Source organism: Acetatifactor aquisgranensis, from assembly GCF_943193215.1.
GTDB classification, from domain to species: domain Bacteria; phylum Bacillota; class Clostridia; order Lachnospirales; family Lachnospiraceae; genus Acetatifactor; species Acetatifactor aquisgranensis.
Map to the genome: position 1 here is coordinate 54,537 of NZ_CALPDH010000020.1, position 57,671 is coordinate 112,207.

Here is a 57,671-nt window from a genome sequence, read left to right on the forward strand (position 1 = left end):
TTGGAGCTGTTGATAGTATGCGCCAAAGCGCGCAAGGGGTATGGAAATGAATTTGTACGAGAAAAAAGAGGCATGCTGCGGCTGTAGCGCCTGCGCGGATATCTGTCCTGCAGGCGCGGTTCGTATGGTTTCGGACGAGGAGGGCTTTCGGTATCCTCGGGTTGACGAGGAAAAATGCGTCGACTGTAAGCAATGCACGCAGGTCTGTCCCATAAAAGGAGCAGAACAGGGGAAACCGGAAAACCTTTATTTCGGAGTGCAGGCAAAGGACGATGCATTGCGGCATGGCAGTTCCTCCGGAGGCATGTTCCCGATTCTGGCAGAGTATGTATTCCGGCGCCGGGGGGTGGTCTGCGGGGCTGCGTTCAATGAGGATATGGAGGCTGTGCACAGGGAGGCCTGGAATGCGGAAGAGCTGGAGGCGCTGAAGAAGACGAAGTATGTGCAGAGCAATCCGGAGGGAATCTACCGAAGCATACGGACACATCTGAAAGAAGACAGATGGGTGCTGTTCTGCGGGACGCCCTGCCAGGCCCATGCCCTGCGGCTTTTCCTGAAAGAGCCTTATCCCAAGCTGATTGTCGCGGCGCTGGTCTGCTATGGAGCGCCTTCCCCGGGAATATGGGCATCCTATGTGAAATATCTGGAGCGAAAATCCGGCGGAAAGATGACGCAATTCTATTTCAGAGATAAACGGAATAAAGACAACGGACATACCTGCTCCTATGTGGCAGGCGGCAGGGAGCAGGCGCACTCCCTGTATGGGGATGTGTATTGCAGAATGTATTTTGCGGACTATATCATACGGCCTTCCTGCCATGCCTGCAGATACTGCACCGTGGACAGGGACAGCGACTTCACCATCGGGGACTTCTGGGGCATCGAGAAAGTCAGGCCGGATCTGGAGGACGGAATGGGAACCTCCGTCGTCATACTGCACACGAAAAAGGCCCGGGAGATTTGGGAGCAGGTGAAGGACGGCCTGTATTGGTTTGCCTGTGAGGAAGAAGCGGCACTGCAGCCCAGGCTGAAAAGCCCAACCAAGCCAGCCAGGGGACGCAGGCGTTTCATGCATTTTTACAGGACACTGCCGTTTTCGGTATTCCGATTTGTTTTTATCGGCATCATGTCTTTCAGGACATTATGGCGAAGTGCATTGAAAAGATGAAAGGGAAAGAGCCATGATTGAAATGTTCAAATATCTGACAGGAACGCTGGAGAAAAAGGAGCAGAGAATCTGGAAGCTGTACGCGTTTTTCGGCCTCATAAGCCCAATCGTGGATATCTTCAGCTTCTCCGTAATCATTTATATCATCAACAAGGTGGTGCAGGAAAATCACGTATCCGATAGACTGATAGCATTTACGCTTTTTATGGTGCTTCTCTCATTGCTGAAATGTCTCTTCGAACTATACAAGAGTAAAATCGCCAACCGCTTCATCTACAATGGCGCCCAGAAGCTGTCCATGAAAATCTATGAAATGCTGATCAAAGAGGAACTGATGGAGCACAACAAAAAGACCGCCATGCAGGCCCTGAACATGGTGCGCAACGACACGACCAGCTGCATCCAGATCATAGTGGACTGCATCGGAATCGTGGTAAATGGCATCACCATGGCGGGATATGCGGTTGTGCTGATCTACGTCTCCAAATGGGCAGGACTGATCAGCAGCGCGGTGCTGCTGCTGCTCATGGCATTTGTGTTTTTCCGCACCCGCGCGCGGATGATTGTATATGGAGAAAAGAGCAGAACCTGTTCCATCAAAGCCAATTCCCAAATCACCATCGCGTATGGTTCTTTCAAGGAGATGAAGATAGACGACCGCTCGGCATTCGTCCTGGGAAAATACAGAGATGCCAGCAACGACTACGCCCAGGTGCAGGGAGAGTACAAGTACAAGGTCAGCAGCATCGGCGTGATCTTGCAGAACTCCATCATGGCGGCCATGTTCGTGGTGCTGGCCGTGATTCTGGTGTTCGGCACGAACCTGGCCGCGATCCTTGCGCCCATGGTGGTGTACATCACGGCGCTGGTGCGGATGCTTCCCATGGCATACGGCGTCCTAAGCGGGATGAACAATGTGGAATTCGCCCGGAAGTCCTATGAGGCGGTGAAAGAGTGCATGGCGGGCTATGGGAAAATGAAGAAAGAGGAAGAGCGCAGCAGCCATATCCGCCGGAAGAAGCTGACCTTCAGGAAAGGGGTTTCCGTCAGGAACCTGACTTTCGGCTACAATGACAGGGCGAAGATATTCGAAGATGCTTCCGTCGATATCCCGGTGGGCTGTTCCATCGCCATCATCGGCGCTTCCGGCGCGGGCAAGACCACTTTCGTAGATCTGCTGCTGGGGCTTTTGAAGCCGCAGAGCGGCCATGTCTTCTTTGATGACTATGACATTGTAGAACACAGGGATTCGGAAGGCCCCTGCAAGGCCAGCATGGGCGAACTGGTGAGCTATATTCCCCAGACTGTGTACCTGAACGGAGAGACGATTCAGAATAATGTGGCTTTTTTTGAGGATGAGGGAGAGATTGATAAGGCAAAGGTGGAGGAATGCCTGAAATGCGCCCAGATTTGGGAGGATGTGATGCGGATGCCGGAGGGCGTACATACTTTGATCGGAGAGAACGGAACCGCCATATCCGGAGGTCAGCGTCAGAGGATCGCGCTGGCCAGGGCCCTGTACAAGGATTTCGAGCTGCTGGTCATGGACGAGGCCACTGCGGCGCTGGATATGGAGACGGAGATGGCAGTCATCGATTCCATACGCCAGATTAAGGAGAACAAGACCCTGATTATGGTGACCCACCACATGAGCCTGGCCAATGAGTGCGATGTGATATACAGGATAGAGAATAAGAAAATCGTTCGGGTGAATAAAAAATGATGAAATTCCGAATAAAACCGCGCGGATGCATGAGTCAGAAGGACGGGCTGCTGTCCGAGTAGAGATGTGCGGAAGACAGACTGTGCGGGAGGGAACAGAGCGCGATGGAAGAAAATAAATTTTGCAAGGGAAAGGTCTCCGTTGTCACGCCGGTCTACAACGGAGAGCAGCATCTGGCGGGAATGCTGGATTCGGTGCTGGCGCAGACCTATCCCGACATAGAGATGATACTGGTGGACGATGGCTCCTCGGACAGAACCCTGGCCGTGGCGGAGGGATACAGGGAGAAGTTCGCCGCCCGGGGCTACGGATACAGGATAGTGGCGGCGGAGCATGGGAATGCTTCCGCCGCGGTCAACAAAGGACTGCCCTATGTGACAGGGGAATATCTGATCTGGCCGGACAGCGACGACGTGTTGGCTCGGGAGTCTGTGGAAAAACGTGTGGAGTTTCTGCAGGACCACCCGGAGTACCAATGTGTCCGTTCCCTGTCCTGGTATTTCAACGCCGGGACAGGGGAGAGGGCGGAGAAAGCTGACGAGCAGCAGGGCGACCTGGACAGGGAAGAGCTGTTCTGGGATATCCTGGAGTCCCGGACTTTTGTGTGCTGCGGCTGTTATATGCTGAAATCGGCCTCCTTTTTCGCCATCTATCCCGAAAGGCGGATACCGGAATACGGCGTGGGCCAGAACTTCCAGATGCTGCTTCCCTTTATGTACCGCCATAAATGTCTTACAATCCGTGAGGAATTATACGGCGTAGCGGTTCGTGAGGGCAGCCATTCCAGGACGGCCCTCACCCGGGAGCAGGAGGAGAAAAAGTACAGCGATTACGAGAGCCTTGTGGACGAGATTGCGGAAATCTGCCGGATAGAGGACAGGGAGTCGAAAGAGCGGATAGCGTGCTGGAAAGCCAGGAGGCGCTACAGAATTTCGCTGAAATACAGACGGAAAAAAGAAGCCCGCACCGCGCTGCGCCTGTTGCGCCGATATGGGGATTTCAGCGCGGGCGAAGCAGTGAAGGAAATCATCTGGGCCTACTGTGTAAACGGCTGGATGAAGGATAAAATATATCCAATCTATCGAAAAATATTTGTCCGCGGAAAGTGAAGCTCCGGGGAGGGATGCCATTTTACCTTTTTTGGAGATAGACATAGCTAATCCTGGAAATGAATTTTACAATCAGACAGCATTTCAGGCGGAAGAAAGACACCAGAATCTTTCTGGGCAGGATGCCGGTTTTCCGATTATATGAAAACGCGTCTGTGTACATCCGGTTCCGCCGCATTTCCTGGCAGAGCTTACGGCTCTCCCGGTACTTCCGCGTGCTGTGGGGGCTGAAAATCTCCCTGATCAGGACATAGGTCAGGTTCTCCAGGGCATAGGAATAATAGTCCTGCTCCAGAGCGGCGAACATGCCGGAATTGTCCAGGACATCCCGGACAGCCTGCAGCAGGCGGGCATGGTTCTCGTGTAGCCATGGGCTGAAATGATGGGAAGAGGAGTCCCCGTGGACATCATAGAAATACACAGTCCTGGGGATGACAGCGCAGGATCCGGCTTTCAGCTGGTATTCCAGATTGAAGAGAAGATCCTCGCCGATTCTGATGTCCGGGGAGAAACGGATGGCGTATTGCTCCAGGATGCTTTTTTTATAAGCCCTCGCACAGGGAGTGCGGAAGTCCGGGGCAAAGCCGTCGTCCAGAGGCAGAGGCGCCAGAATCCGCCGGATGAGCGGGAGCATCCCGTCCCCCTGATAACAGTGCGCTACGGCAGGCGTCCCCTTTGGAGCATCCGTATCGCGGGAAACCGTGGAAACATTGGAGGAGTGAATCGCGAACTGGAACAGGATGAAATCCATGTGCCGGTACTCGGGCCGGGCGACCAAGCTTAAAAAATCACCGGAAATGAAGTCGTCAGCATCCAGGAAAACAATCCATTCTCCCATGGCTTCGCAGATGCCCCGATTCCTGGCCGCGGATACCCCCTGGTTCTTCTGGGTGATAAGGCGGATGCGGCTGTCCCTTTCCGCATACTCAGAGCAGATTTCAGGGCTTCTGTCAGAGGAGCCGTCATTCACCAGAATGACTTCAAAGTCGCCGCAGGCGGAGGCCAGCACAGAATCGATGCAGCGGTTCAGGTAACGCTCCGCATTGTAAACAGGAATGATTACTGATATCAAATATATCTCCTCGTTTCTGTAAGACATTTATAATACATTTAATATAGTATATTTCCGTAAAAAAATCAATTGCCATATGGCAGACCGGAGGCAGGAAATGTTCACATTTGTGGTCACATGCTATAATCAGGCGGATGTCGTTCCGTATATGCTGGAAAGCATCAAATATCAGATTGAGAGATTTGGGCAGGGGCAGGAGTTTCAGCTGATTGTCACGGACGATGGCTCCACAGACGACAGCTGCCGGGTCATCGACCGATGGATTGATGAAAACCAGGGGCTTTTTGTCAAAACAGACAGGCTGTTCAGGGAAGAAAACGCGGGGATCTGCGTCAATTATGTGAATGCGCTGCGGCATGTGGAGGGGGAGCGGTTCGTGGCGGTGAACGGGGATGACCTGATCGCCCCATACAATTTATTCGATATCACGGCAAAGCTGGAAGAATATGACATGATATGCACCGCTTTTCTGAAATTCACAGGAGAAGGCGATATCATCAGATCATACGGCACCTATCTGGAAGTGGCGCTGCAGCGTTTTATTCGGGGAAAGACGTTGTACCGTGCTATAAAACTCGGCTTTCCGATTATGGGCACTGCCGTCTACAGGAAATCTCTATTGTCGGAAAGCGTGCTGGACTTCATCCTGGGTTTCCGGACGGTGAACGACAGGGCCTGTTTCCAGAAGATACTGGATGAGAATAGGGATATTAAAGTGTGTTATGTGAACCGTCCGATTATCCTTTATCGGATTTCCGCCACATCTATATCTAACTTCAACAGCCCTACCAGAACCCTGCACAATCAGGAAGTGGCCAAATTATGCAGGATAGAGCGGGAAACGGAAAAATCGCCGGTATTTTGTCTGCTTCTCTTCCTGCAGGAGAAATCCGCCGCTTTTCGGATCAGTCCCGACTATTTCGTGAGGCTGTTTCGCTTTTTCTCTCCCTATTTTGCGATTATGCTCTGGCTGTACCTGCGGCATTACAGAGACATCCGGAAGATGGAGCGCAGGCTGGTGGATGCGCATTGGGAGGAATGCAGGGAGCATTACGGGAGAATGGGGGAACGGATTGGTTCCTGTCCAGATTCCTGAATTTTGTCTTGTGATATAGACCAAAAAATGATATACTGGAACTATGTTAGGTGAAAGCGAATTTCACCGGATAAAGGAGATGCAGGAATTATGGAACAGGAGAGAAGGAAGACAAAAAGAACAGATTTGGAATCCAGGCTTGTTATCAAGAGGCTGGATGGCAATAGCGGAAATGAAGTGGCTATCCAGATTGCGGACGTATCCAAGAACGGCATCGGCTTTGAATGTGAGGAGCCGCTGCAGATTGGCGAAGTATACGAGGCATATCTGACCATCTGGACAAAGGAAGTGATTCACGCTTTCCTGCAGATTGTAAGGATTGAACTGAAGCCCGGCGGTTACGGCTACGGCGCTATCTTCATCGGTATGCCGGAGATGGATTCCGCGAGAATCGAAGTGTACCAGACATTCAATGGAGAATAAAGAGAGAAAAGGGCAGGGGCGTAAGATTGCGGTGACAGCCGTCGCCGCTGCCCTGCTTTTACTGCTGTATGGCATAATTTTCCGGTTTTCCGCCCAGGATGCCGGGGAGTCCGGCTCTCTGAGCCAGTCTGTTTCGGAAAAATGCGTGAGTATCCTGAATTCCCTGTCCGGCGCCCGGTGGAGCGATATGAGGATGGCGGAGCTTGCGGCATATTTTGAGCATCCAATCAGGAAACTGGCCCATTTTTCCGAGTACGCCTGCATGGGAATCCTGGTATACACCCTGTGGAGCCAGTGGATGAGGCGGGGCAAGGGGCTGTATTTTCTGACGGTTATCTGGGTGTTCCTCTCCGCGGCCTGCGACGAATTCCATCAGTATTTCGTGCCGGGCAGATATGCCAGCGTTGCGGATGTACTGCTGGATACCTGCGGCGGCGCTTTTGGCATGCTGCTCTGTATCTGTATGGCGGAATTGTACCTGAAAATCAGCGGGCGGCACAAGGCAAACGGCAGGAAGAAACGGTCCCGATGATTCCGGACAGGCAAAACCGCAATCGGTCAGATGCGGATATCCGCATGATAGCCCTTTCCTGTCAGGATTTCCCGGGCCCTATTCATGGAAGATTCATCGTAGAATTCCACTTTCAGGACGCCGTCGTCAGATTCCCTGTTATGCGTAATGCCGATATTCTTGATACTCAATCCCTGTTCTGCCAGCAAAGCTGCGATGCGGGCCAGGGCGCCTGATTTGTCGTCGATGTCCACGCTGATATTGTAGGCCCGCTTGATGGGGCCGCTGGAGGCGCTGATAAAAGAGTCCCGGTAAGCCCGGGCATGTTCGAACTGGTCGTAGAGGGCCGGTTCGTTTTTTGCGTCCAGCGTCTTCTGAAAGGCTTTCAGGTCTTCAATATAGTCGGCCAGCAGCGCAGAAATATTCGCTGTATTGGACAGACAGATCTGCTGCCACATGAGTGCGGAGGAGGAGGCGATTCTCGTGATATCCTTGAAGCCTCCGGCCGCCACCATTTTCATGATGCCGTCCTCGGAATCATGCTCCCGCACCAGATTCACCAGAGAGGCCGCGATGACATGGGGCAGATGGCTGATTGCCGCGGTGACATAGTCATGTTTCTGATAGTCCAATATAAGCGGAATCGCGCCCGTCTTCGCCACCAGCTGTCTGTACTTTTCCGTTTTTCCGGCGGGAACAGAGGCGGTGGGGGTCAGGATATAGTAGGCGTTCTCCAGCAGAGAGGCCCTGGAATTGGCGAAGCCCACGCGCTCGCTGCCGGCCATGGGGTGTCCGCCGATGAAGCTTCCCTCCAGCCCGGCTTCCGCTACGGCCTCATGGATGGCAGTCTTTACGCTGCCCACGTCGGTGAGCAGGCATTCCGGCTTCATGACATGTTTTACGGCCGCCAGGTTACTGTCGTTGCGCTGCACGGGAGCGCATAAAAAAATATAATCGCATTCGGAAAAGTGTGAATCGATAGCTTCCGCCGTCACATCCGCAACTGCCGCATCTTTCGCCAGGGAAAGAGTCTCCCGGCTGATATCATAGGCGATGATTTTGATATCCGGGACAGACTTCTTCAGGGCTCTTGCAATGGAACCCCCTATCAGTCCCAGTCCGATAAAGCCGCATGTCAAACAGGACATAATTCTTCCTCATTTCTCTCCAGTGTTGATGTTTTTACTATATAACTTTAAAGCACGAAAGTCAACTGAAATATTTCCATAAATAGTTCTTGTAAAAAACGCTGTTGTCTAGTAAAATAATCTTATGGGAATTGAATTGATTATCAATGTCAGGTCGAAATACCCAAATTACATAAAAATTGGAGGAAAGTCAAATGAAAGTTTACACAACTGACAAGATTCGCAATGTAGTTCTGCTGGGACACGGTGGAAGCGGAAAGACCAGTCTGGCGGAAGCGTTCGCGTATCTGTCCGGCATTACATCCAGAATGGGCAGGGTAGCCGACGGCAATACCCTGAGCGACTACAGCAAGGAAGAACAGAAGCGCAAGTTTTCCATCAATGCCTCCATTATCCCGATTGAGTGGGAAGGGTACAAGATTAACGTGATAGATACTCCGGGTTACTTTGACTTCGTGGGCGAGGCCGAGGAGGCCATCAGCGCCGCGGGAGCCGCGATTATCGTGGTGAACGGAAAGTCCGGCATCGAAGTGGGCGCTCAGAAGGCATGGGACCTGTGTGAAAAATACAAACTTCCCAGATTCGTGTACGTCTCCAACATGGACGTGGACAACGCTTCTTTCCGCCAGGTAGTGGAAGATATGACCAATCTTTACGGCAAGAGAATGGCGCCTTTCAATCTGCCCATCCGTGAGAACGAGAAATTCGTGGGCTATGTGAACGTGGTCTCCGAGACAGGACACCGCTGGCAGGGCAAGGAAGTAGTGGACTGCGAGATTCCCGATTACAATAAGGCGAACCTGGAGCTGTGCCGCGATACGCTGATGGAGGCGGTAGCCGAGACCAGCGAGGAGATGATGGAGCGGTATTTCGGCGGAGAGACTTTCTCCGACGCGGAGATCAGAGCTGCCCTGCGCACCAATGTATGCGACTGCAGCATCGTTCCCATGACCATGGGTTCCAATACGCTGTGCCAGGGCGTGTACACGCTGCTGGACGACATCGTGAAATATATGCCCAGCCCCGAGAACCGCAAGATTGCCGGCATCAACCAGAAGACCAACGAGATCTACAACGCGGACTATGACTTCTCCAAGGCGAAGTCAGCCTATGTGTGGAAGTCCATCGTGGATCCGTTCATCGGCAAGTATTCTCTGATTAAGGTGAACTCCGGCGTTCTGAAGACGGACGATCTGATGTACAATGTAGATACCGAGGTGGAGGAGAAAATCGGCAAGCTGTATGTGATGCAGGGCAACAAGGCCACAGAGGTTCCTGAGCTCCACGCGGGAGACATCGGCGCTCTGGCGAAGCTGAGCGATGCCAAGACCGGCAACAGCCTTTCTACCAAGGCGACACCGATTAAATATGCCAAGGCGGAGGTGTCCACACCTTACACCTACATGCGCTATAAGCCCAAGAACAAGGGCGATGTGGACAAGATTTCCCAGGCTCTGCAGAAGATGACCCAGGAAGACCTGACCCTGAAGGCAGTGAACGATGCGGCGAACAGACAGACGCTTCTCTACGGCATGGGAGACCAGCATCTCGACATCGTTGTCAGCCGTCTGCTGAACGAGTATAAGGTAGAGGTGGAGCTTGACCGCCCGAAGGTAGCCTATAAGGAGACCATCCGGAAGCAGTCGGATGTGGAATATAAATATAAGAAGCAGTCCGGCGGCCATGGTCAGTACGGCCATGTAAAGATGCGCTTTGGCCCCTCCGACAATCTGGAGGAGGCATATGAGTTCACCCAGGAAGTGGTGGGCGGCGCCGTGCCGAAGAACTTTTATCCCGCAGTGGACAAGGGACTGCAGGAATCCGTGATAAAGGGCCCCATGGCCGCATACCCGGTAGTGGGCGTAAAGGCTGTGCTGTACGATGGTTCCTACCATCCGGTAGATTCCTCCGAGCAGGCGTTCAAGATGGCTACCATCCAGGCGTTCAAGAAAGGCTTCATGGAGGCCCATCCCGTGCTGTTAGAGCCCATTGCGTCCCTGAAGGTCACCGTGCCGGATGCCTATACCGGCGACGTCATGGGCGACCTGAACAAGAGGAGAGGCCGTGTGCTTGGCATGAATCCTACCGCAGGCGGAAAGCAGATCATCGAGGCGGAGATTCCCCAGAGCTGCCTGTTCGGCTACTGCACGGATCTGCGTTCCATGACCGGCGGCAGAGGCGAGTATGCCTACGAGTTCGTCCGCTATGAGCAGGCTCCCTCGGATGTACAGGAGAAAGAGATTGCGGCAAGGGCGCAAAGCGTTGCCGAGAATAACGCGGAAGACTAAAACGAACAGTTCGGAATCAGGACTAAATTTAATGTGATTCTTGATGAATTTTAACTTGACAGATGATTGGAAACAGTCTACAATAGCCTTAACTAATAGAAGCGGCATGATGATTCTATTAGAGGACAGTTTCATATATGTCATGGACGGAGAAGAGGAGCATTAAGGATTTCGGACTTTCAGAGAGCCGCCGGGCGGTGGGAGGCGGCAGCGAGATTTCCCCAACTGGCCTTGGAGTCTTGTGCCTGAAGCGTATTGCGTGGGTAGGGTGCGACGGTTTATCCCGTTATCGATAAATAAAGTGCGTGAATCCGGAAGAGCAGCGGTGCCGTTATGATATTGACATAGCGCTCCCGATGCAGGATTTGCGAATTAGAGTGGTACCACGGAAATGAAGCCCTTTCGTCTCTAGCTGACGGAAGGGCTTTTTGACGCAGAGACGGAAATGAAGCGAGGAGGTAAAGAAGAATGGCGATACCTTACAACCACCATGAGGTGGAGCAGAAATGGCAGGCGGTCTGGGACGGGGAAAAAGCTTTCCGGACCTCGGAGGATTACTCGAAACCCAAATACTACGCGCTGGTGGAATTCCCCTACCCGTCGGGACAGGGACTTCACGTGGGCCATCCAAGGCCCTACACCGCTTTGGACATCGTCGCCCGCAAGCGCAGGATGCAGGGCTATAACGTGCTGTATCCCATGGGCTGGGACGCTTTCGGCCTGCCCACGGAAAACTACGCGATCAAGAACCATATCCATCCCAGAATCGTCACGAAGAACAATGTGGAGCGTTTCAAAGGACAGCTCCACGCGCTGGGCTATTCTTTCGACTGGGAGAGGGAGGTGAACACCACCGACCCGAACTATTATAAGTGGACACAGTGGATTTTCCTGAAGCTCTTCAAGGCGGGGCTGGCTTACAAGAGTGAGATGCCCATCAACTGGTGTACCTCCTGTAAAGTAGGCCTGGCCAACGAAGAAGTGGTGAACGGCGTCTGCGAGCGCTGCGGCTCCGAGGTGGTCCGCAAGGTCAAGAGCCAGTGGATGCTGAAGATTACGGAATATGCCGACAAGCTGATAGAGGGACTGGACACGGTCGACTACATCGAACGCGTCAAAGTGTCCCAGAAGAACTGGATCGGCAAGTCCCAGGGCGCGGAGGTGGATTTCTCCCTCACCGGAAAAGAGGAGAAGCTGCGCATCTATACCACCAGGCCGGACACCCTGTTCGGCGCTACCTACATGGTAGTGTCTCCGGAACATCCTCTTATTGAGAAATATAAAGAGGAAATCAAGAATTACGACGCGCTGGTGGCCTACAGGGAGCAGGCCGCGAAGAAGTCCGACTTCGAGCGCACTGAGCTGGCCAAGGACAAGACCGGCGTCCGGATTGACGGCCTGACGGCTACCAATCCTGTGAACGGTAAGGAGATTCCTATCTGGATATCCGATTATGTATTGATGACCTATGGTACAGGAGCCATCATGGCAGTGCCCGCCCATGACGAGAGAGACTGGGATTTCGCCAAGAAATTCGGGCTTCCTATTATAGAAGTAGTGGCGGGCAGCCCTGTCAGCGTGCAGGAGGCGGTCTACACGGACGTGGAGTCCGGGACGCTTGTGAACTCCGAGTTTTTGGATGGTCTGTCCGTGGCGGACGCCAAGAAGAAAATCACCGAATTCCTGGAGGAGAAGGGACTGGGCCACAGCAAGACCAATTTCAAGCTTCGCGACTGGGTGTTCTCCAGACAGCGCTACTGGGGCGAGCCGATTCCTATTGTGAAGTGTGAGAAATGCGGATTCGTTCCTCTGGACGAGAGCGAGCTGCCGCTGATGCTTCCCGAGGTGGAGTCCTACGAGTCTACAGATAACGGCGAGTCTCCGCTGGCGGCCATGGAGGATTGGGTGAATACCGCCTGCCCTTGCTGCGGCGGCCCGGCGAAGCGTGAGACGGATACCATGCCCCAGTGGGCAGGTTCCTCCTGGTACTTCCTGCGCTACACGGATCCCAAGAACGAAAATGCGCTGGCCGGCAAGGAAGCGCTGGATTACTGGATGCCTGTGGACTGGTACAACGGCGGCATGGAGCATACCACGCTGCACCTTCTGTACTCCAGGTTCTGGCACAGGTTCCTCTACGATCAGGGACATGTTCCCTGTCCGGAGCCTTACCAGAAGAGGACCAGCCACGGCATGATCCTGGGCTCCAACGGCGAGAAGATGTCCAAATCCAGAGGAAATGTGGTGAATCCGGACGACATCGTCAGGGACTATGGCGCGGATACCCTGCGCACCTACGAGATGTTCATCGGCGCCTTCGACTTAAGCGCCGCCTGGAGCGAGGACGGGGTCAAGGGCTGCCGGAGATTCCTGGAGAGGGTCTGGAAACTGCAGGATATGCTGACGGAAGAGGACGGGTACAGCGCGGATCTGGAGACCAAGATGCACCAGACCATCAAGAAAGTGTCCGGCGACTTCGAGAGCCTGAAGTACAATACGGCTATCGCGGCCATGATGGCTCTGATCAATGAATTCTATAAGAAGAATGCCGTCACAAAGGGCGAGTACAAGACTCTGCTTACGCTGCTGAACCCTGTGGCGCCTCATATCACGGAGGAACTGTGGCAGATGGCAGGCTATGAAGGCAGAGTATATCAGACCACATGGCCGTCTTACGAGGAGGCCAAGACGAAAGAGAGCACCGTGGAAGTAGGCGTGCAGGTGAACGGCAAGATACGCGCCACCATTTCCGTGTCCAAGGACGAAGCCAGGGAGGCGGTCATCGCGGCGGCCAGGGAGGCGCTGGGAGACAAGCTGACCGGGAATATCGTGAAAGAAATCTATGTGCCGGGCAGGATTGTCAATATCGTTGTGAAACCATAAAAAATGTAACAGCCAAAAAGCAGGGGGCCGCCAGGAATGGCGGCCCCTTTTCCGATGTGTCCGGGAGGTGCATATCTCTATGGTTTCGGCGGTGCATCCTTCCCCCGGCTCTTTTCCAGTATCTTGTCGATCTGCGTCAGCTCCTCCTTAGTGCTGTGCTTGCGTATGGCCGCTATGGCGGCGTTCATCTCCTGGGGGGTGAAGGTCAGGTTCTCCGCCTTGGCCTTTTTCATCATAGGCATCAGATAGGCCATCATTTCCTTCTGGCTCTTCCCATGCCCGGATGAATTTTTCAGGGCATTTCCCTGGTCGAAGAGCTGCTCCAGGAATTTCAATTTCTTCTCCGGGATATCCTTTACGAGAGGGTCTGTCATCCAGACAGGTCTTTCCTGATTTTCCATAAAAGCTCCTTTCAGTCTGTGGTTGTCTATTCGCTACTGTCCCCGCCGAACATCTGGAAGATGGAGGACAGCCCCGAATCGGACATGCCGGAGAACATATCCATGGGATTGTCTCCGCCCATTCCCTCGGGGAAAAGCTCCTGGAGCATCTGTATCATCTCCATCATTTCCTGCATCTTTTTCAGGTTCATTATCATATTTTTGATATTCTCAATCCTGGCGCGCTCCTTGGGGCCGCTGAAAGGCATCATCTCGTCCAACAGCTCGAAGGTGTCGGCATTGTCTCCCTGGAAAAAGTCGGCGGACAGCTGTTTTCCGCTTCCCATCAGCCGCATCCCCGGATGGCGGCGCAGGAAAGAGAGGGTATACTGCAGCTCCAGCAGCTTTATGTAGACCGCAAAGCCGCTCTGCTGTTCCGGGGCGAGACGGGGCAGAAGTATTTTCAGCATCTGGATTCTGTTTGTGGTAAAAAGGGAATCGAATGCGGTGATTGTCTTTGAGTTTTGTTCTTCCATGGCACACTCCTTTCCGGACAAGTACAATACATTTTATGTAAACAGGCCGGAGGTTATGTGTGCAATGGGAAGCGTTCACGGCGGGGATCATCCCGATGGGAATCGCTCTCATTGGGAACAGGCCCCGGCGGAAGTAGCCTCCCACCGGAGCCTGCATGGGGACAGGGATTTTCCGCCAGGCGGAATGCCCATCCAGGTCAGCGCTTAGTTGCAGCCGCAGCCACAGCTATTGCCGCATCCGCATCCGTTGCCGCCAAACATCCCGTTGCCGCTGCCGCACAGGCAGGAGAGCAGAAGAATCCAGATAAGCCACTCGCATCCGTTGCCATTGCCGCCGAACAGGCTGTTGCCGCAGCCGTTGCCGCAGCCGCATCCGTTGTTGCCGCTGCCATTGCAGCAGAACAGAAGCAGGATGATCCAGATCCAGCTGCCGCAGCCACCACCGTTATTCTGGGTGTTCGCACATCCGCAGGAATCATTGCAGCCACAGTTTGTAGCAGTTAAATCGCTCATGTTTTTTACCTCCAAGGTTTATTTATGGTTTATTGTATGCGGGGTGGCATGTCAATGTTTCCTTGATGAAATATGATTTTCGGGAGTACATGGAAAGATTATGAGATTGGGCTAAGGGGCTTGAAATTCTCCCGGGATATAGTAAAATAGTAAGAAATGACTAAGAATATGCTAAGGAAAGACTATGGCACAGAAGATTTTTGTGGTTGAGGACAGGCAATTCCGCACGGAAAGCGATTATGCCTGCGCCAAACGTGATAAACAACTTATCGATAAACTGAGGCAGGAGACCGACTTTGAGGACAAGGAGGCCCTGGAGGCGCTTCTTAAGAATCTGCGGGGCGGCAAATATAAATTCATGACTCTTCTGGGACAGGATTTCCGGGATGAAGTGGAGATGGCATGGAAGAAGAGCATTCCAGGGAAGAAGAGCATTCCAGGGAAGAAGAGCGCTCCAGGGAAGCAAGCGGCGCCGTCCGCTGACAGCCGGAAAACCAGGCGCGGAAAGGCCGGGAGGCAGGCGAAGCCCGGCGGGGAGAAGAGAACGCCTGCGGAGCGGACGCGCCGGAATGAGGAAGCATCTGGCCGGGAAAAGGGTCCCGGGAGTGCATCCGGCAGGAGAAATGACCAGGCGGAGAAAGCTCCGGATGCTTCGGACAGAGACGATGCGGAGCTGGAGGAAATCGTGGAGCAGGAGCTGCGCAAGCGTGAGAAGCGCAGAAAGCTTATCCTGCTGGCATGCAGCGCGGTGGCCATCTGCTGTCTGGGATATTTTGTGGTATATTCCTATTATGATTATCGGACCCAGAGTACGTATGAGGAGCTGAGCGAACTGAAGGAAAAGCCTGTGATCGCTCCGGCAGTCACTCCTGCGCCCGGCCCGCTGTACACGCTGGACGGGGAGCCTGCGGCGAAAGAGGTGCTGGAGGAATACCAGAATCTCCTGCTGAAGAACAGGAAACTGATTGGCTGGGTGAAGATTGACGATACCTATATAGATTATCCTGTGATGCAGACTACGGACAATGAGTACTATCTGGACCATAACATGAATCAGGAATACGACAAGAACGGCACGATTTTCATGGATAAGGACTGCGATGTGCTTAAGCCCAGCACGAATTTCATCCTGTATGGGCACCACATGAAGAACGGCAGGATGTTCGGGCAGCTGGATCAGTACAAGAATGAGTCTTTTTATAAGGAACATCCCCTGATAAGCTTTGACACGATTTATGAGAAAGGGACATATCAGATTATGTACGTGTTCCGCGCGAAAGTATACAAAGAAACGGAAATAGTGTTCAAATATTATCAGTTTATCGAAGCCAACGGAGAGCAGGAGTTCGATTCCGCCATGGAGGAGATGGCGGCGCTGTCCCTCTATGATACGGGCGTGACCGCGCAGTATGGGGATCAGCTCCTGACGCTGTCTACCTGCGATTACCAGGAGACAGACGGGCGCTTCGTGGTGGTGGCGAAGAAAATATCGGATGGGGAGCAGTGACGGATGGCGGCTCCCTTTTTTGCCGATTGCCATATGTGGTTATATTTTTATGTGTTTTTTTCGGAAATCGGTTGAAAAATGGATTTAATTGTAATAGAATAGATTCAAAGCAGATTTTCTTTCCAGATAGATTCTAAATTCAAGCATCATTCTGTTAAAGTCGGGAGATTCTTGCTTTTCATTCAATCATAAAAATGCGGGAGCTTCCGGTAAAGGGCCTCCTGCCGTAAAAACCAAACAGGAGGTGGACAGATGGCAGAGAAGGACATCGCGGAGAAGGTCCTGATGTCGCATGCGGACGTGCTCGCGGACTGCGTGAACGCGCTGATATATGGCGGGGAGCGCAGGCTGAGCGCGGGAGACCTGCGGCTCGCGCCGACGGAAAGCTTTTACCAGGGGAAGGGAAGGACGCGCAACCAGTTCTGCGACAGGAGCTTCTTCCGGACGCAGGAAGGAGTGATAAAGGCGCAGTATATAATGGAGAATGAAACATATCTCAGGAGACGGCTGGCCCTGCGGAAAGCCTCTTACCAAGGAGGGGCCTACCGTGAGCAGCTGGATTCGAAAGAGCCTGTGTATCCTGTGGTTAGTATAGTGCTGGACTGGATGGGGAAGAGAAGCCGGATTCCGTTGAGCCTTCACCAGCTGATTGAAAGGGACGGAGTGTTCCCGGAGGAAGCATCGCTGGTAGATGATGCCAAGCTGACGATATACCACATGCGAAGGCTGTCTAAAAAAGTCAGGGCCGGATTTACCAGCGACATGGGGTTTGTGGTAGACTACCTGAATGAAGGGAGTCTGGAAAGCCGCAGGGAGCAGAGGATTGTCCATATAGAGGAGCTGTGCGAAATGATGAGGGCAGTCACGGGGGATTCCCGGTTCACGGAGCAGGTGGACGAACTGCTGGAAAGAAGAGGGAAAGGGGAGGAATTGCGTATGTGCGAGTATCTGGACATGCTGGAGGCGAGAGGACAGGAACGCGGGGAGAAGATTGGACAGGAACGCGGGGAGAAGATTGGGCAGAAATGTGGAGAGGATCGTCTGGCCAGGCTGATAAGCAACCTGCTGAGGGAAGAGAAGTACCATGAAATAGAAGAGGCATCGAAGAACCGCGGCAGGCGCCAGGAGCTGTACCGATTATATGGAATTTGATAAGCAGTACACGGAAAAGGCGGGTCGTCCCGTCCTTTTTCATCAGAAGACAAGGCCATCTTCTGCGCGATAGGAAATTATATCCTTTTTTCAGGAAAGATTACCATATCTGGCAAAAGGACTTGAAATTATTTCAAGATATAGTAAAATAGAAAATAGCAGAGAAAGCTATCCTGAATAATATAAGATTAGTGAATGCAATTGACGGAAAAAATAAAATTTTGTCAATAAAGGACAGAAAGCTAATCGTATGAGTAAAAAAAGACGATATATACATAGATTACCACTATAATCTGGTAGAGAGTGATATCTTCTATATAAAAAGCGGGATTCGGGAGAAAATCGTATCTTAGTGCAATCGATTGATAGATGCAGACAGTAAGCAGAGGCGGACTGCCTGCAGGAATGGCGTAAAAAATTGCGGAGGAGTAAGGAAGATGAGCAAGGCTGTGAAGAAGAAAAGCAGAAGAATGTGGCGGACAGTACGCAAGACATTGGGGACTTTGTTTCTGGTGTCTGCTCTTGTGATTGCGGCGATTCCGGTGGATGGACTGCAGGCGGCTAACGGAACAAGTTCTGGTAATCCAGTAGATGGGAGAGATGATAAATATTCGTGGCTTCCGGAGTGCAGTGTTCCGAGTATTGGTGTTTTTGCTACGGCTCCTGAAATATATGTTGATGAGAATCGGCGGTTTGAGTTTGTTTATGCCGAGTTTGGAAGCACTTGGAACGCTATCATAACAGAATATAACGGAGGCTATGTGGAAAATGGGGTTCTGACCATTCCGGACACGATATCGGCGTATAAGCGATATAACCCCAATGACGGTAGCGGTGGGGATGTTGCTGTCGGAAGAAACGGAAATTTCCTTTTTTATAGGGATAGCGAGACGCGCACGTACCCAAACGTATTAGCTGCTGCTGCTGCTAATCCGAGCAGTTTGGTGCAAAGCCCCAACAAATTTGTACGAGTGGTAAGCAGCACAGAGAACGGAGCCACGAATCCAGACACTGGAGCATGGGTGCCAAATGGAACTTACACCATTGTATTGGAAGAGGAGACAGGAATTTATCGTCCCTGTGATTCAAGGGAGGCAGACAAGTGGTGGGAGCTTGACAGCACAAGGCTTTATTATGATATAGGTCATGTGACAGGAAATGGTGTCCCGGACAATACTGCCGCGGACAGTAATCTGTTTAGGACAGTACAGGAAGGGGGAGAGCAGTTCGGACATGTCAGAGATGTAACGGTAGATTATATTACAAAGGAGTATCATGACGGTACGAAGTGGACTCTCATAGATGAATCGCATGCAGGGAAAGGGGTTTTCGCGGGGGAAAGAAATTTCTCGAGGGTAGTGTTGGGGAAGAACCTGAGAGGTGTTGGCAATTATGCGTTTTATGGAACCGGTATTGAAGGAATGACATTTACAAATTCCCTGAAAACCATTGGTGAGGGAGCTTTTCAGGGCTGCAGCCGACTGGCAGCTGTAGATTTGGTTACGGAAGGAGATAAGGAAACCAGTCTGACCAATATATGTGCGTACGCTTTTCAGGATTGTACTGCTCTGACAAAGTTTAACGTGCCCTGGTCCGTGGATACCATAGGAGACAGCGCGTTTCAGGGCTGCAATATGCTGGAGACAGTTGAACTGTGTAATACAGGCAGCTTACTGCAGCACGTGGGCTTTGATGTATTTGCCGGCTGTGCCAGATTAAAATCCCTGACTTTTCCAGACACATGCAAGGAGCCTTTGTATTTATCGACATTTAGAGATTGTGCTTCTCTGCAGTATATCTGCGCCAGAAGTCCTGAGATGACATTTATGGATGATGATTTGACCTCTTATAAGCAGTTCAAGGCATCTGTGGGCAGCGAGTTCTATTTTGAAGGCCAGACGGGATCCAAGCTTCAGGAAATGTGCAGGGATTCCAAAACATTATGCCATTCAGGAGGCTGTAAAGATACGTATTTTGCGTTTAGCTATATAGACGGCAGCTACGCAAAACAGGGCCTTTATGAACTTACCATGAAAGATCCGTTGTCTGCGGACGGACGGAACATCTTTGTGGTAACGGAGCAGAACGAATTGAACGAATACATTCCTCTGGGGGATGTGAAAAGCCTTACCATTCCGGCAAAGATAGGCCCTTACAGCATCAGTACGATTAGAGGGCGTGTCGGTGCTGCTGAGGGAGCTTTTGCGAATCTCTGTAATCTGGAAGCAGTCGTGATTCCGAACACGGTGAAAGCAGTGGGGGATTATGCATTTGCGGGCTGTCATAATCTCACCAGCGTCATCTTTGATGGTTTTGATTTGGATGGTTCGGATAATATTACGATTGGGCCGAATGCGTTCCAGACACAGGAGTGGACGAAGTATGGTTCGCATCCTGCTGGATGTGGTGGAGTGGAAGTGGATTCTGATGGTACTCCTCTAAAGAAGTTGGCCTTTATAGGCCCTATATCCGAGGGGTTCGGTCCTTTCAACTATGCTATGAGTCAGGGAGGCGCATATAACAACGGCTCTCAGGCTCCGAGTTACATTACTTATTATACTGGCTGGCCTTACAATCTGAAGGTGGAGTATGATGCAAAAAATGACATAAGCAAGCTGGTTGAGTTTCCGGCGCTGAGTGAGTTGGAAGATTATGTGACAGATTCTACTCATCCGCTAAATTACTACTACACTGTGATGGACGCCAACAAGGCATATGCGGAGGCAATGGAAACAGCAGCCAATAGTTATGCTTCTAGCGGGATAGAGGGTCTGACTCCGAATGAGCGGACAGCGATAGACGCGGCGCTGAATGTTGTAGTGCCTGATGGGATTGATTCTATCAAGGACGGATTGTTTTACGAGAAAGGTAATGATAACAAGAAAGAGATGACGGTCACTGCCTACAGCAGCCTGAAAGAGATTAAAGGCGGAGAGTACAAGGCAGACGGCACGCTGGATCCAGAAACAGCGACTTTCGCGGGTTGCGAGTATCTCACAGGTATCAATTTGTGGCCTGGAAGCGCCAGGACAGGTACTGTCATAGATGATTACGCTTTTCAGGAGTGTACAGGGCTGGAACAGGTTTCCATGGATGACAACAGTGAGTTAGGGGTCTGTCCTTTTTATAAATGTAATAAACTAAAGGATGTGAATTTCGGCAATGAACCTGCCCGCTATATCTGCAAGGACTCCATCATCTATGCTGCTGATAGCAATGGAGAGTTTTCGGTAATCCTGGAGTGCCTGGGAGGGAAAACGGGATATATTGAGCCTGTAGACCTTGCTGGAGTGACTGGTCTGCGGGAAGGTGCATTCAAAGGGAGCAATGTGGAACAGATAGACTTGACCAAGACGAGTTTGACCACAATTCCTCCCGAAGCCTTTGCAGATACATTGAAGCTCAGGAGGCTGCTGTTTCCTTCTACGCTTACGACAATCGGTGCGAATGCGTTCAAGGGCAGTGCGGTCAATTATATTTTTGCATCCAATGCGTCCAACAGTCTGGTACCTACGTTTATTGATATAACGGCATTTGATGGACTTGTGGACTCGGAAGGCAAGGAGAGGACTGATTACAGCGAAGTGACCTGGGTATGCGAGGAGGGCAGCAACGGGGAAACTATAGGAGTCAATAAGAAATTTACCATCAAATATGCCGCAGGAGAAGCCTTGTGGACTGTCATCTTCTGGGATTGGAGCAGTGAATTGGGCGACAATGTGGAAGTGCTCAGCACGAGTGTTGAAACAGGAGACTATGTCCTGGATTTGCCGGAACCTCGCGGGAGAGAGGGTATGGTATTTACCGGCTGGAAGATTCGCGGAACGGGAGAAGAGTTCACTAACAGATATCCGGTGATAGAGGATTTGAATGTCACTGCCACATACGGAGTTGCCCCTCCTGAATATGGAAAGGTGACAGTTACGTTCCTGGATGAGGATGGTACGCTTATAAAGAGTGTACTTGTAGAGCCGGGGACAAATATGGAGGAGAGTGATGAGTATAAATCCTTGATTCCGACTCCGTCCAAAGAGGGATTCGTGTTCACAGGATGGGATCGCCCGCTTACGAATATTACGGCAGATACAACAGTTTATGCGAAATACAGAGCATTGGTAGAGGGTGAATGTAGAGTACGTTATATTGTAGATGGTAGAGTGTATCTTGAACAGGGCGTGTTTGCGGGAAGTCAGGCATATTGTATACCGCCTGAGATTGAAGGCAAGAGGTTCCTCCAGTGGGTGCCTGAACTGGGCATTGTTACGAAAGATACAGATTATACTGCTATATACGTAGATGATGATGGCTCCAATATAGGAAGCGGCAACAACCCGAACGACCCTAACGGAGGAAACAGTGGAAGCGGAAACAACCCGAATAACCCTAACGACCCCAACGGAGGAAACAGCAATAACCCGAACAACCCCAGCGGAGGAAATACGGGAAGCAGCAATGATGTCGCCCGCCACACGCTCCAGGTACGCGGCGGAAGCGGATCGGGACTCTATGCAGCGGGAGAGCAGATTATCATCACCGCTGACGAACCCGCAAGAGGACAGCAGTTCAGTAGCTGGACGGTAAGCCCGGCGAGTACTGTAGTGACAGATAAGACATTGTCTTCGTTCATACTGACCATGCCAGACAACGATGTGGCTGTCATAGCGAACTACAAGGCCAGATCCGGAAGCAGCAGCACCACAGGTTCCGGCAACAGTTCCAACACGAACTCAAACCGTCCTAACGGCAGTACTGGTACAGTAGGCGGCACCTCAGTTGTCATCGACAAGAATGGCCTTTCCAATACAGGAGTGGTCTCTGCTACTGTGAATGGCTCTTCTGATAACTTTACTATTAAGATAACGGATGACACCAGCGCTACAGAGGCAGTTCTGAGAGCTTTACAGGCCGAGTACGGAAGCCTTGACAATATCAAGTATTTCCCCATGGACATCTCTCTGTATGATTCCACAGGGACTACAAAGATTACAGACACCACGGGCCTGTCCGTAGACATTACATTACCGTTGCCGGATTCTCTGATTACTTACGCAGGCAACAACAAGGTGGCCGGTGTGGTGAATGACAGGCTGGATAAGCTGACACCCAGGTTCACTACCATTAACGGTGTGGCATGTATGACCTTTAGGGCAGAGCATTTCTCTCCTTATGTGATTTATGTGGACATTGCGAACCTGTCAGACGGCACGATTTCTGACAATACGCCTACCACAGGCGACGGTATCCATCCGAAATGGTTCCTGTCCATTGGTCTGGCTTGCTTGTCCTTCGTCATGTTCATGATAAAGGATAATAAGTCCGGCGTCAGAAGAAAGCAGAAGGTGGCAGTGAGAGCGAGACATTAGCACCGAAAGGAAATCATATGAAAAGGAAAAAGCGTCTTTTAGGTGTCTTGATGGTAGCAGTGGCACTGATAATCATGCAACTTCCTAAGGCGGAAGCAGATGCGTCGACATCTGCTTCCGGTTTTCAAATGGAGGGAAGCACATTGGTAAGGTACCGTGGAATAGACAAGAATGTGTCTATTCCCGATACGGTGCGCGTCATAGGGCAGGGTGCTTTCGAGAATGATACGAATATTGAACTGGTAGTGGTGCCGAATTCGGTGAAACGGATTGAGGCTTATGCTTTCTGGGGCTGCGACAATCTGGATACCGTGGTTCTGGGAAAAGGTCTGAGCGAGGTAGGCGATTATGCGTTCACAAATTGCACGGGCCTGGAGCAGATATCGATTCCCTCCACAGCGACTTCCATAGGGATGGAAGCCTTTAAGGATTGCGGCAATTTGAAAGATGTCACGATTCCGCCGGAGACGGTGAACATAAATGAGTCGGCTTTTGACGGCTGTTATCAGCTGACGATTCACTACGAAGTAGGGAGCGCGGCAGAGGAGTATGCTAAAGCTTTCTACGAGCGTCAGAAAGAGATGCCGGGATATGAAGAGAAACCCGCCCCCGGCAGTACCTCTGATTGGGTACAGCAGATTATCGCTACGCCGACACCGGAGCCTGTCCCGGAGGAGACGCCTGTTCCGACACCGGCACCTGTGGAAGAGGGGGCTGTTCTGGGCGCTACCCAGATAGTAGGGAACAAGGCAGTGCTTTTCCTGAACAATACAAGATTGCAGGTATTCGGCGGAGAGGGCAGTCAGAGCTCCGGAGGAGCGGAGATAGAGAGCACTCCTGAAGTCGGAGAGGCAGTGCCGCCTGTACAGGACGCCGCCGTAGATGGTGCTATTCCAAAATACAGGATTGTAGACGGGAAGATAGTGGCGGATCAGGCATATTATCGGAACATGGGCCTGGGAGACATGACATTGGCGGATGGAATTTCGGAGATAGGGGAATTCTCCTTTGCCAGAAGTTCTCTGACCTCTGTCACATTGCCGCAGGGTGTGGAGCATATCGGTTATGGAGCTTTTTATCACTGCAGTCAGCTGGCGGAGATGGAATTACCGGACAGCGTCATGTGTGTGGAGCCGAAAGCCTTTGAGCATACTTTGTGGGTAGACAGCTTTTTGGCTGGCGAAAATGCCGGAACTGAAAGCAGCAGCGCTGAAGCGGGAGATTTTCTGGTGACAGGCGGCGTTCTGGTGGCCTACCGGGGTGATTCCGGGGAGGTAGCAGTTCCGGAGGGAGTACGCGTAATTGCCGGAGAGGCATTTGGGAATCATGCTGAAATAGAGCGTGTGGTGCTGCCGGATAGCCTGCGTGTAGTAGGAGAAGGCGCGTTTGAGGGATGTACCGGCTTAGGGGAGATTGTCTTTGGGGGAAATGTAGAGGAAATCAAGGACAGGGCTTTCCTGGGGAATACTATGTCGGAGATTACGCTTCCTGCATCCGTAAAAAAGGTAGGGCTCCAGGCCTTTGGAAATACGGTGGTTGCCTATAAAGGCGGAGAAGCGGAATATACCCATGAGACATCTGCCACAAGGCTTTCAAATGAATCCTATCGTGTCTATGACGGGACAGAAAGCGGGGAACCTGGTGTGACAGTGACTGGGCTGGAGGGAGCATCTGCTTCATTGGATGGCGCTGACAGAAGCTATTTTTTGACCATTGAGGGTCCGGCAGACACAGGCGGGATGGAGAGCGCGTTCATGCGTTCTTATCAAAGCGGGCTTCCGGAGAATATGGTTCTGTATAGTTTGACGCTCACGGATGCAAGCAGGATTCCGTTGACAAAGCTGGGAAGCCAGGCGCTCAGTGTGTCGATTCCGGTGCCGGAGGCATTGCAGGGGCAGGAGCTTCGCGTTGTGACCCTGGACAGGAACGGGCAGCTGGAGCGGCTGGAGGCGGCTATAGCAGATGATACAAAAATAGTACGTTTTTCGATGAACAGCCCATCGATGATTGGCATATATGGTCTTGCAGAGAACGGCGGGATTGATTAATAAAGTATATTTTTGATAAAAGCTGTTGGTTGGGAATTGCTTTTCACCGCAGCTTTTTTCATTTTAAAAACATCCCCCTGCTGTACTCGGCAGGGGGATGTTTTTATCTTTATTCTACAGCTGCCTTCCGGCAGAACGCAGCCTGAACTTATTCACAGAAAGCTTCAGCTCAGCCGCCTGGTTATTCAGTTCCCTTGCGGATGCCGCCGATTTCTCGGCAGTGGAGGCGTTCGTCTGGACCACTTCCGATATCTGCTCCATTCCCTGGGTCAGCTGCTTCAGGGAGAGGGACTGTTCTATAGCGGAATCCGCTATCCGGTCAACCAGTTCAGTGGATTTCCGCGCGCCGATAAAGACGGCAGAGAGGGCCTCCGTGGTGTCGGAGGACAGGCTGGAGCCATATTGGACCAATTGTATGGAGGTTTCGATGAGCTTGGTGATATCCTGCGCAGAGGCAGAGCTTTTGTTGGCCAGGCTCTGAACCTCGTCGGCCACCACGGAAAAGCTTTTTCCGGCTTCTCCGGCCCTGGCGGCTTCCACAGAGGCGTTCAGGGCAAGAATCTTGGTCTGGAAAGCGATGTCCTCAATGGTTTTGATGATGCCGCCTATCTGATTGGACGAATTTGAGATATCTGCTATTGCGGTGGTCAGGTCGGACATCTTCTGGTTGCAGACCTGCAGATGCTGGAACGCTTCCGTCGAAGCGTTTTTGGCGTCGTTGGCATCCGTTGAAGTCTGATCCACCTGTTTCGAGATTTCGTGGATACTGGAGGAGAGCTGCTGGACGGCGGCTGCCTGCTGTACATTGCCATTGGATAAAGTCAGGGAATCCGCTGCCATGCGCTCCGATTCTGCCGAGACTCGTTCCGCTGTCAGATTAATCTGGGCCAGCGCCCTGTTCAGGGAATCCAGAATCTGGCGCATTGCGTTCTGGATTGGCAGGAATTCTCCCCGGTAATCATCGCCCACGGTCAGGTTCATGTTGCCTTGTGCCATCTGGGCCAATATGTAATCAATATCTTTGATATACTTTTTCAGTTCCTGCTTCGTCTCATGGATGGAAGCCACGAGCATTCCGATTTCTGAAGTGTTGGATTCCAGTGAGAACTCCGCGGAGAGATTTCCCAGGGAGATTTCTTTCATCTGGTCCTTGACCTTGAGCACCGGGCGCATGATGGCGATTCGGGAGATTATCATGTTCAGCAGCTGGATGATTCCCACCATGGCCAGCGCCAGGAACATGCTCAGCCGGATGGACTCTGCCTCTTTCTGGAGATTCTGTATCTGCGTCAGGCTGCGCTGGTCCAGGGCGGCCAGGAACTGCTCTTTCAGGCTGTTAATCTGTGCGATGGACTCGCTGTAATCTTTGCCATATACATAGGAGATGGCATCTTCCATGTTTCCGGCCTGGACTTCTTCCATGGCGTTTTCCTCAAGAGGGACCAGCTGGTTAGACAGAGCGAACATGTCGTCAATCATCCCCTGTTCTTCCTCTGTGATGCCGATTTCCTGCAGAGCGGCGACGCCTTTGTCCCGATTCTGCAGTTCATTGATTTCATTCCAGTAATTGTCGTAATGCTGCTGGTCGCCGGTAGCGGAGAAAGCCCGGACCTCGTTGGTGAGATAGGCTGAACCGTTCATAAAGCGGTTCGCGTTGTAGGTAAGGCTGAACCGTTCTTCACTGGCGGCGGTGAGCCGGCTGCTGATTTTACTGTAAGAGACCAGGGAATACACCATGAACAGCAGGGTCAGGATGGATATGCCGTTCAGAATCAGAATCAGTGTAGACTGCTTCATAGCTCGTTTCATATAGGAACCCTCCTTAAATAGGTAATATGTCCAGTCTACCTGATATATCAGAATATTTCAACTTATATTTCAAAAAAACTTCAAATTAGTCAATAAAATTTCCAAAATACCATTTCAGCTCTTCCGGAGTACACTATGACCGGATTTTCTGCCGCGCAAAAAGCCTGCACCAGCAGGGATTCTACTGTGCAGGCTATGGAACCTGTGGGAGTGCCGGAGGACTTTTTATCCTGTTACATCCCGATCATGGAAGTGAAATCAGCCATCATTTCCGATATCCTGATCTGCTGGGGACAGACTTGCTCACAGCTCCTGCAGCCTACGCAGCTTGCGGGCCGTTTTTCCTCAGGCATGCTGCCAACCGCCATGGGAGCGATGAAGCCGCCGCCCGTGGCCTTGTGCTCATTGTACAGGGCTATCAGCTCCGGGATGGGGAGTCCTTTCGGGCAGTGGCTGGTGCAGTAGTGGCAGGCCGTGCAGGGCAGGCCGGCCTTTTTGACTTCCGCGTCTATGCATTTTATCAGTGTGGCGAATTCCTCTTCGCTGAGAGGTTCATTTGTCTCATAGGTAGCGATGTTGGCTTTCAGCTGCTCCATGGTAGACATGCCGGACAGGACCATTGTTACGCCGGGGACGCTCTGCAGGAAGCGGAAAGCCCAGCCGGGAACGGTCTCCTCAGGGCGCATGGAGTGAAGCGTGCCGGCCATCTCATCGGAAGCATTTGCCAGCTTGCCGCCCCGCAGCGGCTCCATGACCCATATGGGGATGCCGGCTTTGGTCAGCAGTTCTGCCTTTTCCTGGGCGTTCTGGAAATGCCAGTCCATGTAGTTGAGCTGGAGCTGGCCGAATTCCATATGCTGTCCGTAAGCGTCCAGGAAACGTTTGATGACCTCCACGCTGCCATGAGCTGAGAAGCCGAGGCGGCGGATGCGGCCGTTCTCTTTCTGCTTCAGCAGGTACTCCAAAATGCCGTACTCCGGGTTGAGATAGGCATCGATATTCCCCTCGTAGACATTGTGGAAGAGATAGAAATCGAAATAGGGCGTCTGGCATTTCTCGAGCTGCCTTTCAAAGATTTCCTCCACCTTGTCCATGTTGGAGAGATCGTATCCCGGGAACTTGCTGGCCAGGCAGTAGCTCTCCCGGGGATACCTGCTTAAGTATTTTCCGGCCACAAGTTCGGAATTCCCGCTGTGATATCCCCATGCCGTATCAAAATAGTTGATGCCGTTCTGATACGCGTAATCAATCATTTCCGCTGCGGCAGCTTCGTCCACTGTGCTGTCATCGCCGTTTTGCACCGGCAGGCGCATCATGCCCAGCCCTAAGCCGGAAAGCTGTACGTCCTGAAATTTTCTGTAAATCATAAAATAAACCCTCCTTATTTATGTATTCAGCATAGGTGCCATACAGACATATGCTGTTTTATGTGGGCTTCTCCCAGACAAGCTTTCCCGTCTCCACGGCGGCTTCATAGCGGGAAATTTTGTACTCCAGGCGTTCCAGTTCCATCTGATATTTTTCAATCTGTCCCAGAATCTGGCTCCGGGCCTCCTTTAGCAGATCCCGTCTGGCAGAAAAAGTCCCGTCCCCCTGTCGGCACAGCTTCACATACTGGACGATCATCTCCACGGGGACGCCGGCATTGCGCATGCAGAGCGCATTCTCCACCCAGCCGATATCCTCTTCGTTATAGTCCCGGATGCCGCTTTTCGTCCGGTTTACCGCAGGTATGGCGCCTATACGCTCGTAGTATCTTAACGTATCCGGGGAAATCTGGTATTTATCGCACACTTCTCTGATTGTCATGTCTGTCACCTCTGAATGAAAACAGTTATACTGCATAACGCTGAATGCTGTCTAATGTAATCATGCGATTGAACCAGTCAGCGTTATGCAGTCTGGTTTCACGGCAAGTGAAATCGTTGAGCAGTATATATTATACATGCTGGAGTGAACTCCATGTCAAGAGGTTTTCCACAGGAAACCGTAAATTATTGTAACAGAATTGCCTGCGGACTGCATGGCGGAGGGAAGGGGCGTGAAAGAGTGACTTACGGGCGGGGGAAAAGGCAGCGCCCATGCGCACAGAGGGCTTGACAATGGGATATTATAACGGTAAAGTAATTAGTGAAATCGATTTTGCGTCTGTTTCAGATAGAGAAAACCGATTGGCATTAGGGCGCCCGAAAGCAAGAAAGGAGAATGAGAAAGCCGTGGAAAAGAATCAGTCAAAGGACAGCAAATGGTGGAAAAGAGCCGTAATCTATCAAATCTATCCCCGCAGCTTCGCGGACAGCAATGGGGACGGCATAGGAGATCTGCAGGGAATCATCTCAAAGCTGGACTATCTGGAAGAGCTGGGGATAGACGCAGTCTGGCTCTCGCCGGTATGCGGATCTCCCCAGGATGATAATGGTTACGATATTTCCGATTATCAGGATATCGACCCCGTGTTCGGCACTCTGGGAGACATGGAGGAATTGATTCGGGAGGCGGGAAAGCGCCGTATCCGCATCATCATGGATCTGGTGCTGAATCATTCCTCCGACGAGCATTTCTGGTTCCTGGAGGCGAAGAAGAGCCGGGAGAATCCCTATCACGACTACTATGTCTGGAGGGACGGCACGGAGGGCACGCCGCCCAACGACATGCGGGCAGGTTTCGGCGGTTCGGCCTGGGAGTGGGTTCCTGAGCTGCAGCAGTACTATTTTCACCAGTTCTCTGTAAAGCAGCCCGATCTGAACTGGGAGAATCCCAAATTACGTCAGGAAATATACGATATGATAAACTGGTGGATTGGGAAAGGCGTTGGCGGTTTCCGGCTGGATGTCATTGACCAGATTGCCAAGGAGCCGGACCGGAAAATCACCAATAACGGCCCCAGGCTCCATGAATTCCTGCGGGAGCTGAGCAGAGAGACTTTCCAGAAAGCCAATCTGGTCACGGTCGGGGAGGCCTGGGGAGCCACCACGGAACTGGCAAAGCTGTACAGCAATCCCGACGGCAGCGAGCTGTCCATGGTATTCCAGTTCGAGCATATCTGCCTGGATCAGATACCGGGGAAAGAGAAATGGGATCTGGCGCCTTTGCCTTTCCTGAAGCTGAAAGAAGTGTTCGGCCGCTGGCAGACACAGCTGCACGGCAAGGGATGGAACAGTCTGTTCTGGAATAACCACGATTTGCCCAGAATCGTCTCCCGCTGGGGGAATGACGGGGAATATCGCGTGGAATCGGCGAAGATGCTGGCTATCCTGCTCCACGGGATGCAGGGGACTCCCTACATCTATCAGGGCGAAGAGCTGGGCATGACCAATGTGCAGTATAGGATAGAGGACTACCGGGACATTGAGAGCCTGAACCTGTATCAGGAGCGTCTGGAAAAAGGGTATGATAAGGAAGAAATCATGCGCTCCATCCACGCGAAGAGCCGGGACAACGCAAGAACCCCTATGCAGTGGAATGACAGGGAAAATGCTGGATTTACGGCCGGAAAGCCTTGGATAAAGATAAATCCCAATTACAGGGAAATCAACGCGGCGAAGCAGACAGAAGACGCGGATTCCGTTTTCGGATGTTATAGGGAGCTGATTCGGCTCCGCAAGGAGTATCCTGTCTTTGTGGATGGGGAGTTTAGGATGCTGCTGGAGACAGATGAAAATATTTTCGCATACACCAGGACAGATGAGGGCTCTCAGTTGCTGGTGGTGTGCAATTTCTATGACAGGACAGTGAGTTGCCCGCTGGAGGCGCCGGGAGCGGATTGGAAAATGTTGATCAGCAATTATAAGAATGCGGATGAGAATACAGATGGGACAATGATTCTGCATCCTTATGAGGCGAGGATGTATCTGAAACCAATGCTAGAATAATCCTGCGAATCGTAGAGCTGCATCGTCTCCGAAGGGCAAAAAGGGCTCTTTATCCTGGCAGGGGGAGAGCGGAAAAGGGAAGACTGTGCTTTTCCGGCTGCTGACAGGCGTGGATGGGGGGACACTGCGGCCTGATTTGGAGGATGGCAGGCAGACGGTACAGCTTTCATTCCGGCCAATCCTGAATTAGACCGGCAATCTCATCAAGGTCAATCCGCAGCTCGCCGTCATAAAGCGCCAGTCCTGCGGTACCTGTCAGGGGGTGGAAGCAGGGCATATTATCGTGCATGAAGTCGTAGGTGAGGAGCATTTTTTTCTGCGGATCGAGAATCCAGTATTCTTTGACGCCAGCATCGCAGTATTTCTGCAGCTTTTTGGTGCAGTCCTTTCTCCGGGAAGTCTGTGACAGGATTTCCAGGATAAAATCGGGCGCGCCCATGATGCCCCAGCGTTTGATTTTATCCTTATTACATAAGATGACTAAATCCGGCTGTACCATGGTCTTGTCATCGCAGTCCAGGCGGACATCTATGGGGGAGAGCAGAGGGATACAGTCGCCGCCTTTTTTACGGAGAATGGATTTTATGGCAAAAAGCATTTCGCTGGCAATCCTCTGGTGTACGAACCCGGGAGCTTCCATAACATAGATTGTGCCATCGATAAGTTCCACCCGCTGTTCTTTCGGCCAGGCGTAGTAATCTTCCAGGGTATATTCTCCCTGCCGTTTTTCCCCTCCTGCATCATATGCTGCCTCCCGGACGCAGTCCGGCAGGTTTTCCAGGGCGTTATGGTCAAATTGATATGCCATGGGGATATGCCCGTCCTTTGCCGGATCATACCTATTTGGTGCCGCCTGTTCTCCGCCCAGCACCCGTTCAATTGCCTGCCGGGTGGCGTAGCGTGGATGGGCAGTCTCTCCGGTAAAGATTTTCTGCAATGTTCCCAGCGGGACCTGGCTGTATTCTGACAGCTGCGACAGGGTATATCCTTTTTCTGCTTTTAACCGTTTCATCTCTTCCAGCGTCATAGAGGCCTCCTTTTGGCATCTGAAATGGATGGTTTACAGCTATGTTAGCATGAAACAACCCGAAAGTCAACCGAATATCAACCGAATCCAAACCATATCAGCCTTTTATGCCTGATTCCCGGCCTCCTGGCATATTCAGGGGAAGCTGTTCCTGACGGCAAAAGAGCTGTTTTTCCATATGGCTTATTTTACCAAATTATGTTATCCTATAACAGATAGGATGTTTCAGAAAAATCCAATTTGGAGGATATCACCATGGCAAAAACATTACCCGCAAGAGACCAGGTGGCCCCGGAGGACACCTGGGATTTAAGCAAGATGTACGCTGACCGGGAAAGCTGGGAAGCGGACTTAGGTCAGGCCCGGGAGATGGGCAAAAAGCTGGCGGAGCAGGAAGGGCATGTATGCGAAAGCGCCCGGAGCCTTCTTGACACCCTGCGCCAGCAGACGGCCCTGTACCGCAAACTGCACCATCTGGGCGTGTACGTATCCTGTCTCAGCGACCAGGATACAGGAAACGACACCCATCAGGAGATGAACCAGCGCTTCGGCAGCATCACAGCCGGCATTGGGAGCGACATCTCCTTCATCACCCCCGAGATTCTGGAGCTGGAGGCCGCCCGGCTGGAGGACTACTACCGGCAATGCCCCGAGCTGGAGGAGTATCGGATCGATTTGGAGGATACCCTGCGCCTGAAGCCCCATATTTTGTCCAAGGAGATGGAAAAACTGCTGGCCGACGCCTCCGAGATCTGCAGCAATCCCGACCAGACCTACGCCATCTTCAACAACGCGGACCTGACGTTTCCCGAAGTGGAGGATGAAAACGGCGAGATGGTACAGATTAGCCAGGGGCGCTTCGTGCCTTTGGAGGAATCGGCAGACCGCCGGGTTCGCAGGGAGACCTTTGAAAAGTTCTACAGCGTCTACAAACAGTATTCCCACACCCTGGCCAGCATCTACAGCGGCCATGTCAAGCAGCTGATTTTCAACGCCAAGGCCCGCCATTATGAAAATACCCTGGAGGCGGCCGTGAACGGAGTGAACGTCTCCTCCCAGGTGTACCGGAACCTGATTGAAACCGTCAATCAGAACCTGGACAAGATGCACCGCTATGTGCGTCTGCGCAAACGTCTGCTGGGTGTGGACGAACTGCATATGTACGACATCTACACCCCCATTATCGCCGGCGTTTCCAAGGAGATTCCTTTCGCCGAAGCCAAAGAGACGGTCTTGAAGGCCCTGGCTCCTCTGGGAGAGGACTACCTGCAGGTAGTCCGGGAGGGCTTCGCCAACCGCTGGATTGACGTGTACGAGAATAAAGGCAAGCGCAGCGGCGCCTACTCCACCGGATCCTATGAAAGCTATCCCTATATCCTGTTGAACTATACAGGCAATATGGACAATCTGTTCACCCTGATCCATGAGCTGGGCCACTCCATGCACACCTGGCACTCCAACCATGGCCAGCCGCCCATGTACGCCGGTTACCGGATCTTCGTGGCGGAAGTGGCTTCCACCTGCAACGAGATCCTGCTGATGGAATATCTGCTGGCCCACACCACGGACAAGAAAGAACGGGCTTTCCTGCTGAACCATTATCTGGACAGCTTCAAGGGGACCGTGTACCGCCAGACCATGTTCGCGGAATATGAGATGATCACCAACCGAATGGCCGAGGAGGGGCAGAGCCTGACGGCAGAAGCCCTGACGAAGGTCTATTATGACCTGAACAGCAAGTATTATGGGCCGGATATGGTGTCCGATCCGGAGATTGGCGTGGAATGGGCGAGAATCCCTCATTTCTACTACAATTTCTATGTGTACCAGTACGCCACCTCCTTCTCGGCTGCCGTGGCTGTGGCCCACAACATTCTGAAAGAGGGCGCGCCTGCCGTAGAGCGCTACAAGAAATTCCTTTCCGGCGGCTGCTCCATGCCCCCGGTGGAGCTGCTGAAAATCGCCGGCGTGGATCTGACCAGCGCCCAGCCTATCCAGGACGCGCTGGATGTATTCGGACAGGTGATAGAGGAATTGGAAGAACTGACGAAATAGCGATAGATTGTGCTATCCTGACCCGACAACTTTCCGCGGTTGTCGGGTCAAATTTATCGTTGCGCTTTTGGCACAGAGACTTTATGAAGAGTGTATCCTGCACGAAGAGTGCGGGCAGGCAGACCAGAAAGCGGCGTCCCTGACGCTTTTGGAGGTAGGGGATGTGATTGATGTTTGACTACAGCAACGTCCCTGCTTACCTGGCCGGAGTGGCTATCAGGACGGTTTCCGGATCCGCGGCAAATGGGGACAGAAATGCTATACCAAATTTGATGATAAAGAAGACAGGGAGGATTTTATCATGGCATTTACTTTGCAGATCAGACAAAAGAAAGTATTCGGGAAGACGGCCCTTGATATCCCGTCACTGGCCCGTGCATGCGGCCTTAACTACGGTTCCAACAACGATTTCTACATCCTCCAGGAAAACGAGCAGGTTCAGGGAACCGCTGTTTTCTATAATCCGGAACGGATAGGCCGGGGGATATTTTTCGATGGCAGCAAAGCAAAGGAGGGATACTATGAGCTGAGCTACAATATCCCCACGACCGAAGCGGAGATTACGGATTTTGCCAGGCTGGCGGGAGAGATAGAGCGGCGCCTGGGGAAGGCAGAGATGTACTGCGTTGAGGAGGAACGGAGTTTTACCGGCAGGGAGCTGGAGCAATGGGTCGGAAATTTTGCCGCGTTCAGCAGGGAATCGCTGAACCGGTTTTGCGGGAATAAGGAGTTCGCGAGCCATATCCTTACCCTGGCCCGGTGGCCATATACGCTGACCGAGGATAAGGTGGCCGCCTGGGAGACATGTACGGATCTTTCGGATTTCGAGCAGACCCTCCACGGGCTCCAGGCGCTTGATGTCTATTATGCGAAGCCGAGGCTTCTTCAGAAGAATGACACAAAGGAGATAGGGGCCTTTTATGCTTTGACAGAAGAATGCGAGAGCATTTTCCCTGTCCGTGCCGACGGGTTCCTGAATCTGGGCGAACTTAAGATAACGGAAGGGTTTGTCCAGTTCGTGCTTTACAGTGAGCAGCGTGTGATGGAGGGGCTGTTCCCCTATGAGCGCTTTATTGAGGAGCTTGGAAGATATGGCGTCAGGCAGTTTGATGGAGACCATATCCTGATTCCGCCCATGACGAAAGGGGAACTGGAGAGATTAGCCGGGAAGCTGTGCTGAAAGGGAAAGTACATAAGACAGAACATGCCGCCCGGCGGTGCAGCACGGATGATGACGACAACGGCCTGTCCAGGTGCGGCTTAAAAATATATCGGAGGAGGAATGCAATATGGAACTGGAAAAAATCAAAATAGACCCTGCGCTGCTTACCTATGCGGCCCAGGCCCTGGGCAGGGTGCCGGAGAGCCTTTATGACTTCCAGAAGATTAAGAACCTGTCCTGCGGCGGCAGGCCGGTCTTCCAGAAGCTGATAGACCCTTTGAAGGATGCCCTGCCGGAGAGGCTTGAGATTGTAAGGGGGGATTTCAGCATAATCGGAAAGATGTCAAGGCTGAAGAAACTGGCTATCTCTGCCATGCCTGTGAAGGATTTTTCCTTTTTGACCACCTGTACAGCCCTGGAGAGCCTGGAGATTTCAGCCTGCGGCATAATCGACTGCGCTTTCCTGGGGAATCTGTATAGCCTAAAGAGCCTGAGCCTGCTCAACTGCTCCGGGCTGGAGCATATGGAGGAAATCCTGAAGCTTTTCCGCCTGGAAAGGCTTTCCCTGGAGGGCAGCCAGATTTCCGATATTTCCCATGTAGACTGCTTTCTGAACTGCAGAATCAAAGAAGTCCGTCTGCCGGAGCATATCCTGAAAGCAAAGCAGGCAGAGATGGAAAAGCAGGCTGCAGCCGACGCAAAGAAAGCGGCTGCCAGGGCAAAGAGGACGAAGAGAAAGTCCGGCCCGGCTGTGCCCTTTCAACCGGCTGAGCGGAAACAGGACCAGTATCCTTACACGCTGCATGATTTCAACTCCTCGCTGTGGGAAAGCTACAGAGGGGCATACGGAAATATAGAAGACTATATTGTAATCCTGATGGGCGAGAGGGACAAGGCCCCGGAAACCTTTAAGCTGCGCCGCCTGGAAAACGTTCCGAAAACGAATTATGAACTTGCCTTTGACAACCTCTGCGAGAACCTGTGGCACCAGATGAGTTTTTACCCGGCTACCTGGCTGGCGCTGCCGTATCTGGCCAGGCTTATGGAGGGCTGGGAAAGGGAGAAAAATCTGGAATGGATGTTCAAGGGCATCATGGCGGCAGGAAGCTTTCTTGCCACGGACGTATACGGAGACAGGCCGGGCGAGGAAGACATTTATGAGAGCTACCGGAACGCAGGCCTGCAGATTCGCGCCATGGCCATCGATTTCCTGGCAGGGAACCTGGATTATGTCCGGGAGAAGGAAGTCCAATGGAGACGGGAGTTTGCCATTGCCGTCGCAGCGATTCTGGGAGAGCAGAAGCTTGCCTATATGCTTTCCCTTTCCGGTTTTATTTCTTACTATATTGTCTGCCCTGAATGCGAAAACTGCGATGAGGAGATAGAAGTAGGCTACTTTGAGCTCTCGGAGCGGATGAAAAAGGCAAAGGCGCCTTCCGGGAAGTGGGACGGCAGAAGCCTGGAGGATGCAAGGCTGTGGCTGCCCAATCTGTTGAACCTCCTGGAAGACGAGGAGGGAGAAGAGCTCCTGGCCGATTATTTCGGCACCTATGTATGCCCGGAATGCGGGAAGAAGACGCCTGTGCTGACAGGGATGGAAGGGTATTATTTTGGAGAGTAGCTGTAGGAACGAGGACGGAAATGTCCGGCAGTGAAAAAGACATTATTCTTTCCAATAGCATGGCAGATATGATGGGAAGCATGGTCAAAATTTCCGGCGATTTGGGACAGATATCAGGAGACAGTGCAATCAGGAGTAATGTAAATGGTTTGGGAAATAATCTCTATTTTGGGCTTATAACAAAAAATAAGAATGGAGAAGAAAATGTGTATCAATTACAAATGTCTCTGACAGAAACAGAAAATGCCGTTGGAGGGATAGATGAAACTAGAAAAAAGTAAATTGTACGAAATGGTTAGAGCTACCGGGTATATTGAAACTCTTAATTTGAGCAGATCCATGGAAGAAAAAAGCGCGAAAGAGTATAATATAACATTGGTATTAAGCGCATGTCCTTATGAGAAAGACGACTTAAGAGTGGAGCTAAAATTTAATGAGGTTACGGACTTTAAAATAGGTAATATAAACAACTTTTATAAAATTTTTATTGAGGTAAGTGATATGTCAGATTGTCAATTAGAGGGTATAAGATATATTGCTGAGGATGTAGAGCATGGTACCATTTTTGTTCAGTGCAATGAAATACAATATAAATATATAAAAATTTAGAATAGCTGCGGGCAATACCCGGACGCTTTATCAGGCTATGGATGGGCAGGCTGTTGGGCTGTATGACAGCGAAGAATGTACTTTCTGGTTCGTGACAAAGGATGAGGCGGCACAGGAGGGGCTGGAAGCATTATTTGACATTGAAAGCGAGAAGTGACGGTTTATGGATAATTGTGTTTCTGTTAAAAATAGTATATGATTGAGGTGAATATGGTATCTGGGAAAAATAAGCGCAAAATAGTATATGAGGGAACAAGTTATTATTGGTATGTGAGAGTCGATGAGCATGGTCAAGAGTGCATATTATATCTGATGATAAAAAGGTGCATTTAGAATATCGTTTCTCAGATACTGAAGTGCCTGTTACACCACAGAATATTAGAAACCATTTGAAAGAATACCATGCCAATATCTCATAGGAAACACTTTTCTGAAAAGGGAGGGCCGGACAGGAGGCTGGATATGGGAGAACTCAAGTTTGCGGCGAAGATGCCCCGGACAGTTGCGCGCAGCATTTTATACTGCTTAACAGTTGAAATTTCTGAGTAACCTGACTACATAACGCCAGTTACATACGATTGACCAATGCAGTATGGTAAATTCTGGCATTATGTAGTATAACAGATTTTATAAAGAATCATGTGGACAGGGAAAAACGGAAGAAGTACGGACTGATGTGTAATTCCTTTAAACGAAAGCCCAGATGCATTCCTAAGGACAGGATTCAGGATATCCCCATGCTGTAAGACGACAGGGTGTTTTTCTATGATGAGAGGGGCAGGTCCCTCTATGCCGCAAAGATGGCAGACGCTGTTGCCTATATCTCGGAGCTTGAACCATGGGAGCAGGTGGACGCATGCGTCTTTCCCAGAGAGAGGGAATGGGTTCTTAATTTTGCTGTGACAATTTTGAGTCCGCTGAAGCGGACATGGGAGATTAGAATGAAAAATTTTGATAATAAAAAGAAAAAGGTGTGGCGGCTGCTGCCGTTGGGTTTGTGTTTTCTTGCCACGGCATGTGGAACGAAAGCGGATACGGATATAAAAACAGAAATGGGAGAAACGGCAGGGACAAGCCGGGAAGCGGATTCACCTGCAGCGCAAAAGGATGTGGCAGACGCGGCGGATACGGGAAGCAGGCAGGGCGGTACGGATATTATCATGGTCTATACGACGGAGAAGCTGGAGGATTCAGAAGAAGAAATCCCTGCTTTATACACAGATGACCTGTCGCTGCTTGACCATATGGAGCAGGAAGGCAGTGGTTACGCATACCGGGACGGGATGGTATATTACCGGCAGTACCATATAGATTCTTTTGAAGACGGGGCGCTGTGGGCGGACTATGCGCCGACGGCAGGCACGGATAAGGAGATTGTGTGTATCGATGCGGACGGGAAACAGACCGTGCTTTTTTCTGATCAAGGGTATGGAAGTATCTGCCTGGTTGGGGAACGGTTCTATATGACAGAGGCGGTTATGAAACAAAGCGAAAGCGGCGAACGTGTTTATTCCAATATATATTCGGTGGATATGCAGGGGCAAAACCGGATGGAACATGGATTTGGGGAGATTTATGCTGTCGATGTGGACAGGGGTATCCTGATTCTGAAGCAGCAACCGGAAAATACATGGAAAGGAACGTATGCGGCTTTGGACTGCGGGAGCGGCGAGATAGTGCCGCTGGCCTTTGATGCCTGTGAATATCAGACTTTTTGGGACTACCATGACGGGTGGTGCTATTTCGATGTGCATAAGGAAGGTGAAAGCGGTATCTGCCGGGTAGCCGCCATATCGTTAGATGGGGAACAGAAAGAAATTCTGGCATTGACGTCGAATAATGAGACGGAGGAGACTCCAGGCTATACGGAAGAAATCTGCCAGATAGGAACGGACGGGGACAGGATATATATCGTTTATGGAGGGTATGCCGGAACTGGTCACTTTTATCAGGGCGGGCGGATTATTACGACGAAATTGGACGGGTCGGATTATCGGGCGATGGAGTGCGAGGCCGATTCCTTTTATGTCTGCCATGACGGGGGCAGGACGCTGGTGTATGTTCCGCGATTGGTATATGTTCCGGATAATGAAAGCGGGTACGAGGCGACTGTGTGGGATGTGGAAGAAAATCGTGTCTTTCCATCCGATTTCCCGCAGCGGCTGATTTGGGGACAGAAGAGGCATGAGGAAATGCCTTACCGGGAATATATGCCTCCCAGGCCTTTGTGCATAGTGGGAGACGAGGAGAGGAATTTCTATGCCTTGCCGGACGATTCCGGAAAGATTGTGCCGGTCGCGATGGGGGTTGAAAAAAAGGTTGCGATGAGGGGTGGCGGAGAGGTGGACTATATCGATTACAAAAATTTCTATTATGCGGACGGATTCTTGTATTTCGATGTGGAATTCAATATTTATAATGCGGAATATGCTATTGGATGGCGTGACGGGTATGACAGACTGCAGACGGATGTATACCGTTTGAACCTGGAGACGGATGCCATAGAGTTGTTGTATTCGTATTGATGGAACGGATTGTTCCACTGTGACGAAACCCCTTGCCAAAGCAGCATTTTCTATACGCTGCCTGGCAAGGGGAATGACGTGGATTATTTCTGATTTTTTTCAAGGCACTCATTGATAATCAGCTTTTGCACTCTGTCCTTAAAGGTTTTGTCAGTGTCTTTACTGAAATGTACCTTGACGGTGTAAGTGGTGTTCCCCAACTTTCGCTTGAAGCTGTGGGGCTGTTGCCCATTTTTGGTTTCTGTCATACTCTCTGCTCCTTTACATAAAAATAGAGCGCATAGACTGGTTTCTATACGCTCTGACGCTGTGTTGTATTACTTATTCAGTTGTGATTGTGGTAATGGTTGTTTCGACAAACTGGAAGTTATCAATGTAACGGTAAAACTATTTTTCCAGAAAGTATGCAGTAAGTTAATATCACTCCTAAAATGATAAGTACAATGGCACCTACACCAGTAATAATATGAAGTCCTTGTTCTTTCGGCATTTTCTTTGTTTTTAGCAGAAGCAAAATCCCACATATTATAAAAAGTATCGCTATCGAAATAAACATTCTTAATCCTCCTAGGCGATTTGAGCATTTAACAGAATACCACAATCACACCCATATTTCTATTGAATTTTCATTAAATTTCTTCCTCCCTCCGCTTAGTCTTGCTTTGTTGTCTGTTATGCTGTCGGCTCTCATTCTGAAGCTCTCTCTCAAGGCTCTTCTTGTTATAGCCGATTACCTCAGCATAAGCTAATTCTGTGGCGGTCTTGGTCTGCTCCTTGCCGATACTGTTTTGAGTGACTGGCTCTCCTTATAGGTGGCTTGGATTGGCGCATATTTCTGTTCCCTGTCCGCTGTGAATTTCGCAAGGCTCTCAAAGCTGTCTATCTTCCTTGTCGTGATGAATTTCTCCGCACAGTATCATTTTACCTCAAAAACACACACAATTCCATTCAATTTTGCTAAATCTTTCATTTGACTTATTCCGTCTAATCATCATCTGCCTTACCTGTTCCCTCTATTCTTTGCTGACTGTCCTTGGCTTACGGTATCTGGCATATGCTTTGGGAAAGGAATATCTTTTAGATACTTCGTCCTGCCCCATCAGCTTGTATGTATCGGGGAAGTTGGCAACAAGCGTGTCAAGTTTCCTCATGACTGCCTTATCCTTTGTGTAGACAGTGGCGGTCTGTTCTCCTGCATTGTAATTGACAATCGTTTCCTGCTCGTATCGTGAAATTTTCATAATGCCATATCCACCTTTCCTTTGCTGTGGGTTCTATGCTGTTTTCCCCCGGCAACTGTCGGCTGTTTTGCCTTAGCGCTTTTTCTCGCACAGGGCGAAGGCTTCGCTTTTCGTGGTTTTGTGATAGCAGAAGTATGCCATAATCACATATTCCGTATCTCCCGCGTCAAAGGTGAAGCTATAACAGCATAAGTTTCCGAGCCCTGTCCAGCTTTCCAATCAGACCGATTAAAAGAATTCGTAAAATGTCTATTGTTGATACGATTAGCGCACAATAATATTTGGCAGGTGGTTTCAGATAAAAAGGAGGCATCTTGACATATTGGAGGAAATTATATACAATAATCCTGGATACCAAGAAACCAAGAATATTATTTCTTTGAATTGCATACGATAAGGAGGGTATAAAGATGTCGGCAACGATGGTGAAAGGTAGTGCTCCTATGGAAATGAAAAAGGTAAGCATCTCCGCGAAGCGTCAGATAACAATCCCTCAGAAATTTTTCGCTATGTTGGGTTTTGAGACAGAAGCGGAGTGTATGGTGCGTGGGAATGAGCTGGTCATTCGTCCGGCGAAAACAAATACAGGGGGAGAATTTGCCGAGCAGGTACTGGCAGATCTCATTGGGCAGGGATATAGTGGAAATGACCTGCTTGAGAATTTTAAAAAGGCGCAGCGTCAGGTGCGTCCGGCTGTGGAAGCGATGATTTTGGAAGCAGAAAGAGTTGCTGCTTCAGAATCTGAATATGCGTCTTACGAGGATGTTTTTGGCGGGAAGGAGGAAGAATGACAGAGGTACGTTTCCTTCCGCCTGCGGCGAAGTACATAAAGAAGTTGAAAGATAAAAAGCTGAAATTGCTATATCAAGAGGCAGTCCGCAAAATACGGGCAGATTATACGATTGGTGAAGCAAAAACTGGGGATTTATCTGGTGTATATGGATACGATATTTATTATAATAAGACCAATTATGAGCTTGCATATACAGTAGAGTATCAGGAGGATGAGATTATTGTTGTTATCATGGCTGGGACAAGGGAAAATTTTTACAATCAGTTGAAGCAGTATATGAGAAAATCGTAAATAGAGACACCGCTCCACCCTCTAACGCTGTTGGGCTGTATGACAGTGAAGAATGTGCTTTCTGGTTCGTGACAAAGGATGAGGCGGCACAGGAGGGGCTGGAAGCATTATTTGATATTGAAAGCGAGAAGTGACGGTTTATGGATAATTGTGTTTCTGTTAAAAACAGTGGGAACATTTTTCTGAACAGGGAATTTCATTTTTGGGAATATTAGGCTCTGGGACGGGCATCTGCCCTTTTTCCTGTCCCTGGAGGGCGGTTATGCTTATTATGCGTTCTCTTTGGAAGATGGTTCTGTAGTCCATGGCGATGGTCGCTCCATCGGTACTCCTCCCAGCGACAAGTCGTCGCCTTTAAGAAAACAAGAATCTGCTTATTGCCCACATGGGTGCCACGGAAATTTAAATCCGCTAGAGCCGTGACATCTGCGGCTGCGGCGGTATTGCTGGTTCTGTGTCCGTTGACAGGGTGCGGCAGGGAGCGGATGGAGACCCGCAGGGAGATTGAGCGTATCCAAGAAGCCGCGGAGAGCGTGGCAGAGGACAGGGCGGCTGCGCATATCTTTGCCCCCAGTGTGAATCCCCGCTTTGCGCAACAGGCTGCAGATTCGCTGTTCATTTCATATAGCTTATTTTACCAGAGTATGCTATCCTATAACTGATAGACTGTTCCCCAATATTTTATAGAAGAGAGAACTTTGCCATGGCAAAAACATTACCCGCAAGAGACCAGGTGGCCCCGGAGGACACCTGGGATTTAAGCAAGATGTACGCTGACCGGGAAAGCTGGGAAGCGGACTTAGGTCAGGCCCGGGAGATGGGCAAAAAGCTGGCGGATCAGGAAGGACATGTATGCGAAAGCGCCCAGAGCCTCCTTGACACCCTGCGCCAGCAGACGGCCCTGTACCGCAAGCTGCACCATCTGGGCGTGTACGTATCCTGCCTCAGCGACCAGGATACAGGAAACGACACCCACCAGGAGATGAACCAGCGCTTCGGCAGTATCACAGCCGGCATTGGGAGCGACATCTCCTTCATCACCCCCGAGATTCTGGAGCTGGAGGCCGCCCGGCTGGAGGACTACTACCGGCAATGCCCCGAGCTGGAGGAGTATCGGATCGATTTGGAGGATACCCTGCGCCTGAAGCCCCATATTTTGTCCAAGGAGATGGAAAAACTGCTGGCCGACGCCTCCGAGATCTGCAGCAATCCTGACCAGACCTACGCCATCTTCAACAACGCGGACCTGACGTTTCCCGAAGTGGAAGATGAAAACGGCGAGATGGTGCAGATCAGCCAGGGGCGCTTCGTGCCTTTGGAGGAATCGGCAGACCGCCGGGTTCGCAGGGAGACCTTTGAAAAGTTCTACAGCGTCTACAAACAGTATTCCCACACTCTGGCCAGCATCTACAGCGGCCATGTCAAGCAGCTGATTTTCAACGCCAGGGCCCGCCATTATGAAAATACCCTGGAGGCGGCCGTGAACGGAGTGAACGTCTCCTCCCAGGTGTACCGGAACCTGATTGAAACCGTCAATCAGAACCTGGACAAGATGCACCGATATGTGCGTCTGCGCAAACGTCTGCTGGGTGTGGACGAACTGCATATGTACGACATCTACACCCCCATTATCGCCGGCGTTTCCAAGGAGATTCCTTTCGCCGAAGCCAAAGAGACGGTCCTGAAGGCCCTGGCTCCCCTGGGAGAGGACTACCTGCAGGTAGTCCGGGAGGGCTTCGCCAACCGCTGGATTGACGTGTACGAGAATAAAGGCAAGCGCAGCGGCGCCTACTCCACCGGATCCTATGACAGCTATCCCTATATCCTGTTGAACTATACAGGCAATATGGACAATCTGTTCACCCTGATCCATGAGCTGGGCCACTCCATGCACACCTGGCACTCCAACCATGGCCAGCCGCCCATGTACGCCGGTTACCGGATCTTCGTGGCGGAAGTGGCTTCCACCTGCAACGAGATCCTGCTGATGGAATATCTGCTGGCCCACACCATGGACAAGAAGGAACGGGCTTTCCTGCTGAATCATTATCTGGACAGCTTCAAGGGGACCGTGTACCGCCAGACCATGTTCGCGGAATATGAGATGATTACCAACCGGATGGCCGAGGAGGGGCAGAGCCTGACGGCAGAAGCCCTGACGAAGGTCTATTATGACCTGAACAGCAAGTATTATGGGCCGGATATGGTGTCCGATCCGGAGATTGGCGTGGAATGGGCGAGAATCCCTCATTTCTACTACAATTTCTATGTGTACCAGTACGCCACCTCCTTCTCGGCTGCCGTGGCCGTGGCCCACAACATTCTGAAAGAGGGCGCGCCTGCCGTAGAGCGCTACAAGAAGTTCCTTTCCGGCGGCAGCTCCATGCCCCCGGTGGAGCTGCTGAAAATCGCCGGCGTGGACCTGACCAGCGCCCAGCCTATCCAGGACGCGCTGGATGTATTCGGACAGGTGATAGAGGAATTGGAAGAACTGACGAAATAGCGATAGATTGTGTTATCCTGACCCGACAACTTTCCGCGGTTGTCGGGTCAAATTTATCGTTGCGCTTTTGGCGGCGGCAAGGAAGGCGCTGCTGCCGGTGTAGGAATCCATCGAGACAGAGGAGCGGGAGGATATCTATGCCGCCATGCAGAGACTTTATGAAGAGTGTATCCTGCACGAATTTTGCCGCGTTCAGCAGGGAATCGCTGAACCGGTTTTGCGGGAATAAGGAGTTCGCGAGCCATATCCTTACCCTGGCCCGGTGGCCATATACGCTGACGGAGGATAAGGTGGCCGCCTGGGAGACATGTACGGATCTTTCGGATTTCGAGCAGACCCTCCACGGGCTCCAGGCGCTTGATGTCTATTATGCGAAGCCGAGGCTTCTTCAGAAGAATGACACAAAGGAGATAGGGGCCTTTTATGCTTTGACAGAAGAATGCGAGAGCATTTTCCCTGTCCGTGCCGACGGGTTCCTGAATCTGGGCGAACTTAAGATAACGGAAGGGTTTGTCCAGTTCGTGCTTTACAGTGAGCAGCGTGTGATGGAGGGGCTGTTCCCCTATGAGCGCTTTATTGAGGAGCTTGGAAGATATGGCGTCAGGCAGTTTGATGGAGACCATATCCTGATTCCGCCCATGACGAAAGGGGAACTGGAGAGATTAGCCGGGAAGCTGTGCTGAAAGGGAGAGTACATAAGACAGAACATGCCGCCCGGCGGTGCAGCACGGATGATGACGACAACGGCCTGTCCAGGCGCGGCTTAAAAATATATCGGAGGAGGAATGCAATATGGAACTGGAAAAAATCAAAATAGACCCTGCGCTGCTTACCTATGCGGCCCAGGCCCTGGGCAGGGTGCCGGAGAGCCTTTATGACTTCCAGAAGATTAAGAGCCTGTCCTGCGGCGGCAGGCCGGTCTTCCAGAAGCTGATAGACCCTTTGAAGGATGCCCTGCCGGAGAGGCTTGAGATTGTAAGGGGGGATTTCAGCATAATCGGAAAGATGTCAAGGCTGAAGAAACTGGCTATCTCTGCCATGCCTGTGAAGGATTTTTCCTTTTTGACCACCTGTACAGCCCTGGAGAGCCTGGAGATTTCAGCCTGCGGCATAATCGACTGCGCTTTCCTGGGGAATCTGTATAGCCTAAAGAGCCTGAGCCTGCTCAACTGCTCCGGGCTGGAGCATATGGAGGAAATCCTGAAGCTTTTCCGCCTGGAAAGGCTTTCCCTGGAGGGCAGCCAGATTTCCAATGCGGACTGCTTCATAAACTGCAGAATCAAGGAAGTCCTTCTGCCGGAACATATCCGGAAGGCAGAGCAGGCAAAGCAGGCTGCGCAGGCAAAACGGGCGGAACTGGAAAAGCAGGCAGAGCAGGCAAAGCGGGCGGAACGGCAACAGCAGGCAGAGTGGCAACAGCAGGCGGATATGGAAAAGCAGGCTGCGGCCAGCTTTTGGAAAAAGGCTTTCAGAAAAAAGAGAACCAGGAGAAAGCTGGGGCCTGCCGTACCCTTTCAACCGGCAGAGAGGAAGCAGGACCAGTATCCTTATGTGCTGCATGATTTCAACTCTCCCCTGTGGGAAAGCTACAGAGGGGCATACGGAAATATAGAAGACTATCTTGTAATCCTGATAGGCGAGAGGGACAAGGCTCCGGAAACCTTTAAGCTGCGCCGCCTGGAAAACGTGCCTAAAACAAACTATGAACTTGCCTTTGACAATCTCTGCGAGAACCTGTGGCACCAGATGAGCTTTTATCCGGCTACCTGGCTGGCACTGCCCTATCTGGCCAGGCTCATGGAGGGATGGGAAAGGGAAAAGGATTTGAAATGGGTGTTCCGGGGCATCATGGCAGCGGGAAGCTTTCTGGCCACGGATGTATACGGGGACAGGCCGGACGAGGAGGACATCTATGAAAGTTACCGGAACGCAGGCTTGCGGATTCGCGCCGTGACCATTGATTTCCTGGCGGGGAACCTGGACTGTGTCCGGGAGAAGGCGGTTCAGCGGAGATGGGAGTTTGCCATGGCTGTCACGGCGATTCTCGGGGAACAGAAGCTTGCCTATATGCTTTCCCTTTCCGGATTTAATTCATACTATATTGTCTGTCCTGAATGCGAAAACTGCGATGAGGACATGGAAGTGGGCTACTTTGAACTCTCGGAGCGGATGAAAAGGGCAAAGGCGCCTTCGGGGAAGTGGGACGGCCGAAGCCTGGAGGATGTAAGGCTGTGGCTGCCCAATCTGCTGAACCTTCTGGAGGACGAGGAAGGAGAAGAGCTCCTGGCCTATTATTTCGGCACCTATGTATGCCCGGAATGCGGGAAGAAGACGTCCGTGCTGACAGGGATGGAAGGGTATTATTTTGGAGAGTAGCCTAAAGCAATGGGGCCACGGAAATCGTTAAAAGATTTTTGGAAGAGCCTTTCACAGAGAGACGGAATGGGTTCTTGCCGTTACTCATGAGGATGTGCTGCTGTTTCTGGAGGAGACTGTAAAATGACAGATAAATTTTTAGCTTATTTGGAAAATCGGGGCTGGATGGCAGAGGCGGATGAAAAGCAGGAACTCTGCCTGTCTGAGCCAATGAAAAGCAGATATACCGGCTATCCGGAAAGCTGGGTGAGATTTATCACTATCGTAAAAAGCATGGTGCGCAAAGACGAGCGCGCCTGGTTCTTATGTGCGGAAGATTATGATATACAGGGAGACAAGGCCTGGCAGTGGAATGAGTGGGAACTGCTCAGCCTGGAAGCGGCAGGGGACGACGCCGGATGGAAAGAGGAAATCCGGCAGTTCTGGGACAGGCATCTGCCCTTTTTCCTGTCCCTGGACAGCGGGTATGCTTATTATGCGTTCTCCATGGAAGACGGTTCCGTTGTCTATGGCGCAGAGCCGGAATTTGAGGAATGTGAGACGGTTGCCGATTCCTTTGAGGATTTCATGGAAAAAGTGATGAGCGGCGGGATTCACATATAAAAAGATTGGGAAGGCGAAACCGTATGGAAGAAAATCAATGACGGCGGAGGAATACAGGGCATGAACTGCAGACATTCAGTGACCTGGCTAAGATGAAATATCTGGACAGCAGAAAGCGAAACTTCTCGTCCGCGAAGAAGATTGAGGATGTGCGTCTCCCTTCCTGGCTGGTGGTAAAGGACAATGACTTTTCCCTGATTGGGGAAATGACGAAGCTCCAGTAGCTGTCTCTTCATGATGTGGCGATAGAGGATTGCTCTTTTCTGGCAAAATGCGTGAAGCTGAGTGTGCTGGACCTACAGGATACCAGCTTTTTGGATTGTCAGCTCTGAAGAAGGTCATCCTGCCTGCTTACAGCCGACTGAAATATACGAAGGTGCTGGAGCAGTTGAACTATACGATTAGAAAAATATATGGATTTTTTTGATATATCCATGTATAATAAAAGAAAATAGGTGGAAGCGTTTTATGGAAAATATTGAAGGCTATCTGAATGATTTATATTATGAGGACAGGCCAATGCGGCTTGTTGTTCCGGATTTACTTCAAAAGGCAGATGAGCAGGAATTAGAACAAAGCAGAAAGAAAAATCGGGAAATGATAATGGCAATCAGAAAAAGGCAAAGGGAAATGGCGCTCTACAAAGTGCCTGAGTTGCTGGATGATTAGAGCGTATAGTGTTTGTTGATAATTAATCCGTTTCAGTATTGGCAAAAGAGGGTTGCAGAGGCAATCTTTTTTTGATTTTTTAAAGGTGAGGAAAACATTTCACAAGAGGAGTTGTTGGGAGTTTAGGCTGTCCGCTATTAGACTGCCATGCCAAAGGGAAAGAAGTGTCTTTACCTTTTTCGGCGTGGATACAGGACTTGCCTGTATTGCGGACGGGAAGGCCTCGGAGGAGAACAGACTTTTTTGAGAAATGGACAAGGAAAAATCCGGGCAAATACAAGTATACGGATTATTTCACTGCCCTTTTCCGGAAAAGTTATGGAGCGAATCCGGAATTCCAGAACCGGGGCAGGAGCTTTCTGGAGTGGGAACTGCCGGGAAATGGATTGAAGACAGCGCTGTTTTCCAATGGCATGGGAATGGCGTCTACAGCGGCTACTGGGGGCTGGATTCAGAAGAGGAGACTGCTTGTCTGGTGGCGATTTTCATTCAGGAGACCATGGAACATTTGGTCTCCATTCGTCCAGAGTGTTTGTTCGGATTAAGATGTTTCGGCGGAGGAAGTGGAGCGGATGAGAAAGGCAAAGGCGCTTTCCGGGAAACGGAAGCAGAAGCCTGGAGGATGCAGAACTGTGGCTGCGGCGGTATTGCTGGTTCTGTCCCTGCTGACCGGCTGCAGCAGGGAGCGGATGGAGACCCGCAGGGAGATTGAGCGTATCCTGGAAGCCGCAGAGAGCGTGGCAGAGGACAGGGCGGCTGCGCATATCCTGGAAAAATATGGGATAGAGGCAGCAGCGGAAGGGTACTGGACCCAGGCATATAATGACTTCTTTGCTCCCAGTGTGAATCCTAACGTGGTGGTTTTCATGGAACACGGAGACAGGAAATTCTGCGTGGGCATTGATGTGGATGACGAGTCTGTCTTGTGGGATAATTACCAGAGGGAGGAAATAGATGCAGCGTTGCAAGGGTATCTGACAGAAAACTATGGACTTCCCCCGGCCTACAGGGCGGAGACGGTGTTCCGCCTGGAAGATGCCCCGAACTACAGTGTGGCCACGCCTGCGGAATGGCGGGAAAAGGGATATGACCACGCGAATATGGTGGATTTCTGTTTCGAGGGACAGTCTGCGGAAGAGCTGCTTGCCCGGATGGAATATCTGGAATTCCATGATTCCTGGCTGTCCATGGAGCAGTCCCTCGAGGCGGTTGTCTTCGATGAAAAGGACTGGCCCATATGTGAGGGCGGCTATATAGAATGGAACCTGCGCCTGTACGCTTCGCCGGAAGCGGAGTTCGTGGATTTGAGTGAGAAATACCCTGATATCGGCGGATTCCCCTATTTCCGGGAGTGGAGGCGGACCTGTCTAAGGGATAAGGGGGCAGAGGGGCAGGAAATGTCCGATGGATTCTTCGCGTTCCGGTCCCTGGAGTCAGAGGGAATCACCATCACTTCACGGCTTCCCTATGAGATAGAGGATATCATTGAAATCAGTGAGGGAGAGGCACAGTGGGAGGTAAGCCGGGGAGAAGGCCGCACTGAGGCATATCGGCTGGTTTCCCGCATATTTGAGGTGACGGAAAACGCTGCTGACAGCAATTATGCCACGGCAATCCATGTGCCTGCAGAGTTCGCCGCCCGATATGAGGGACCGCTGTACATACTCCGCCGCAAAATGGAAGAAGGGCATTCCGCAGAAACGGGGAAAGCGGAGGTTGTAAAACAGATCTCTTCCCAGGAAGAGCTGGACGCCATTCCCGGGGATGAGTCCCGTAGGGACTATAAGATATATTCCAACGGGACATACGGCATGAGCGCGGGCTATCAGTACGCTGTAGCGGAAAAAATCGGGGAGGAATGAGAAAGAAGATGGGCTTTCAGGATGAGATGAAACAGATGTTCCTGCGTGTTGCGGCGGGAGAAGTAGAACCGAAGGAATGGGAAAAATGGTGGAACAGCAATAAGGCCAGGCTGGAAGAGAACCTGACCCGTGGAGACCGGGGAAGGATGATGCCGGCTTTATGGAATGCAGACTATTACTGGATGGCAAAGACCCAGAGCGGCGTTGCCTACTATTTCCATGCCCAGGGACGTCCGGTAAAGACTTCCGGTTATTATGAGGAAAAAGCCAGGGAAGAGGAGGACCGTGACAGACAAAAGAGCATGGAAACATACCACAGGAATACGGCTTTTGCCAGGCGGCCGTGGGAGGGATATCTGGAGGGACATCCGGCAGAAGCCGTGGTTTTTGACTGGAAGAGCCTGCTGGGGACGCCGCCCGGACAGAAACCGGCGAAGGTTTATGACTATAAACACGCAAGAACAACGGAACAGTGGAAAGAGTGCGGGGAGGAACTGAAACTGCGCTTAAAGGAGAACCTGCAGGCAAAGATTGCCCCTGCCGCAAAGGCATACGGCATGAAAAAAGCAGGTCCCAAAACCTTTGTATGGGAAAAGAACGGACTGGTATCCCGGATCCAGTTTATCGGTTATTTCAGAGGCGGCGGATATGAGGCCATGAGCTGTTACCTCTGTCCTGTCTATGCGATTGAGTATGGCATCCTGGGCCTGCCGGGCCATATCAGCCAGGGGGATTATTTCCAAAAGATGGATAACGGGTGGGGCGTGATTCAGTACGGTTTGGAAGCTGTGGACGCGGCCATGGTGGAAAGCATCAACAGAAAATTTGACGACATATTGACTTACCTGGCAGACGGCGTGCTGCCGGAATGGCAGAAGATTGACAGCCTGGAGACCTATTTTGCAAAGGAGCGCCGGGATTATCTGAAAGCCACGGAGAAAGGGCCGTGGGACCCAAAAACCGCCAGGCCCATGTGGAATCTGGATACAGAGGGAAGGCCGGATCCCTGGAGGGCGGACGACTATCTGTTTGGCGTATGGAACCTGCTTTCGGGAAAGGAAGAGGAAGGATATGCACGTCTTGCATCCTGTGTGCGGTTTAACTCCGGATATGTGGAGGAACGTCTGAAGGAGCGCCCGGAAGCGTATAATGACACCAGGGACCCTATGGCGGTGATGTACCGCAATGCGCAGCTCTTTATCAGGACAAGGGAGACCGCGGACGCAGAGAACCGTAGGAAGGCAATCAGGGAAACTTATGAGGATGTCTGCCGGTTCATGCGGTATTACCACGGTCTGGACAAAAAGACAAGAAGGGATTGACGGGCCCCGGCTTTACATGATTACTGCGGCCGGGAAGTGGGGGCTGTACCAGGGGAGCGACAGGAACAGGTACCTATCCTGCCATATGGCGGACCTGCTGCATGGGTATGGGGCGCCGCTGATTTTTGGAGGCATCTGGCGGGGACCGGAATACAGGCCGGAAATCAACACGATGGAAAGATGGAAGAGTAAATGAGAAAGATAGAATTTGGGCATGAAGCCTGGAGACAGGCAGAGGAGATCGGTGCGGAGCCTGGCATCCGGGAACTGGTGGAGCAGTTTCGGGAGTGCCCGGATACCGGTATGGATTCCGATGTCTTTGCAGAGCTTTGCGGACGCATCTGTGAGTCGAATACCATATACCCGGCATTCTACCTGGTTTTCCCCTATATGGTGGAAATCGCGATGGGGCAGCCGCCGGCGCAGGCGGTGGAGCTGTGGGAGTGGATGGGGGCATGGATTTCGGAAAGCTATCAGCCCTATGCAGCGGGGATGTCCCGGGAAGTGATGGATGTGTATCGGGAAAGCCTGGCTGTGGCGGAGGAGGCTGTACTGGATTTTCTCTGCCGGTATGATTTTTCTTCCCATAGGGACAGCATCCATTATGTGACAGGGGCGCCTTTCGCATTCGTGAAACCGGAATTAGGATATCTTTCAACCATGTTCGATACGGAACTCTGGGAGGAAGCTTCCTGTCCCGAAGGCCATATGGAAACATACATAATCCGCAGGAAAGGAATCACGGACAGCGGCAACAGGAGCGTTTCCGTGCAGGAGACGGCATGGGAAGAAGTGCGGAGTCTGACTGACAAAATGCCTGTCCGCCAACCGAATCCCTGGACAGGGCTACTGTCTGTAATCGACGGTTTTGAGGACTGCGCGGAGAAGCACATGGCAAAAGCTGTCTGCAGAAAGGGAATCAGCCAGGAGACGCCGTTTCCGGTGGCAGTATTTTTGTACCTGTACCTGCTGCGGAACCTGGACAGGGCAGAAGAGGATGCAGAGTTTTCACAGCTCTGCCACCGGATGTTCGACAGGATTTCCTGCCCGGCATGCGGGGCGCAATTTGTTTTTATAGACGGGTGGCAGCACCCCTTTGGGACAGAGGCATGACGGAGAATTTATATTGCTTAACGATTTCACTTGCCCTGAAACCAGACTGCATAACGCTGGCTGGTTCAAGCGCATGATTACATTAGGCAGTATTCAGCGTTATGCAGTATATGTCCTGTGTTGACCGACACAGCTGATGGAGCTGTATGAACAGGCACAAGACCCGGAAACTGCCGAAGCTCCATGGGGAGGGCTTCCGGGACGCCTGCCATACCATCAGCGCCATGAAAGAATACCCTAATGTCCATGCGGGAAGGCTGAAGGAGGCCCTTGGGCGCGATGGCCTGGACAGGAACGACAGGATTGCGCTTTTCCACTGCATCAAGGATTTGAAAGGGAAAGAAGAGGTGCTGGATTATTTTCTGGAGTATCTGTCTACGGAAGAGGAGCCCGGCATATTGATCTATGCTGTCTGGTGCACGGAGGGCGTGGAGGACCGGCAGCTTCAGGAACTTTTTGTGAAACTGATGGACAAGTACAGGACCCATGAAAATGCCAGGTTTGACTATAAAGGCAGCCAGATGGTCTTGAAGGGCGGTGCCTGTATGGGAGCCAGCAGGCCGGAAGGACAGCTCACCAGCAACCTCATGCGGCAGTTCGATTATTTCGGCCTGGACTACCGGGGAGCCTGGAAGCTGCTGATGGATGACGGCAGATGGAGGGAATGGAAAGGGCAGAACGGATTTCTATAAGGCATCTGTAGAAGCAGATGCCTGGACGCGCGTGGATGAAGCATTGTTTTCCGCTATCTGCTTTTCTGTTATCTGCAAAGGAACATGTCCTGGGCATATTCTTTGATGTCGCCGGGATTGACCATGTTGTACTTTGCCTTTACTGCGCTGAAATACTCTCCGATAAGAGATTTCCCGATAATCCGGTCAGATGGCGCTGTAACAGGAAGGTCGCCGCGGGCGGCAAGCCAGGGGGCTTCGTTGTGCGTGAAGCGCTCCAGGATTTTCCCGCTGTAACAGCAGATATTGTTGATTACGCTATCGTAGATGGCCTTTTCGCCGGAAGAGAATACTGATCCGTCAAAGCCATCGGCTTTTTCAATGGAATCGAAACGGTAGTCTCTATAGCGGAAGTAAATTTCCCTGTAAACCGGGCCATGCACCCATGCCTGGCAATCTTCTGAGAACAGGAAAGATTGATAGAAAGCGAAATAAAATCCCTGAATGTAGTACAGGGCCTTCTGGAGCGCCAGAGGAGTGATATCCTCGCATTGGCTCAGCAGATACTGGATTACGGTATTTATTTTGCTATCTGTGGATGACCCGGCTGACAGCAGCGCGTCGACAGCTCTGCGGCTTTTTTCATAGGCGCGCGCAGATTTCAGGCTTCCCTTATTGGCTTCCAGCAATTCGGAATAAAACGCGGGGTCATTATAGAGGCGCACAAGGATGTCGGAGTATTGTCTTGTGGGCATGTCGCCATCCGCGTACCGCGAGAAGGTTTGCTCCCCCCATCCAAGGAGCAGAGAAAGTGGCCGTTTCCCAATCGCATACTTTTCAGGGATTTCCTTGAGCTGTTCCAGGGAAATGATGTGATTCTCCTTGCGATACACGTCATAGAGCGCCCGCAGATTGTAATCCGAGAACTCCGGAATAAAAAGCTGAGAGCCGCAGTCGGCACAGTGAGCTTCTTTGCCGATATAGTGATACGCCTTTTCCTTAATGGTGCCAACCATAGGGGCCGCCGCTTCGATATAATCCACATCGTTTCTGCACTCTTCACAAAAGGATTTCTTAGGATTCATATCAGACTACCTCCAACGATATGATACACGATATGTTTGTTTTTGTCAATACAAAATGCACTAATTGATGCAGAAGTATGCGGAAATGGTTAAAGCTTTGGCCGCCAGGTCGGAAGACTGGGTATAGAAACATCTCCCTGAATATGGTAAAATGTTTATCAGGAATGACCCGCTGGGAGCGGATGGCAGAGCATAAGGGCAGAGGTGATCAGGCAGATATCCGCAATTTCTTTGCCAGGCGGGTGGGCAGGCTGCGAAAAGCAAATGGAGGCTTTATGCAGAGGGGAGATTTAATGGCTCAGGAGAGCAGGGGAAACATGGAAAAGCGTGACAGAATTGCTGGAGGATTTTACGGACTTCTTGTCGGGGATACCAAAATCCCGGCTTTCCGGACTGCGGGGGCGGGAAAAAGCGGCAGGGCTGTTGGAACGGCTCCTGGTTGAGAAGAACATATAAGGGCGGTTATATTTAAGTTTTTGGAAAGGAGATTTGTCATGTCAGAATCATTAAACAGCATCCGTTCCCGCATTGAATCGCTGGGAATGGACTTCCAATTTGTAAAGACAGTAAAAACAGGCGCAAATGGAGCAGAGCGGGAGACCTGGCTTTTGGAATATGAGGGTTCCCGGTTTATCTTTGTGCCCGGCCGGAAAAATGCCACTTTGGGATGGGATACGGATAAATGTCCCTTGGGCGACGGCGTATTAGAGGGTCTTCAGGAAGAATTTTCTTCCGGCCATGGATATTACTATGAGGAGGAGCTGGGGGATTTAAAGGGGGACTATCAGGAGCGGATTGACGAAGCAGAAGAAAACGGCGATTCCGGGAAAGCGGAGGAGCTGCGTTCGGAACTGGCAGAAGAATTAGAGTCGTGGAACGAGGACATAGAAGAAAAAGGCTACGCAAGCTGGGAGGGCTTTCTGGCAAAGTGGAACGAACATCTGTCGCAATGTCTATCGCCGCTGCGCGCCGCCGATATCGGGGATATGATAGTAGAGGTGGACAGCCGTTATCTGGACGAGGACGCGCCATCCCTGGAACAGGCCGTCCTGTCCCTGAAACAAGGGCCTTTTACATTGCCGACGGAGGATGAATGGGAGTACCTTTGCAATGGCGGCGCACGAACCTTGTTCCGCTGGGGCGATACATTGAGCGGCGTGATGACGGAAATCTTCAATGTGGGCACTGTCGGGAAATCCGAAGGAAATACGATATTGGAGCAGCCCAATATGCTGGGCCTGTTTATTGCGTATGATTCCTACAAAAATGAGATTATTGACAATATATCGTATACAAAAGGCGGCGATGGCGGATGCTCCCTCTGCGGCGGTGACGGGGCAATCTATGTCCTGCCCTGTTATACCGCCTTTTATCGGGAGCCCGCGGACGAGCGCCATTTGGGCCTGTCGAAAAACTATTTTTGCTATCGGCGTATCATCCGGCTGCCGCAATAGATTTGACTTAGCTGATGAAAGCTGTCGGCCAGATGAAATGGGTAGGACTGAACCCTGTCCGATGAAGAAATTTACATGGGAGCTTGCGGATGGGCGCTGAAGAGCATTGGGATTCCACAGAAGATTTCGTACCATTTCAATAAGGTTTCGTACCATTACGGCGGATTCCGGAAAATTTCAGCCGATATAACAGGCAGAAACAACTGCCTGTGGGGAATCTTTCAGAAAGTGCTGTTAAGTTGTTGCAGATTATGTGGTTTTCTAAGAGGAAGGCGTTCGGCATGGCGGCAAACATTGACACAAAAGTCAGCCGGGCGCTATGGTTAACTGCAGACAGGAAAGCGGAAAAGGAATGGAGGATAGCAGGAAATGAGCATCAGCGGAGTAGGCGAAAGGGCCTGCAAAGGCTGACAGGGCAGCGCGGACATACCGGAAGATGGATTCTGCCGCGGGCGGCACAGGGCGGCTTTGATACCCGGGCGTGAATATACACTTGCTGTGTGAGCTGCTGAACTCCCGGGAGAGCAATGGGAAGCATGAACAGCTCAGGGATGATATCTTTTTGCGCTGGTCTGCCCAGGGCCGGAGGGAAGTAGACGGCCGGACCGCAAAGGGCTGGACAGATTTCCGGGTGAAGTTTCAGGCGGATATCTCGAAGTTTGAGCTTGCTCCAGAGCGGGTTCTTGAAGGGCAGATGATAGACGGAATACCAACAGATTCAACAATTTACAGGAGAGGTCAGGATAATGCAGATTCATTCGTCCAATGGTTCACTACAACAAAGAGTCTTTTCCGGAACAGGCAGCATAGGCGGCATCCATCTGCCTGATTTCAACGATAAGTATGTGTTCACTAAAAAGAAGAGCGGCATCAGCAAGGAAGAATACAGAAAGCAGATTGCAGAGCAGGCTTATAAAGACTTCGAAAACGGCACTTTCCAGAATAAATCGGAAGGCTTTAACAAACTGATGAAAAGCTACACTTCGGAGGTCTCCCCGGACAGAAAAGGAATCATCACTTCCGGCCTGAAAGCCGTTTCAAGGAACAGGGAGAATGTGTTAAAGCCCATAGACTTCGTGGCGACCCTGCTGGAAGGTGAAGTGCGGTACCAGAAACAGCCCTCTGGCGACAGCGAGTATATAGAATTCTACGATAAGAATGGGGAGATGGTGGCGTCTTATTCCAACAAAGGATGGACCATGTTCACCACAAACGCGGAGGCTGCCAGACAGACGGAAATGTGCATGATTTATAATGCGGCATGGGGGAATGCCAGGAGAGGGATTCCGATGGCCGGCGGTGACGCGGTGAATCCGGTGAACCTGGAAATTATGGAAAATATGGAAAGCCCGCAGAACAGATTCGATGCCAAAGCATAGCAAAAGCCTGTATTCCTTTCATCGCGATATGCCGCGCATATTTATTCCCACAGACAATGAGCCGGGCGGATGGGGCAGTATCTGTCCGGCCCATGCCGTGTCCCATCAGAGAATCCTGCACCCGGTCGGACAAACAGGAAATCTGCTTTTCCGCAAGCGCTCTGTAATCTTCCCTCCCTGTCAGCTGGTACAGCCTTACAAAATTATACGCCATTACCGAATTCCCGCTGGGGACCGGGCCGTCATAGGTTTTTTTCGGGTTCATGAAAAGCTCTGAACCGCCGGCATCTGAAAGAAAATATCCTCCGTCTTTATCGTCGGCAAATCGCCTAACCGCTTCTCGGCAGCAACGCTCCGCCTTTTCCAGATATTTTCTGTTCAGAGTGGAATGATACAGCTCCGTCAGCCCGGCGGCATAGAAAGCATAATCATCTGCCGACTGCTTTAAACCCCCATCCTTTCACTTTTGCGGGACTGACTGCGTAATTTATACTGACAATCACTAAAACTTTTACAATTTCTTTTTTGGGTGGGGGATTCTAAAAGAAGATATCATTATAGCGTCTACAGCCTTGTACATATAAAACCCACATGATACAATGGTTAATATCTTTGTTTCTGAAATTCATAGCAGAAGAAGGAAGAAAACAGGCGGCCCTTTTCTGTTCCTACGCGGGAGAAGGCTTTTGCGTTGTGGAAAAACCAGGGT

General features: G+C 51.2%; 50 protein-coding genes and 1 other annotated feature. Of the genes, 37 read left to right on the forward strand and 13 right to left on the reverse strand.

Annotated features, from left to right (window positions below; all coding sequences use genetic code 11):
• The first annotated feature begins 46 nt into the window (after positions 1 to 46).
• From NFS35_RS17350 to NFS35_RS17360, 3 genes are all read left to right on the forward strand, one after another.
• On the forward strand, positions 47 to 1,168 hold the full coding sequence (locus NFS35_RS17350) for a Coenzyme F420 hydrogenase/dehydrogenase, beta subunit C-terminal domain (RefSeq protein WP_251208374.1): 1,122 nt from the start codon (positions 47 to 49) through the stop codon (positions 1,166 to 1,168).
• Positions 1,169 to 1,181: 13 nt separating this feature from the next.
• Positions 1,182 to 2,891: an ABC transporter ATP-binding protein gene (locus NFS35_RS17355; RefSeq protein WP_251208375.1), complete on the forward strand. Its 1,710-nt coding sequence runs from the start codon at positions 1,182 to 1,184 to the stop codon at positions 2,889 to 2,891.
• Positions 2,892 to 2,995: 104 nt separating this feature from the next.
• On the forward strand, positions 2,996 to 4,000 hold the full coding sequence (locus NFS35_RS17360) for a glycosyltransferase family A protein (protein WP_251208376.1): 1,005 nt from the start codon (positions 2,996 to 2,998) through the stop codon (positions 3,998 to 4,000).
• Positions 4,001 to 4,022: 22 nt separating this feature from the next.
• Here NFS35_RS17360 and NFS35_RS17365 read toward each other — a convergent pair whose 3' ends face one another.
• Entirely contained in the window at positions 4,023 to 5,072 is a 1,050-nt protein-coding gene (locus tag NFS35_RS17365) for a glycosyltransferase family 2 protein (RefSeq protein ID WP_251208377.1), read from the reverse strand.
• 97 nt (positions 5,073 to 5,169) lie between these two features.
• On the opposite strand from NFS35_RS17365, the gene NFS35_RS17370 reads away from it, so the two are divergent.
• The 3 genes from NFS35_RS17370 (at position 5,170) to NFS35_RS17380 (ending at position 7,123) form a co-directional block, all read left to right on the forward strand.
• Positions 5,170 to 6,168 (forward strand): glycosyltransferase family 2 protein, encoded by a 999-nt coding sequence (locus tag NFS35_RS17370; RefSeq protein ID WP_251208378.1) that lies wholly within the window; start codon positions 5,170 to 5,172, stop codon positions 6,166 to 6,168.
• 90 nt (positions 6,169 to 6,258) lie between these two features.
• Complete coding sequence (locus NFS35_RS17375; protein WP_251208379.1) at positions 6,259 to 6,591, forward strand: PilZ domain-containing protein; 333 nt, start codon at positions 6,259 to 6,261, stop codon at positions 6,589 to 6,591.
• Positions 6,581 to 7,123 carry a VanZ family protein gene (locus NFS35_RS17380; protein ID WP_251208380.1) on the forward strand — a complete coding sequence of 181 codons (543 nt, stop codon included), beginning with the start codon at positions 6,581 to 6,583 and terminating at the stop codon, positions 7,121 to 7,123. Before NFS35_RS17375 ends, NFS35_RS17380 begins: the two co-directional genes overlap by 11 nt.
• 26 nt (positions 7,124 to 7,149) lie before the next feature.
• On the opposite strand, the gene NFS35_RS17385 is transcribed toward NFS35_RS17380, so the two are convergent.
• Positions 7,150 to 8,250 carry a prephenate dehydrogenase gene (locus NFS35_RS17385; RefSeq protein ID WP_251208381.1) on the reverse strand — a complete coding sequence of 367 codons (1,101 nt, stop codon included), beginning with the start codon at positions 8,248 to 8,250 and terminating at the stop codon, positions 7,150 to 7,152.
• A gap of 194 nt (positions 8,251 to 8,444) precedes the next feature.
• Between NFS35_RS17385 and NFS35_RS17390 the strand changes: the two genes are divergently transcribed.
• Positions 8,445 to 10,538 carry an elongation factor G gene (locus NFS35_RS17390; protein ID WP_251208382.1) on the forward strand — a complete coding sequence of 698 codons (2,094 nt, stop codon included), beginning with the start codon at positions 8,445 to 8,447 and terminating at the stop codon, positions 10,536 to 10,538.
• Positions 10,539 to 10,678: 140 nt separating this feature from the next.
• Positions 10,679 to 10,951 (forward strand) — a binding site (T-box leader).
• 55 nt (positions 10,952 to 11,006) lie between these two features.
• Positions 11,007 to 13,421, forward strand: coding sequence for a leucine--tRNA ligase (gene leuS / locus NFS35_RS17395; protein ID WP_275564701.1), 2,415 nt, complete (start codon positions 11,007 to 11,009; stop codon positions 13,419 to 13,421).
• Positions 13,422 to 13,498: 77 nt separating this feature from the next.
• Here the strand turns inward: leuS and NFS35_RS17400 are convergent, their stop codons facing one another.
• A complete protein-coding gene (locus NFS35_RS17400) occupies positions 13,499 to 13,822 on the reverse strand; it encodes a hypothetical protein (protein ID WP_251208383.1) in 324 nt (107 codons plus the stop codon).
• Between the two features lie 26 nt (positions 13,823 to 13,848).
• Positions 13,849 to 14,337: a hypothetical protein gene (locus NFS35_RS17405; protein WP_251208384.1), complete on the reverse strand. Its 489-nt coding sequence runs from the start codon at positions 14,335 to 14,337 to the stop codon at positions 13,849 to 13,851.
• Positions 14,338 to 14,401: 64 nt separating this feature from the next.
• Here NFS35_RS17405 and NFS35_RS17410 point away from each other — a divergent pair, with 64 nt between their 5' ends.
• The gene (locus NFS35_RS17410) at positions 14,402 to 14,545 is read left to right on the forward strand and encodes a hypothetical protein (protein WP_251208385.1); all 144 of its coding nucleotides are present in this window, start codon (positions 14,402 to 14,404) and stop codon (positions 14,543 to 14,545) included.
• On the opposite strand, the gene NFS35_RS17415 is transcribed toward NFS35_RS17410, so the two are convergent.
• Positions 14,542 to 14,850 (reverse strand): chorion class high-cysteine HCB protein 13, encoded by a 309-nt coding sequence (locus NFS35_RS17415; RefSeq protein ID WP_251208386.1) that lies wholly within the window; start codon positions 14,848 to 14,850, stop codon positions 14,542 to 14,544. The two genes, NFS35_RS17410 and NFS35_RS17415, sit on opposite strands and share 4 nt — an antisense overlap.
• Positions 14,851 to 15,034: 184 nt before the next feature.
• On the opposite strand from NFS35_RS17415, the gene srtB reads away from it, so the two are divergent.
• The 4 genes from srtB to NFS35_RS17435 all read left to right on the forward strand — a co-directional run bounded on the left by srtB (position 15,035) and on the right by NFS35_RS17435 (position 24,920).
• Positions 15,035 to 16,357 carry a class B sortase gene (gene srtB / locus NFS35_RS17420; protein WP_251208387.1) on the forward strand — a complete coding sequence of 441 codons (1,323 nt, stop codon included), beginning with the start codon at positions 15,035 to 15,037 and terminating at the stop codon, positions 16,355 to 16,357.
• 252 nt (positions 16,358 to 16,609) lie between these two features.
• Complete coding sequence (locus tag NFS35_RS17425) at positions 16,610 to 17,509, forward strand: hypothetical protein (protein WP_251208388.1); 900 nt, start codon at positions 16,610 to 16,612, stop codon at positions 17,507 to 17,509.
• A gap of 437 nt (positions 17,510 to 17,946) precedes the next feature.
• Entirely contained in the window at positions 17,947 to 22,872 is a 4,926-nt protein-coding gene (locus NFS35_RS17430; RefSeq protein ID WP_251208389.1) for a leucine-rich repeat protein, read from the forward strand.
• 17 nt (positions 22,873 to 22,889) lie between these two features.
• On the forward strand, positions 22,890 to 24,920 hold the full coding sequence (locus NFS35_RS17435; protein WP_251208390.1) for a leucine-rich repeat domain-containing protein: 2,031 nt from the start codon (positions 22,890 to 22,892) through the stop codon (positions 24,918 to 24,920).
• A 114-nt stretch (positions 24,921 to 25,034) separates the two neighbouring features.
• Here NFS35_RS17435 and NFS35_RS17440 read toward each other — a convergent pair whose 3' ends face one another.
• The 3 genes from NFS35_RS17440 to NFS35_RS17450 form a co-directional block, all read right to left on the reverse strand.
• Positions 25,035 to 26,729 (reverse strand): methyl-accepting chemotaxis protein, encoded by a 1,695-nt coding sequence (locus NFS35_RS17440; protein ID WP_251208391.1) that lies wholly within the window; start codon positions 26,727 to 26,729, stop codon positions 25,035 to 25,037.
• Positions 26,730 to 26,962: 233 nt separating this feature from the next.
• Positions 26,963 to 28,096 (reverse strand): aldo/keto reductase, encoded by a 1,134-nt coding sequence (locus tag NFS35_RS17445; RefSeq protein ID WP_251208392.1) that lies wholly within the window; start codon positions 28,094 to 28,096, stop codon positions 26,963 to 26,965.
• Positions 28,097 to 28,154: 58 nt separating this feature from the next.
• Positions 28,155 to 28,538 (reverse strand): MerR family transcriptional regulator, encoded by a 384-nt coding sequence (locus NFS35_RS17450; protein ID WP_251208393.1) that lies wholly within the window; start codon positions 28,536 to 28,538, stop codon positions 28,155 to 28,157.
• A 293-nt stretch (positions 28,539 to 28,831) separates the two neighbouring features.
• On the opposite strand from NFS35_RS17450, the gene NFS35_RS17455 reads away from it, so the two are divergent.
• On the forward strand, positions 28,832 to 30,601 hold the full coding sequence (locus NFS35_RS17455; protein ID WP_251208394.1) for a glycoside hydrolase family 13 protein: 1,770 nt from the start codon (positions 28,832 to 28,834) through the stop codon (positions 30,599 to 30,601).
• Positions 30,602 to 30,767: 166 nt separating this feature from the next.
• Here the strand turns inward: NFS35_RS17455 and NFS35_RS17460 are convergent, their stop codons facing one another.
• Positions 30,768 to 31,628 carry a Uma2 family endonuclease gene (locus NFS35_RS17460; RefSeq protein WP_251208395.1) on the reverse strand — a complete coding sequence of 287 codons (861 nt, stop codon included), beginning with the start codon at positions 31,626 to 31,628 and terminating at the stop codon, positions 30,768 to 30,770.
• A 255-nt stretch (positions 31,629 to 31,883) separates the two neighbouring features.
• Between NFS35_RS17460 and pepF (NFS35_RS17465) the strand changes: the two genes are divergently transcribed.
• The 6 genes from pepF (NFS35_RS17465) to NFS35_RS17490 all read left to right on the forward strand — a co-directional run bounded on the left by pepF (NFS35_RS17465) (position 31,884) and on the right by NFS35_RS17490 (position 39,600).
• On the forward strand, positions 31,884 to 33,683 hold the full coding sequence (gene pepF, locus NFS35_RS17465; protein ID WP_251208396.1) for an oligoendopeptidase F: 1,800 nt from the start codon (positions 31,884 to 31,886) through the stop codon (positions 33,681 to 33,683).
• A gap of 301 nt (positions 33,684 to 33,984) precedes the next feature.
• Positions 33,985 to 34,863, forward strand: a complete 879-nt coding sequence (locus tag NFS35_RS17470; protein ID WP_251208397.1) for a DUF4299 domain-containing protein — start codon at positions 33,985 to 33,987, stop codon at positions 34,861 to 34,863.
• Between the two features lie 109 nt (positions 34,864 to 34,972).
• Positions 34,973 to 36,466: a hypothetical protein gene (locus NFS35_RS17475; protein ID WP_251208398.1), complete on the forward strand. Its 1,494-nt coding sequence runs from the start codon at positions 34,973 to 34,975 to the stop codon at positions 36,464 to 36,466.
• Positions 36,467 to 36,486: 20 nt separating this feature from the next.
• The gene (locus tag NFS35_RS17480) at positions 36,487 to 36,747 is read left to right on the forward strand and encodes a hypothetical protein (protein WP_251208399.1); all 261 of its coding nucleotides are present in this window, start codon (positions 36,487 to 36,489) and stop codon (positions 36,745 to 36,747) included.
• Positions 36,728 to 37,075 (forward strand): hypothetical protein, encoded by a 348-nt coding sequence (locus tag NFS35_RS17485; protein ID WP_251208400.1) that lies wholly within the window; start codon positions 36,728 to 36,730, stop codon positions 37,073 to 37,075. Before NFS35_RS17480 ends, NFS35_RS17485 begins: the two co-directional genes overlap by 20 nt.
• Positions 37,076 to 38,016: 941 nt before the next feature.
• The gene (locus tag NFS35_RS17490; protein ID WP_251208401.1) at positions 38,017 to 39,600 is read left to right on the forward strand and encodes a hypothetical protein; all 1,584 of its coding nucleotides are present in this window, start codon (positions 38,017 to 38,019) and stop codon (positions 39,598 to 39,600) included.
• A gap of 83 nt (positions 39,601 to 39,683) precedes the next feature.
• Here the strand turns inward: NFS35_RS17490 and NFS35_RS17495 are convergent, their stop codons facing one another.
• The 3 genes from NFS35_RS17495 to NFS35_RS17505 all read right to left on the reverse strand — a co-directional run bounded on the left by NFS35_RS17495 (position 39,684) and on the right by NFS35_RS17505 (position 40,841).
• Positions 39,684 to 39,848, reverse strand: a complete 165-nt coding sequence (locus NFS35_RS17495) for a transposon-encoded TnpW family protein (RefSeq protein WP_251208402.1) — start codon at positions 39,846 to 39,848, stop codon at positions 39,684 to 39,686.
• A 122-nt stretch (positions 39,849 to 39,970) separates the two neighbouring features.
• Positions 39,971 to 40,156 (reverse strand): hypothetical protein, encoded by a 186-nt coding sequence (locus NFS35_RS17500; RefSeq protein WP_172551966.1) that lies wholly within the window; start codon positions 40,154 to 40,156, stop codon positions 39,971 to 39,973.
• Positions 40,157 to 40,613: 457 nt separating this feature from the next.
• Positions 40,614 to 40,841, reverse strand: a complete 228-nt coding sequence (locus tag NFS35_RS17505) for a hypothetical protein (RefSeq protein ID WP_251208403.1) — start codon at positions 40,839 to 40,841, stop codon at positions 40,614 to 40,616.
• Positions 40,842 to 41,251: 410 nt separating this feature from the next.
• Here NFS35_RS17505 and NFS35_RS17510 point away from each other — a divergent pair, with 410 nt between their 5' ends.
• The 13 genes from NFS35_RS17510 to NFS35_RS17560 all read left to right on the forward strand — a co-directional run bounded on the left by NFS35_RS17510 (position 41,252) and on the right by NFS35_RS17560 (position 53,065).
• Entirely contained in the window at positions 41,252 to 41,632 is a 381-nt protein-coding gene (locus tag NFS35_RS17510; protein WP_251208404.1) for an AbrB/MazE/SpoVT family DNA-binding domain-containing protein, read from the forward strand.
• Positions 41,629 to 41,925: a type II toxin-antitoxin system RelE/ParE family toxin gene (locus NFS35_RS17515; protein ID WP_251208405.1), complete on the forward strand. Its 297-nt coding sequence runs from the start codon at positions 41,629 to 41,631 to the stop codon at positions 41,923 to 41,925. The genes NFS35_RS17510 and NFS35_RS17515 overlap by 4 nt, the downstream gene beginning before the upstream one ends.
• Before the next feature lie 703 nt (positions 41,926 to 42,628).
• Positions 42,629 to 44,428, forward strand: a complete 1,800-nt coding sequence (pepF, locus tag NFS35_RS17520) for an oligoendopeptidase F (protein WP_251208406.1) — start codon at positions 42,629 to 42,631, stop codon at positions 44,426 to 44,428.
• Between the two features lie 137 nt (positions 44,429 to 44,565).
• The gene (locus NFS35_RS17525; RefSeq protein ID WP_251208407.1) at positions 44,566 to 45,111 is read left to right on the forward strand and encodes a DUF4299 family protein; all 546 of its coding nucleotides are present in this window, start codon (positions 44,566 to 44,568) and stop codon (positions 45,109 to 45,111) included.
• A gap of 109 nt (positions 45,112 to 45,220) precedes the next feature.
• Complete coding sequence (locus NFS35_RS17530) at positions 45,221 to 46,804, forward strand: leucine-rich repeat domain-containing protein (RefSeq protein WP_251208408.1); 1,584 nt, start codon at positions 45,221 to 45,223, stop codon at positions 46,802 to 46,804.
• A gap of 123 nt (positions 46,805 to 46,927) precedes the next feature.
• The gene (locus NFS35_RS17535) at positions 46,928 to 47,407 is read left to right on the forward strand and encodes an SMI1/KNR4 family protein (protein ID WP_251208409.1); all 480 of its coding nucleotides are present in this window, start codon (positions 46,928 to 46,930) and stop codon (positions 47,405 to 47,407) included.
• 92 nt (positions 47,408 to 47,499) lie between these two features.
• Entirely contained in the window at positions 47,500 to 47,631 is a 132-nt protein-coding gene (locus tag NFS35_RS29050; RefSeq protein ID WP_275564702.1) for a hypothetical protein, read from the forward strand.
• A 244-nt stretch (positions 47,632 to 47,875) separates the two neighbouring features.
• Positions 47,876 to 48,076, forward strand: coding sequence for a hypothetical protein (locus NFS35_RS17540; RefSeq protein WP_251208410.1), 201 nt, complete (start codon positions 47,876 to 47,878; stop codon positions 48,074 to 48,076).
• A 164-nt stretch (positions 48,077 to 48,240) separates the two neighbouring features.
• Positions 48,241 to 48,621 (forward strand): DUF4241 domain-containing protein, encoded by a 381-nt coding sequence (locus NFS35_RS29930; RefSeq protein ID WP_408629642.1) that lies wholly within the window; start codon positions 48,241 to 48,243, stop codon positions 48,619 to 48,621.
• A 27-nt stretch (positions 48,622 to 48,648) separates the two neighbouring features.
• Positions 48,649 to 49,938 carry a hypothetical protein gene (locus NFS35_RS17545; protein ID WP_251208411.1) on the forward strand — a complete coding sequence of 430 codons (1,290 nt, stop codon included), beginning with the start codon at positions 48,649 to 48,651 and terminating at the stop codon, positions 49,936 to 49,938.
• Entirely contained in the window at positions 49,935 to 51,260 is a 1,326-nt protein-coding gene (locus tag NFS35_RS17550) for a hypothetical protein (RefSeq protein ID WP_251208412.1), read from the forward strand. Before NFS35_RS17545 ends, NFS35_RS17550 begins: the two co-directional genes overlap by 4 nt.
• A 192-nt stretch (positions 51,261 to 51,452) precedes the next feature.
• Positions 51,453 to 52,373, forward strand: a complete 921-nt coding sequence (locus tag NFS35_RS17555; protein WP_251208413.1) for a hypothetical protein — start codon at positions 51,453 to 51,455, stop codon at positions 52,371 to 52,373.
• A gap of 146 nt (positions 52,374 to 52,519) precedes the next feature.
• A complete protein-coding gene (locus NFS35_RS17560) occupies positions 52,520 to 53,065 on the forward strand; it encodes a hypothetical protein (RefSeq protein ID WP_251208414.1) in 546 nt (181 codons plus the stop codon).
• 68 nt (positions 53,066 to 53,133) lie between these two features.
• On the opposite strand, the gene NFS35_RS17565 is transcribed toward NFS35_RS17560, so the two are convergent.
• Positions 53,134 to 54,129: a type II toxin-antitoxin system antitoxin SocA domain-containing protein gene (locus tag NFS35_RS17565; RefSeq protein WP_251208415.1), complete on the reverse strand. Its 996-nt coding sequence runs from the start codon at positions 54,127 to 54,129 to the stop codon at positions 53,134 to 53,136.
• A 327-nt stretch (positions 54,130 to 54,456) separates the two neighbouring features.
• Here NFS35_RS17565 and NFS35_RS29055 point away from each other — a divergent pair, with 327 nt between their 5' ends.
• The 4 genes from NFS35_RS29055 (at position 54,457) to NFS35_RS17580 (ending at position 56,962) form a co-directional block, all read left to right on the forward strand.
• Entirely contained in the window at positions 54,457 to 54,585 is a 129-nt protein-coding gene (locus NFS35_RS29055) for a hypothetical protein (RefSeq protein ID WP_275564703.1), read from the forward strand.
• A gap of 38 nt (positions 54,586 to 54,623) precedes the next feature.
• Positions 54,624 to 55,583, forward strand: a complete 960-nt coding sequence (locus tag NFS35_RS17570) for a hypothetical protein (RefSeq protein ID WP_251208416.1) — start codon at positions 54,624 to 54,626, stop codon at positions 55,581 to 55,583.
• A 281-nt stretch (positions 55,584 to 55,864) separates the two neighbouring features.
• Positions 55,865 to 56,068 (forward strand): hypothetical protein, encoded by a 204-nt coding sequence (locus tag NFS35_RS17575; protein WP_251208417.1) that lies wholly within the window; start codon positions 55,865 to 55,867, stop codon positions 56,066 to 56,068.
• A 261-nt stretch (positions 56,069 to 56,329) separates the two neighbouring features.
• Positions 56,330 to 56,962 (forward strand): hypothetical protein, encoded by a 633-nt coding sequence (locus tag NFS35_RS17580; RefSeq protein WP_251208418.1) that lies wholly within the window; start codon positions 56,330 to 56,332, stop codon positions 56,960 to 56,962.
• Positions 56,963 to 57,671: the final 709 nt, after the last annotated feature.

Coding starts and splice junctions, on each gene's coding strand:
- NFS35_RS17350 (WP_251208374.1), top strand. CDS start 47: ATGAATTTGTACGAGAAAAAAGAGGCATGCTGCGGCTGTAGCGCCTGC.
- NFS35_RS17355 (WP_251208375.1), top strand. CDS start 1,182: ATGATTGAAATGTTCAAATATCTGACAGGAACGCTGGAGAAAAAGGAG.
- NFS35_RS17360 (WP_251208376.1), top strand. CDS start 2,996: ATGGAAGAAAATAAATTTTGCAAGGGAAAGGTCTCCGTTGTCACGCCG.
- NFS35_RS17370 (WP_251208378.1), top strand. CDS start 5,170: ATGTTCACATTTGTGGTCACATGCTATAATCAGGCGGATGTCGTTCCG.
- NFS35_RS17375 (WP_251208379.1), top strand. CDS start 6,259: ATGGAACAGGAGAGAAGGAAGACAAAAAGAACAGATTTGGAATCCAGG.
- NFS35_RS17380 (WP_251208380.1), top strand. CDS start 6,581: ATGGAGAATAAAGAGAGAAAAGGGCAGGGGCGTAAGATTGCGGTGACA.
- NFS35_RS17385 (WP_251208381.1), bottom strand. CDS start 8,250: ATGTCCTGTTTGACATGCGGCTTTATCGGACTGGGACTGATAGGGGGT.
- NFS35_RS17390 (WP_251208382.1), top strand. CDS start 8,445: ATGAAAGTTTACACAACTGACAAGATTCGCAATGTAGTTCTGCTGGGA.
- leuS (WP_275564701.1), top strand. CDS start 11,007: ATGGCGATACCTTACAACCACCATGAGGTGGAGCAGAAATGGCAGGCG.
- NFS35_RS17400 (WP_251208383.1), bottom strand. CDS start 13,822: ATGGAAAATCAGGAAAGACCTGTCTGGATGACAGACCCTCTCGTAAAG.
- NFS35_RS17405 (WP_251208384.1), bottom strand. CDS start 14,337: ATGGAAGAACAAAACTCAAAGACAATCACCGCATTCGATTCCCTTTTT.
- NFS35_RS17410 (WP_251208385.1), top strand. CDS start 14,402: ATGGGAAGCGTTCACGGCGGGGATCATCCCGATGGGAATCGCTCTCAT.
- NFS35_RS17415 (WP_251208386.1), bottom strand. CDS start 14,850: ATGAGCGATTTAACTGCTACAAACTGTGGCTGCAATGATTCCTGCGGA.
- srtB (WP_251208387.1), top strand. CDS start 15,035: ATGGCACAGAAGATTTTTGTGGTTGAGGACAGGCAATTCCGCACGGAA.
- NFS35_RS17425 (WP_251208388.1), top strand. CDS start 16,610: ATGGCAGAGAAGGACATCGCGGAGAAGGTCCTGATGTCGCATGCGGAC.
- NFS35_RS17430 (WP_251208389.1), top strand. CDS start 17,947: ATGAGCAAGGCTGTGAAGAAGAAAAGCAGAAGAATGTGGCGGACAGTA.
- NFS35_RS17435 (WP_251208390.1), top strand. CDS start 22,890: ATGAAAAGGAAAAAGCGTCTTTTAGGTGTCTTGATGGTAGCAGTGGCA.
- NFS35_RS17440 (WP_251208391.1), bottom strand. CDS start 26,729: ATGAAACGAGCTATGAAGCAGTCTACACTGATTCTGATTCTGAACGGC.
- NFS35_RS17445 (WP_251208392.1), bottom strand. CDS start 28,096: ATGATTTACAGAAAATTTCAGGACGTACAGCTTTCCGGCTTAGGGCTG.
- NFS35_RS17450 (WP_251208393.1), bottom strand. CDS start 28,538: ATGACAATCAGAGAAGTGTGCGATAAATACCAGATTTCCCCGGATACG.
- NFS35_RS17455 (WP_251208394.1), top strand. CDS start 28,832: ATGGGATATTATAACGGTAAAGTAATTAGTGAAATCGATTTTGCGTCT.
- NFS35_RS17460 (WP_251208395.1), bottom strand. CDS start 31,628: ATGACGCTGGAAGAGATGAAACGGTTAAAAGCAGAAAAAGGATATACC.
- pepF (WP_251208396.1), top strand. CDS start 31,884: ATGGCAAAAACATTACCCGCAAGAGACCAGGTGGCCCCGGAGGACACC.
- NFS35_RS17470 (WP_251208397.1), top strand. CDS start 33,985: ATGGCATTTACTTTGCAGATCAGACAAAAGAAAGTATTCGGGAAGACG.
- NFS35_RS17475 (WP_251208398.1), top strand. CDS start 34,973: ATGGAACTGGAAAAAATCAAAATAGACCCTGCGCTGCTTACCTATGCG.
- NFS35_RS17480 (WP_251208399.1), top strand. CDS start 36,487: ATGTCCGGCAGTGAAAAAGACATTATTCTTTCCAATAGCATGGCAGAT.
- NFS35_RS17485 (WP_251208400.1), top strand. CDS start 36,728: ATGAAACTAGAAAAAAGTAAATTGTACGAAATGGTTAGAGCTACCGGG.
- NFS35_RS17490 (WP_251208401.1), top strand. CDS start 38,017: ATGAAAAATTTTGATAATAAAAAGAAAAAGGTGTGGCGGCTGCTGCCG.
- NFS35_RS17495 (WP_251208402.1), bottom strand. CDS start 39,848: ATGACAGAAACCAAAAATGGGCAACAGCCCCACAGCTTCAAGCGAAAG.
- NFS35_RS17500 (WP_172551966.1), bottom strand. CDS start 40,156: ATGTTTATTTCGATAGCGATACTTTTTATAATATGTGGGATTTTGCTT.
- NFS35_RS17505 (WP_251208403.1), bottom strand. CDS start 40,841: ATGAAAATTTCACGATACGAGCAGGAAACGATTGTCAATTACAATGCA.
- NFS35_RS17510 (WP_251208404.1), top strand. CDS start 41,252: ATGTCGGCAACGATGGTGAAAGGTAGTGCTCCTATGGAAATGAAAAAG.
- NFS35_RS17515 (WP_251208405.1), top strand. CDS start 41,629: ATGACAGAGGTACGTTTCCTTCCGCCTGCGGCGAAGTACATAAAGAAG.
- pepF (WP_251208406.1), top strand. CDS start 42,629: ATGGCAAAAACATTACCCGCAAGAGACCAGGTGGCCCCGGAGGACACC.
- NFS35_RS17525 (WP_251208407.1), top strand. CDS start 44,566: ATGCCGCCATGCAGAGACTTTATGAAGAGTGTATCCTGCACGAATTTT.
- NFS35_RS17530 (WP_251208408.1), top strand. CDS start 45,221: ATGGAACTGGAAAAAATCAAAATAGACCCTGCGCTGCTTACCTATGCG.
- NFS35_RS17535 (WP_251208409.1), top strand. CDS start 46,928: ATGACAGATAAATTTTTAGCTTATTTGGAAAATCGGGGCTGGATGGCA.
- NFS35_RS29050 (WP_275564702.1), top strand. CDS start 47,500: ATGAAATATCTGGACAGCAGAAAGCGAAACTTCTCGTCCGCGAAGAAG.
- NFS35_RS17540 (WP_251208410.1), top strand. CDS start 47,876: ATGGAAAATATTGAAGGCTATCTGAATGATTTATATTATGAGGACAGG.
- NFS35_RS17545 (WP_251208411.1), top strand. CDS start 48,649: ATGAGAAAGGCAAAGGCGCTTTCCGGGAAACGGAAGCAGAAGCCTGGA.
- NFS35_RS17550 (WP_251208412.1), top strand. CDS start 49,935: ATGAGAAAGAAGATGGGCTTTCAGGATGAGATGAAACAGATGTTCCTG.
- NFS35_RS17555 (WP_251208413.1), top strand. CDS start 51,453: ATGAGAAAGATAGAATTTGGGCATGAAGCCTGGAGACAGGCAGAGGAG.
- NFS35_RS17560 (WP_251208414.1), top strand. CDS start 52,520: ATGAACAGGCACAAGACCCGGAAACTGCCGAAGCTCCATGGGGAGGGC.
- NFS35_RS17565 (WP_251208415.1), bottom strand. CDS start 54,129: ATGAATCCTAAGAAATCCTTTTGTGAAGAGTGCAGAAACGATGTGGAT.
- NFS35_RS17570 (WP_251208416.1), top strand. CDS start 54,624: ATGTCAGAATCATTAAACAGCATCCGTTCCCGCATTGAATCGCTGGGA.
- NFS35_RS17575 (WP_251208417.1), top strand. CDS start 55,865: ATGGCGGCAAACATTGACACAAAAGTCAGCCGGGCGCTATGGTTAACT.
- NFS35_RS17580 (WP_251208418.1), top strand. CDS start 56,330: ATGCAGATTCATTCGTCCAATGGTTCACTACAACAAAGAGTCTTTTCC.